This is a genomic window from Stieleria bergensis (assembly GCA_007745635.1).
Lineage (GTDB): Bacteria > Planctomycetota > Planctomycetia > Pirellulales > Pirellulaceae > Stieleria > Stieleria bergensis.
Genome location: CP036272.1, coordinates 3,517,858 through 3,575,528, shown reverse-complemented (window position 1 = coordinate 3,575,528; position 57,671 = coordinate 3,517,858). Strand labels below are relative to the sequence as shown.

Annotated in this window: 46 protein-coding genes and 2 pseudogenes (1 of these 48 running past the window's edge); 17 read left to right on the top strand and 31 right to left on the bottom strand. The window is 55.4% G+C overall.

Annotated features, from left to right (window positions below; genetic code table 11):
- From SV7mr_RS12405 to SV7mr_RS12380, 7 genes and pseudogenes are all read left to right on the top strand, one after another.
- A protein-coding gene (locus SV7mr_RS12405; protein ID WP_145272438.1) for an efflux RND transporter periplasmic adaptor subunit crosses the window boundary here: on the top strand, nt 1-953 show its 3' portion. Its footprint begins 424 nt before the window's first position; 953 of the gene's 1,377 nt are visible here — the last part of the coding sequence; its start codon lies beyond the left edge, outside the window; the stop codon is at nt 951-953.
- Between the two features lie 326 nt (nt 954-1,279).
- Nucleotides 1,280-1,843: a hypothetical protein gene (locus SV7mr_RS12400; RefSeq protein ID WP_145272436.1), complete on the top strand. Its 564-nt coding sequence runs from the start codon at nt 1,280-1,282 to the stop codon at nt 1,841-1,843.
- 149 nt (nt 1,844-1,992) lie between these two features.
- A pseudogene (locus SV7mr_RS25340) lies at nt 1,993-2,136 on the top strand (pentapeptide repeat-containing protein); the annotation flags it as partial.
- A complete protein-coding gene (locus SV7mr_RS25335; RefSeq protein WP_419187314.1) occupies nt 2,073-2,225 on the top strand; it encodes a hypothetical protein in 153 nt (50 codons plus the stop codon). The pseudogene SV7mr_RS25340 and the gene SV7mr_RS25335, both read left to right, overlap by 64 nt.
- The gene (locus SV7mr_RS12390) at nt 2,225-2,614 is read left to right on the top strand and encodes a putative signal transducing protein (RefSeq protein ID WP_145272432.1); all 390 of its coding nucleotides are present in this window, start codon (nt 2,225-2,227) and stop codon (nt 2,612-2,614) included. The genes SV7mr_RS25335 and SV7mr_RS12390 overlap by 1 nt, the downstream gene beginning before the upstream one ends.
- A gap of 323 nt (nt 2,615-2,937) precedes the next feature.
- Nucleotides 2,938-3,576, top strand: coding sequence for an RNA polymerase sigma factor (locus SV7mr_RS12385; RefSeq protein ID WP_145272429.1), 639 nt, complete (start codon nt 2,938-2,940; stop codon nt 3,574-3,576).
- Nucleotides 3,577-3,586: 10 nt separating this feature from the next.
- Entirely contained in the window at nt 3,587-3,835 is a 249-nt protein-coding gene (locus SV7mr_RS12380) for a hypothetical protein (protein ID WP_419187313.1), read from the top strand.
- Nucleotides 3,836-3,886: 51 nt separating this feature from the next.
- Here the strand turns inward: SV7mr_RS12380 and SV7mr_RS12375 are convergent, their stop codons facing one another.
- The 9 genes from SV7mr_RS12375 to SV7mr_RS12335 all read right to left on the bottom strand — a co-directional run bounded on the left by SV7mr_RS12375 (nt 3,887) and on the right by SV7mr_RS12335 (nt 14,472).
- Complete coding sequence (locus tag SV7mr_RS12375) at nt 3,887-5,485, bottom strand: sulfatase (protein WP_145278374.1); 1,599 nt, start codon at nt 5,483-5,485, stop codon at nt 3,887-3,889.
- 52 nt (nt 5,486-5,537) lie between these two features.
- Nucleotides 5,538-7,205 (bottom strand): LamG-like jellyroll fold domain-containing protein, encoded by a 1,668-nt coding sequence (locus tag SV7mr_RS12370; protein WP_145272427.1) that lies wholly within the window; start codon nt 7,203-7,205, stop codon nt 5,538-5,540.
- A complete protein-coding gene (locus tag SV7mr_RS12365; RefSeq protein ID WP_145272425.1) occupies nt 7,202-7,765 on the bottom strand; it encodes a sigma-70 family RNA polymerase sigma factor in 564 nt (187 codons plus the stop codon). Before SV7mr_RS12365 ends, SV7mr_RS12370 begins: the two co-directional genes overlap by 4 nt.
- 138 nt (nt 7,766-7,903) lie before the next feature.
- Nucleotides 7,904-9,505: an AI-2E family transporter gene (locus SV7mr_RS12360; RefSeq protein ID WP_145272423.1), complete on the bottom strand. Its 1,602-nt coding sequence runs from the start codon at nt 9,503-9,505 to the stop codon at nt 7,904-7,906.
- A gap of 162 nt (nt 9,506-9,667) precedes the next feature.
- Nucleotides 9,668-10,459, bottom strand: a complete 792-nt coding sequence (locus SV7mr_RS12355; protein ID WP_419187312.1) for a DUF6690 family protein — start codon at nt 10,457-10,459, stop codon at nt 9,668-9,670.
- Between the two features lie 171 nt (nt 10,460-10,630).
- Nucleotides 10,631-12,433: an ATP-binding cassette domain-containing protein gene (locus SV7mr_RS12350; protein ID WP_145278369.1), complete on the bottom strand. Its 1,803-nt coding sequence runs from the start codon at nt 12,431-12,433 to the stop codon at nt 10,631-10,633.
- Between the two features lie 30 nt (nt 12,434-12,463).
- Nucleotides 12,464-13,417: a dihydroorotate dehydrogenase gene (locus SV7mr_RS12345; RefSeq protein ID WP_145272420.1), complete on the bottom strand. Its 954-nt coding sequence runs from the start codon at nt 13,415-13,417 to the stop codon at nt 12,464-12,466.
- 21 nt (nt 13,418-13,438) lie between these two features.
- Complete coding sequence (locus SV7mr_RS12340; RefSeq protein WP_419187310.1) at nt 13,439-14,101, bottom strand: phosphopantothenoylcysteine decarboxylase domain-containing protein; 663 nt, start codon at nt 14,099-14,101, stop codon at nt 13,439-13,441.
- Nucleotides 14,102-14,103: 2 nt separating this feature from the next.
- Complete coding sequence (locus tag SV7mr_RS12335) at nt 14,104-14,472, bottom strand: TerB family tellurite resistance protein (RefSeq protein ID WP_145272417.1); 369 nt, start codon at nt 14,470-14,472, stop codon at nt 14,104-14,106.
- 253 nt (nt 14,473-14,725) lie between these two features.
- Here SV7mr_RS12335 and SV7mr_RS12330 point away from each other — a divergent pair, with 253 nt between their 5' ends.
- A complete protein-coding gene (locus SV7mr_RS12330; protein ID WP_145272414.1) occupies nt 14,726-15,796 on the top strand; it encodes a DUF481 domain-containing protein in 1,071 nt (356 codons plus the stop codon).
- Nucleotides 15,797-15,886: 90 nt separating this feature from the next.
- Here the strand turns inward: SV7mr_RS12330 and SV7mr_RS12325 are convergent, their stop codons facing one another.
- The 9 genes from SV7mr_RS12325 to SV7mr_RS12280 form a co-directional block, all read right to left on the bottom strand.
- A complete protein-coding gene (locus SV7mr_RS12325; RefSeq protein WP_145272412.1) occupies nt 15,887-18,709 on the bottom strand; it encodes a BatD family protein in 2,823 nt (940 codons plus the stop codon).
- A gap of 1,096 nt (nt 18,710-19,805) precedes the next feature.
- The gene (locus tag SV7mr_RS12315; protein WP_145272406.1) at nt 19,806-20,897 is read right to left on the bottom strand and encodes a vWA domain-containing protein; all 1,092 of its coding nucleotides are present in this window, start codon (nt 20,895-20,897) and stop codon (nt 19,806-19,808) included.
- Entirely contained in the window at nt 20,894-21,964 is a 1,071-nt protein-coding gene (locus tag SV7mr_RS12310; protein ID WP_145272403.1) for a vWA domain-containing protein, read from the bottom strand. Before SV7mr_RS12310 ends, SV7mr_RS12315 begins: the two co-directional genes overlap by 4 nt.
- Nucleotides 21,965-21,979: 15 nt before the next feature.
- Nucleotides 21,980-23,047: a BatD family protein gene (locus tag SV7mr_RS12305; RefSeq protein ID WP_419188437.1), complete on the bottom strand. Its 1,068-nt coding sequence runs from the start codon at nt 23,045-23,047 to the stop codon at nt 21,980-21,982.
- Nucleotides 23,044-23,919 carry a DUF58 domain-containing protein gene (locus SV7mr_RS12300; RefSeq protein WP_145272397.1) on the bottom strand — a complete coding sequence of 292 codons (876 nt, stop codon included), beginning with the start codon at nt 23,917-23,919 and terminating at the stop codon, nt 23,044-23,046. The genes SV7mr_RS12305 and SV7mr_RS12300 overlap by 4 nt, the downstream gene beginning before the upstream one ends.
- A gap of 57 nt (nt 23,920-23,976) precedes the next feature.
- The gene (locus SV7mr_RS12295; RefSeq protein ID WP_145272395.1) at nt 23,977-24,984 is read right to left on the bottom strand and encodes an AAA family ATPase; all 1,008 of its coding nucleotides are present in this window, start codon (nt 24,982-24,984) and stop codon (nt 23,977-23,979) included.
- 278 nt (nt 24,985-25,262) lie between these two features.
- Nucleotides 25,263-26,822 (bottom strand): sulfatase-like hydrolase/transferase, encoded by a 1,560-nt coding sequence (locus tag SV7mr_RS12290; RefSeq protein ID WP_145272393.1) that lies wholly within the window; start codon nt 26,820-26,822, stop codon nt 25,263-25,265.
- Nucleotides 26,823-27,126: 304 nt separating this feature from the next.
- A complete protein-coding gene (locus SV7mr_RS12285) occupies nt 27,127-27,534 on the bottom strand; it encodes a hypothetical protein (protein WP_145272391.1) in 408 nt (135 codons plus the stop codon).
- A 126-nt stretch (nt 27,535-27,660) separates the two neighbouring features.
- Nucleotides 27,661-28,188 (bottom strand): BLUF domain-containing protein, encoded by a 528-nt coding sequence (locus tag SV7mr_RS12280; protein WP_145272389.1) that lies wholly within the window; start codon nt 28,186-28,188, stop codon nt 27,661-27,663.
- Between the two features lie 930 nt (nt 28,189-29,118).
- Between SV7mr_RS12280 and SV7mr_RS12275 the strand changes: the two genes are divergently transcribed.
- Nucleotides 29,119-32,535 (top strand): aminotransferase class I/II-fold pyridoxal phosphate-dependent enzyme, encoded by a 3,417-nt coding sequence (locus tag SV7mr_RS12275; RefSeq protein WP_145272387.1) that lies wholly within the window; start codon nt 29,119-29,121, stop codon nt 32,533-32,535.
- Nucleotides 32,536-32,554: 19 nt separating this feature from the next.
- Here the strand turns inward: SV7mr_RS12275 and SV7mr_RS12270 are convergent, their stop codons facing one another.
- Nucleotides 32,555-33,493 (bottom strand): alpha/beta hydrolase, encoded by a 939-nt coding sequence (locus SV7mr_RS12270; RefSeq protein WP_145272385.1) that lies wholly within the window; start codon nt 33,491-33,493, stop codon nt 32,555-32,557.
- Nucleotides 33,494-33,934: 441 nt separating this feature from the next.
- Between SV7mr_RS12270 and SV7mr_RS12265 the strand changes: the two genes are divergently transcribed.
- A complete protein-coding gene (locus SV7mr_RS12265; RefSeq protein ID WP_419188436.1) occupies nt 33,935-35,209 on the top strand; it encodes an HD-GYP domain-containing protein in 1,275 nt (424 codons plus the stop codon).
- 78 nt (nt 35,210-35,287) lie between these two features.
- On the opposite strand, the gene SV7mr_RS12260 is transcribed toward SV7mr_RS12265, so the two are convergent.
- From SV7mr_RS12260 to SV7mr_RS12215, 10 genes are all read right to left on the bottom strand, one after another.
- Nucleotides 35,288-35,737: an ExbD/TolR family protein gene (locus tag SV7mr_RS12260; protein WP_145272381.1), complete on the bottom strand. Its 450-nt coding sequence runs from the start codon at nt 35,735-35,737 to the stop codon at nt 35,288-35,290.
- Nucleotides 35,738-35,797: 60 nt separating this feature from the next.
- Nucleotides 35,798-36,217 (bottom strand): ExbD/TolR family protein, encoded by a 420-nt coding sequence (locus tag SV7mr_RS12255; protein ID WP_419188435.1) that lies wholly within the window; start codon nt 36,215-36,217, stop codon nt 35,798-35,800.
- Nucleotides 36,218-36,337: 120 nt separating this feature from the next.
- Nucleotides 36,338-38,383, bottom strand: a complete 2,046-nt coding sequence (gene tkt, locus SV7mr_RS12250) for a transketolase (RefSeq protein WP_145272377.1) — start codon at nt 38,381-38,383, stop codon at nt 36,338-36,340.
- A 632-nt stretch (nt 38,384-39,015) separates the two neighbouring features.
- Nucleotides 39,016-39,570 (bottom strand): hypothetical protein, encoded by a 555-nt coding sequence (locus tag SV7mr_RS12245; RefSeq protein ID WP_145272374.1) that lies wholly within the window; start codon nt 39,568-39,570, stop codon nt 39,016-39,018.
- Nucleotides 39,571-39,873: 303 nt separating this feature from the next.
- A complete protein-coding gene (locus SV7mr_RS12240) occupies nt 39,874-40,827 on the bottom strand; it encodes a hypothetical protein (RefSeq protein ID WP_145272372.1) in 954 nt (317 codons plus the stop codon).
- Between the two features lie 442 nt (nt 40,828-41,269).
- Complete coding sequence (locus SV7mr_RS12235; protein ID WP_145272369.1) at nt 41,270-43,801, bottom strand: HEAT repeat domain-containing protein; 2,532 nt, start codon at nt 43,799-43,801, stop codon at nt 41,270-41,272.
- A gap of 191 nt (nt 43,802-43,992) precedes the next feature.
- Nucleotides 43,993-45,990, bottom strand: a complete 1,998-nt coding sequence (locus SV7mr_RS12230) for a serpin family protein (protein ID WP_145272367.1) — start codon at nt 45,988-45,990, stop codon at nt 43,993-43,995.
- On the bottom strand, nt 45,983-46,504 hold the full coding sequence (locus tag SV7mr_RS12225) for a sigma-70 family RNA polymerase sigma factor (RefSeq protein WP_145272365.1): 522 nt from the start codon (nt 46,502-46,504) through the stop codon (nt 45,983-45,985). The genes SV7mr_RS12230 and SV7mr_RS12225 overlap by 8 nt, the downstream gene beginning before the upstream one ends.
- Nucleotides 46,494-47,378 carry a protein kinase domain-containing protein gene (locus tag SV7mr_RS12220; RefSeq protein ID WP_145272363.1) on the bottom strand — a complete coding sequence of 295 codons (885 nt, stop codon included), beginning with the start codon at nt 47,376-47,378 and terminating at the stop codon, nt 46,494-46,496. The genes SV7mr_RS12225 and SV7mr_RS12220 overlap by 11 nt, the downstream gene beginning before the upstream one ends.
- Nucleotides 47,329-47,898 carry a sigma-70 family RNA polymerase sigma factor gene (locus SV7mr_RS12215; protein WP_419188434.1) on the bottom strand — a complete coding sequence of 190 codons (570 nt, stop codon included), beginning with the start codon at nt 47,896-47,898 and terminating at the stop codon, nt 47,329-47,331. Before SV7mr_RS12215 ends, SV7mr_RS12220 begins: the two co-directional genes overlap by 50 nt.
- A 1,023-nt stretch (nt 47,899-48,921) precedes the next feature.
- Here SV7mr_RS12215 and SV7mr_RS12210 point away from each other — a divergent pair.
- Complete coding sequence (locus SV7mr_RS12210) at nt 48,922-50,577, top strand: glutamate ligase domain-containing protein (protein WP_145272359.1); 1,656 nt, start codon at nt 48,922-48,924, stop codon at nt 50,575-50,577.
- Between the two features lie 104 nt (nt 50,578-50,681).
- On the opposite strand, the gene SV7mr_RS12205 is transcribed toward SV7mr_RS12210, so the two are convergent.
- On the bottom strand, nt 50,682-51,677 hold the full coding sequence (locus tag SV7mr_RS12205) for a prenyltransferase/squalene oxidase repeat-containing protein (protein ID WP_145272357.1): 996 nt from the start codon (nt 51,675-51,677) through the stop codon (nt 50,682-50,684).
- A 301-nt stretch (nt 51,678-51,978) separates the two neighbouring features.
- On the opposite strand from SV7mr_RS12205, the gene SV7mr_RS12200 reads away from it, so the two are divergent.
- The 6 genes from SV7mr_RS12200 to SV7mr_RS12175 all read left to right on the top strand — a co-directional run bounded on the left by SV7mr_RS12200 (nt 51,979) and on the right by SV7mr_RS12175 (nt 57,202).
- A complete protein-coding gene (locus tag SV7mr_RS12200; protein WP_419188433.1) occupies nt 51,979-52,815 on the top strand; it encodes a PSP1 domain-containing protein in 837 nt (278 codons plus the stop codon).
- A 274-nt stretch (nt 52,816-53,089) separates the two neighbouring features.
- Nucleotides 53,090-53,557: a Minf_1886 family protein gene (locus tag SV7mr_RS12195; protein ID WP_145272355.1), complete on the top strand. Its 468-nt coding sequence runs from the start codon at nt 53,090-53,092 to the stop codon at nt 53,555-53,557.
- 15 nt (nt 53,558-53,572) lie between these two features.
- The gene (locus tag SV7mr_RS12190; RefSeq protein ID WP_145272353.1) at nt 53,573-54,406 is read left to right on the top strand and encodes a class I SAM-dependent methyltransferase; all 834 of its coding nucleotides are present in this window, start codon (nt 53,573-53,575) and stop codon (nt 54,404-54,406) included.
- A 181-nt stretch (nt 54,407-54,587) separates the two neighbouring features.
- Nucleotides 54,588-55,058 carry a hypothetical protein gene (locus SV7mr_RS12185; RefSeq protein WP_419188432.1) on the top strand — a complete coding sequence of 157 codons (471 nt, stop codon included), beginning with the start codon at nt 54,588-54,590 and terminating at the stop codon, nt 55,056-55,058.
- 213 nt (nt 55,059-55,271) lie between these two features.
- Nucleotides 55,272-55,571: a hypothetical protein gene (locus SV7mr_RS12180; protein WP_145272351.1), complete on the top strand. Its 300-nt coding sequence runs from the start codon at nt 55,272-55,274 to the stop codon at nt 55,569-55,571.
- A 686-nt stretch (nt 55,572-56,257) separates the two neighbouring features.
- Nucleotides 56,258-57,202: an IS110 family transposase gene (locus SV7mr_RS12175; protein WP_145272349.1), complete on the top strand. Its 945-nt coding sequence runs from the start codon at nt 56,258-56,260 to the stop codon at nt 57,200-57,202.
- Nucleotides 57,203-57,226: 24 nt separating this feature from the next.
- Here SV7mr_RS12175 and SV7mr_RS25330 read toward each other — a convergent pair.
- Nucleotides 57,227-57,481 (bottom strand): annotated as a pseudogene (locus tag SV7mr_RS25330) (IS256 family transposase); the annotation flags it as partial.
- Nucleotides 57,482-57,671 lie beyond the last annotated feature (190 nt).

Below are 57,671 nucleotides of genomic sequence, written 5' to 3'. Positions count from 1 at the left end.
CTGCGACGGCAGAACTGCAGCGTCTAGAGTACGAACTGGAGGAGCTTCGCAGCGGAAGCCGTCCTGAAGAAGTGGCCCGAGCGAAGGCAAATTGGGAGGCGTCCCAGGCGATCTTAGAGCTTGCCGATGCACGGCTGATGCGAAGTGAAAGTCTCAAGATCCGTAACGCGGCGTCCGGTGATGAATACGAATCCGCGGAGTCAGTGGCCGAGGCGGCAAGGCAGAAACTGGTGGCGTCCAAGGCGGATCATGATCTAATCATCGCTGGTCCCCGCCGGGAACAGATCGCTCAATCGGTCGCGAAAGTTGAAAAGCAAAAGCAAGAAGTCGCTCATCTGAACATTCTGCGGTCCTACCACACCATCGAGGCACCGTTTGCTGGTCACGTTGTCCAGAAACACACCGAAGTGGGCCAGTGGGTCAACCGTGGCGATCCTGTCGCCGAGGTTGTTTCTCTGGATCCCATTGATGTCGTAGTGCATGTTCCGGAGTCGCTTGTCAATGAGCTCAGGGCAGGAGATATTGTGCCGCTTTGGATAGCGGCCCTTCCCAATGGGGAGCGGACTCTTGAAGGGAAGATTCAAGGGATCGGGCCGAGTGCTGATCAGCGGGCGAGGACGTTCCCGGTTCGGATTCGTCTGCAGAACCCACAGCACGATGGAGTCTATTTGCTTCGCGACGGCATGCAGGCCAGGGCAACCGTTTATGGCGCGAAACGTTCCGCCATCACCGTCTCCAAAGACGCTCTGGTGCTGGGTGGACCCACGCCGGTGGTGATGGTTGTCAGCGAGTCGGAAGGTGGGAAAACGGTTGCGACGAAGGTTGAAGTAGCGATCGGAATTGCGCACGAGAGCTCCGTTGAGGTACTCGGTGACATTCAGGAAGGGCAGCACGTGATTATCGAAGGCAATGAACGCTTGCAGTCCGGGACAGAAGTCCGTTTGTTGAACTAGACGCTGCGAATCTTCGTCAGTATGAGTCGGTGCTATGGAAGACGCTTGGTGGTTGTGCAGGACGGGGCGTCGCGAATTCAGCTAGCTGGAGCGATCGCGTCATTGCTTTACTGGGCAAAGCGTATGACCGTCCAATCGTTCCAGGAAGTGGCCAAGAGATAGTGAGGTGGCCTGGGGTTTGGGGGCCACCTCAGCGAACTTGAATGCGTCGATGCAGAAAAGCTGGAACTGTTTTCGCCTGCGGAGCGATGGGAGGGAAAGGCGTTCGTTATGCTTGAGGGAGTTGAGGTTTACAGCTGTGTGTTGCACGAACAGGGAGAATAGAGATGAGTCAGTTGGTTCGAGGTCTGTGCTGGGGCCTGTTGGTTGTTGCCAGTCAGTCAATGCTTTCCCATGGACTGTTGGGGCAGGCGATGTTCTGCCAAGCGGATGAACCGGAAACAAAGTCCACGAAGTCCCTCGCGGAGCTAAACGCTTACTGGGCCGAGGTGTCTCGCAGTGTTGGAGAAGGAGATTTTGAAGGTTACACGGCGACCTGTCACACCGAGGGCGTGCTGGTCTCCGGTGTGAAGCAGACAAGCTATCCACTAACGCAGGCCTTGCAGCGATGGAAGTCCGGGTTCGATGCGACGCGGGCCAAACGCATGAAGGCCTCCGTGCAGTTTCGTTTCTCACAGCGTTTGCATGACGACACGACCGCTCATGAGACGGGGATCTTTCGTTACACCAGCACGGGCGAGGGCGATGAGGAGGTGGTTCAATACGTCAACTTTGAGGGTTTGCTGCGTAAGACAGCGACGGGTTGGAAGATCGTCATGGAGTACCAAAAGTCGATGGCCTCTGAGGAGGACTGGAACGCGCTGTCTGAACCAGACTCAGCGAGTGAATGAAGCGCCGTCGCAACGCCCGGTCTGGCAGAGCTTGCCATTCAACTGGGGAGTGTTTCGGCTCGGCTTGTTATCAAAGTTTCAGCCGCAGGTCGTCACAGGGCTGATTGAGATTCTCGCTCGGGGGAAGCAAATGCCGCGATCATGATGCCGTGCTTGCCGAAGTCTGTTCTCGGTCGCCAAATTGCACGCATCCTGTCGTCGGTCATTGGGCACAGTGTTCGCTCAGGCAGTGTTCGCTCAGGCAGTGTTCGCTCAGGCAGTGTTCGCTCAGGCAGTGTTCGCTCAGGCAGTGTTTTCTAATGCAGTGTGGTATCATGTGCGGTTTGCCGATGCAATGTGCTTTGCATTTGCCGCGACTCTAGACACGAGGTGGTTGTTCTGATGACAAAGCAAGGTCTGAAACGTTTGGTGACGCTCCCCTCGGAGATTCATGCTTCGGCGATTGTGAACCTGTTGGAAGATAACGGGGTCAAGGCGATGGCCGTTGGCGGATTCACCTCGGGGTTCAAGGCGGAGGCTCCGGGCTTTGTGGACGTGATGGTACTGCAGAGCGATTGGGTGGCGGCCAGTGGAGTGCTAACAGGTTTGGACGCTGCGGATCCTTTGGCCGGAGTCGTCGCTGGGGGCATCGCTGACCAGACTGAAGCGATGGCTAGTGCTGGCGTTGATGGGAGCGTCGCATCCGAGAGGCGTCAAAATCTGATTAGCGCGATCATCGCCGGATTGATGCTGCTGTGTCTGCTGACGCTGCTGATTGGACTGTTGCTGTAACATGGTTGCTGGGGTCAGCTGAAAGGTGGCGTGGCGAGGAATTTGTTTTCGTTCGGTTTGCGTCATGATCATGCTGGCATGTTCGTCAGCGGTGGTCGTTTGGCGGGTTGTTGAGGAACGTCTTGGTTGGGGCTTCGCACGGGAAATCGGCCGGGCGGAAGCATGGTGTAGACGGCCGATTTGCCAAAGTTTTTCTGTGGTCGGTTGAGTCATCGGGTAAGATCTTGGCGGCTGATAGCGTCAATCAGTCATTGGCAGCTAGAGGTAAAGAGCTTTGTCAAACGATCAGCATGGATCGGACCGTCATTGAAAGGTTTTCTAGCATGGAAGATGCCGCCCACGACGCGATTGAGACGATCGCGTCCTCAGCGCCGGATTCTTGGATCGCGCGGTTGCAGGGGAATCAAGTTACCCGTGATGAAGCGATTGAGGAGCTGCGTAGGATTCTCTTGCGTGGCTTGTCGAAATCGTTCGGTGCTGGCAATTCGGTTGGAATGCACTTGGAGGACGTTGTTCAAGAAGCGTTGCTAAAAGTGCTTGAATCGCTCCAACAGTTTCAAGGCCGCAGTCGATTCACGACCTGGGCGATGACCATTGCAACGCGGATTGCCATTAGCAAACGTCGTCGCAAGCATTTTGCAGATGTCTCGTTGGACTCATTGAGCCGCGATCGCGGAACAACGTTTGACGTGACTTCGGTTGAACAGTCTCCAGCCGAGGTTGTGGATCAACAGGGCATGATTGCTGTCCTTCAGCAACTGATCGATGAAGTGTTGACGGATCGGCAGCGTGTCGCGATTCGTGCCTTGCTTGACGGCTTGCCAGTTGAAGTGATCGCGGCAAAGACCGATAGTAATCGGAACAGCGTCTACAAACTGATTCACGACGCAAAACTGAAACTTCGGTCTGGTTTAGAAGCCGCTGGTGTCGCCAGTGACGACTTGAATTTTGGAACCCACTGAGCGGAGCCTTATGATGAGCAAACTTACTGAACAGCAGCGGGCTCAGCTTTTACAGATGGTTCGTGATGCGAAGCAGGACTGCCTGGATTGCGATGGCTGCTTTGAGCATTTGGCCGAGTTCACGGAACTGGAATTGCTGGGGCAACCGATTCCCGAGGCGATGCAGATTGTCCAGTTGCATCTTGAACAGTGTCCCTGTTGTCAAGCTGAGCACAGCATGTTAATCGATGCCCTGCAGGCCATCGATGCAGAGGATTGATTTCGGCGTTTTGCCGGAAGGGGCTCGCAGCGCGATTGCGTCTGTATTGGGCTATTGAACACCGGCAGCAGAGCCGACTTTGTCGCCGGCTTGTTTCCACTGGGCTCTTAGTTGGTGACTGAGTTTGGTGACCAGAGCAGGGTGCTCAGCGGCAATGTTCGTGGTTTCTAGCGGATCGGTTTCGTGATCATAAAGCTCTGCATAGAGAGCTTCCGAGTCACGATCGCGATGGTCAAGCCAAAGCACCAATCGATAGCGATCGGTGCGCATGGTGTAACCCATCAGATGTTTTTCAAACAGTTCGCGGTCCCAGGAGGATCCCTGCTGTTTGATGATGCGTTGCTCGACGTCCGAGATCAGCGGGCCAAACCAAGTTTCTCGCATGGCGTCTGAGAGCGGGTTGGCTGCCCATTCGCGTAGTGCGGGATTAGGGTACTGGCTGTAGGCGGCCTGTTTCCAGGTCTGATCGGGATCATTCAATAGCGGGACAAAGCTTTTGCCTTCCACGTGCTGGGGACAGGGCACGCCTGATAGTTGGCAAAGAGTGGGGTAGATATCGACCAGTTCAACCAATGCGTCGGTGCCTTTGCCGCGTGTCTTCATGTTGGGCGTCCAGATCAACAGGGGAACGCGCGTCGCGATTTCATAGTTGGTGGCTTTTCCCCAGATGCCCATGTCGCCGAGGTGCCAGCCATGATCGCCCCAGACAATGATGATGGTGTTCTCACGTAGCCCTTGTTGTTCGAGAGCATCGATCAGCAGTCCAATCTGAGCATCGACATAGCTAACGCAGGCGAGGTAGGCATGCTTGAGTGTCCTTGCGAGCGGTTTGGGGAGGTCGCCGTGCTTGGGGATTCCATAGCGAGTCCGCAGCTCAAATGAGGCGTGCAGCCCCATTGCGGCTCCCGCTGTTGGCCCAATGGGTTGTGCGGACATCGGGATCTGTTTTGGATCGTACAAGTCCCAGTATTTGCTGGGGGCGGTCCAGTTCAGGTGAGGCCGATGAAATCCCATCGCGAGGAAGAATGGTTTCTTCGGATCCATTGCCATCTCCTTCATCGTCGCGATGGCCATTTGCGTGTTGTAACCGTCGTTGTAGGCATGGTCTGGCACATCTGCATTCTCGTATGCGGGCCCCTGTGCTAGGCCGCGTTTGGCTTGGTCGCCGTACTTGGCGATCATCGCTTTCAAGTTGCTGGCTTTTAGTTGGTTGTTTTTAGGCAGAGCATAGGGGCCGTTCGGCCGGGGAAGACCAGGGACTTTTCGAACCGCAGTGCGACTCCATGATTGCGCGTCATCCGTATCGCCACGGTGGAAGATTTTGCCGCAGTAAGCCGTTTCATATCCGTGCTGGATCAAGTGCTGCGGCAGCGTGACAATTTGGGGTTGCAGATCGCGCAGGGCAACGTAGTTATGGTACAAGCCGGTGGTGTCAGGCCGTGCTCCTGTCATCAGACTGGCTCGGGAGGGACGGCAGATTGCTTGTTGGCAATAGGCGCGGTGAAAGAGCAATCCGTCATCAGCCAGCGCATCCAAGTTTGGGCTCTGGGCAATCGGAGACCCATAGCATCCGAGTTCGGGACGCAGGTCGTCAACGGCAATGAACAGGATATTGGGACGCTGTTCCGCAGCGACCAGTCCCGCCCACATGGCGATCACGATGGGAACAATGAACAGATGACTCAGTCGAGAGGCAGGCGGATTATTCATATCCGAGTGGTTTACCCAGTTGATAAAGAGCGCGGATGGCTTGTGCGTCCAGAGCGGAATCCAGTAGCAACATGTCGTCGATTTTACCGTTCAAGTTTCGAACGGCGAACCATGGTGAATTGCGAAAGGGCTGTCCCCAATTGCCAAGTTCGGCGCCGCCGATACGCAACGTTTGGGGGACAAACTTCTGGGGGATGGTTTCTTCGCCAACGAGTTCACCGTTGACGTACTGGGACACCTTGCGTCCGTCCAGGTCATAGACAGCGGCCAAATGGATCCAGCGATCACGCATGGAATCATTCCATACGGGTTTGGTGAAATAGACACGGTGCAGGCCAGCGTCGGTCACGGGTTTGTCTTCAAAGCGAGTGTTCACCTTGATCTCTTGAGTGTCATCGACCATCACAGAGAACATCAAGCTGCCGTCGTTGCGAATTTGCCAGTGTGGCTCGCCATTTTCATAACCGTCGGCCATGAACAGGGCGTTGTACAGATTGTCTAGGCGATTGATGTTGACCCAGCAAGTGAAACTGAACGCCGAGAATTCTCCGTCAATGCGTGTGCGGACGCGAGAACCGGGCGATGAAAAGTCCAAGGCTGAAGACAGGGCAGGGAAGCGGCCATCATCAACTTGGACAGGTCCCACAATTTGTCCATCATTGAGCGAACCGGTGGGGCCGACATTCTGAACGGTGCGTCCCTGAATACATGACGTGATCGGGTAATAGGCGATCAAGTCGTCGCGGGCTGCGATGCTTTGAGTGGCTGATTGCCATCGTAGCCAATGCGAAGCCAAGGCGTCTTGGTACTTCAGTTGCAACTGCTTGGTGGTAAGGATCGATTCAAGGGCTGAATCAGTGGGTTGATCATGAGTCAGGCTTCGTCGTTGTCCGGTTAGCAAGTGGGTTCCGTCCAGCTGGCCACCGTCGATACGAATCTCGCCATCAATGACTTGCACGTCGGCGTTGCGATCGGAGACCACGACGGCAAATTCGGTTCCCAGGTCAACGATCTGTGTCTCGGCAGCATTGACTTTAAAGCCACGAGCCGCTGGGGGGACGGAAGCTCGCAAGCGACCGGTGTGCAAGGTGACCTCCCAGTCAGAGACAATGTCCAGGTCGGCGGGGCCTTCGATGACAACGCTGGCACCACAAAAGAAATCAATCTCGGCGACCCCGGCCGCGAATTGAAGTTTGCCTTGCGGCAGAACCTGGCCATCTTGAAATGGCGACTGCTGGTCCGTCCAGTTGATGTTTAGAGAACGACGCAGCGTGGCATGTCCGGATAACAGCGTTTCTGTTGAGTTGCCGGTCAGTCGGTTGCTGGTCGATGCATTCCAGCCTGCAAAGTAGGCGAGACTGGCGATGCAAAAGGCTAGTCCAGTTGCGAGCGCTAACTTCACCGGCCAACGTATCGCAGTTGCCGAGGGAGGCAGTGCTGGGGTGGGCAAGAACGAGCCGTTGTCGTCGCTCGCGGATTGTGAGGCAGCTGACAGAAACGCAGCCTGCTCCCTGATCGCCTGATGCAAATTGTTCGCACGCAGGTAAGCCAAACGCAGTTCAGCATCGTGAAGCATGGCATCCTGGAGACGCGCAAAGTCGGCTTCACTGATTCTGCCATCAAGTGCAGCATCGATGAGTTCGTGGGGGGCGGCTGTCATTGGCTTGCCTGGACGGTGATCCGATCTTGAACGCAAAGGAGCAGTTGTTTTCTCAGCCCATTCAGGACGGTGTAAAGCCGGCGCGGCTTCTGTCCCGTTTGGCGGGCCACGTCGGCAACGGATTGACCTGGCGAGTGCACGCTGAGGACAAGTTGTCGTTGACGTGGCGGAAGCTTTTGTAGGCAGGCCTGAACCGCTTGCCGCTCGGATTCCAAACGGTCCCATTCGTCGTGGACGGTGTCCGCCAACAGATGCACCAATTCCTCTTGAAAGACCAGTCGATCACGAGCTCGATCACGCTGCCAGGAAAGGACTTTGTAGCGAGCAATCACGTTCGCCCAGCGGACAAATTCTTCCGGCTCGTCGGGATCGCCTTGGCCGGTGAAGGTTTCGAACTTATTCCAGCACTCGATGGCGGTCTCTTGCATCACGTCATCAACGGCGTCGCTTGAATGCATGAGCATGGCGATGAACCGGCGAATCTGCTGGTCATAGCGGGCAAGCAGGGAGACGAAGGTTGCGTAATCGTCTTGCCGGTCATGGTTAGGGGTGTCGGCCATCAACCTGGGGCGTTTCGGAGGAAGATTCTGTGAAGAGCCAAGTCGGCAATGAAGCGACTAATTGGACTCCGCACTCACAGTATTCCGTCAACGCTTTAAATTACCGGTGGAATCTTCAGAAAAAAACGGGAAGGGTCGCTAATTCCCAGTCGCGGGTTCGGCCGCAGATTTTGCCTCTTGGTCTGCACTGGCGAGTTCGTGGTTGAGAATTTCCAGCAAGGTCTGCAGGAAGACGACCACCATGGGGCCAACCAGGATTCCAATGGGGCCAAAGACAGGGACGCCGCCCAGGACGCTGAGCAAGGCGACTAATGGATGCAGCTCGCTGTGGCCGTGCAACACCACCGCCTTGATCACATTGTCAATCTGGGAAACCAGTGCTGCTCCGTAGATGGCCAGCAAGGCCGCCGCCCAATAGTTTTGATCAACGACGGCAAGGTACAATGCCGCCGGTACCCAGACCGACGCGGCACCCAGAAAGGGGATCGGAGCCATCAGGGTTGTGATCATGAACAGCAGCACCCAGGATTCGAACCCGCAGGCAATGAATCCTATGGTCGCCAAAATGCCTTGTGCCAGTGCGCTTAAGATGCTTGCCAAGACAACGGCACGGCTGGTCTTGTCGAACTCCAGCAGCAACTGTCGCTCATACTCTTCTTCCAGCGGACTGAGTCGCATGATGGTTTGCAGCATCGATGGACCATCGACAAAGAAGAAGAAAACAGCGATGATCATGATGAACATCGCAAACAAGGTGTGCGTCACAATCTTGCCGGTTGCTCCGGAGATCTGTACAAACTTTGGCTGAATGAATTCACGGGCCGAGCGCAGGGCGCCCGCCAGTTCCTTTTCGCGGGGATTGGTCAACATTTTGGCTTGAGCGCGAATGCTGCCGCCCAGCGAGTCGTTGATCCAAGTGTTGATGGCTGCCGAAGCGGTCACGCTCTGGCTGTGGAACTGTTCTTCAACGGCGATTCGGTTGGAGGCCTCGGCCAGGCTTTCCTCGTCGTTGATGTTGGCTAACCCGGCTTGCTGTTCCAAGAGTTTGCGCAACTGTGCCAGTTGGTCGACCGCGTTTGCCGCCGCACTGCCCTCGGCCGGCGGAATGTCAGGGGACCGTTCTGAGACCTCGGCGTCCAGGTATTGGATCAACTGCTTTGCTTCGGCGATCTCGGTCTTGACTAAGTCTGGCTTGTCCCAATGATCCAAGGACGTTGCGATTTCGTCCAGTTGGTGGTACTGGTCCGAATGAGGAAGCACCAGGCCGAAACGCTCGCGGGTCGTTTCTAGGGTGCGTTGGAGGTTGTTTAGGTCTGTGCGTCGCACCAATCCCGTTAACTGACCAACCGCGATGGAGACTACCAGGCAGATCGGCAGCAGAACCATCAGCATGATCGACAATGTGGTGGCGAGTGCCGCCATCCGCGGGCGGTTACCAAACTTGTTGAGATACCACTGGTGCAGTGGCCGAAAGATCACCACCAGTGCCGCAGCCATAAACAGTGGAACAAAGAATCCCACCATGACTTTGTAAAACAACAGCCCAACAACGATGATCCCCCCCAGCAAAGCCAGGACTGACGTGACGCGTGAAAGACTAGGCAGTCCCGATTGTGCAAATCCGAAACCGCCACGCGTTGATTCGACGGGTTCGGCATCCTGGGGCTTTACCGTTTTCGGTGACTCGATGTCTCCCGAATCGTTCACTTTGCCGCCTGAGGTGTTGTTAGAATCGGTCACTGCGTTGGGCTCAGTTGGTAGACAGAATGATTTTCAGACGGGCATCAATTGGGGGTGTTTCAGGCGCGCGTGTCGCTCGTTTGTGGCGTCCTGCCCAAAACCGCGTGCGGAGAATGCGAAGGGTCACCGGCAAAGTCAACTCTGACGGTTCCCGCGAACGGGTTACCACTGTCCGGTTGCTTTGTCCGCATGCACGATCCGCTGGGCATCTTTGCTAATTCCGTACGCCAAGTTTGGCTGGTTCAGTTCCAGGAAAATCGCGTACTTTTGATGGACCGCATCACTGTAAACCACGGGCGCCAGGCTCAGACGCAGAAAGTGCACGGGTCTGCCATTCCAACGTTTTGTGAACACACCGGCCGCGAGGGTTGGCTCGGGTTTGAGTCCATAGAAGGATGTCATTGTTTGGGTGATCCGCCGATGATCACCGGTGAAGCCTTCAAAGGTGACACGTTGCAATTGAGCCGCACCGTCGAAATAGTAGGTGAGTGTGCCTGCAAGGTCATCAGCGCGCGTACCGGTGACAACGGGGACACGCATGCCTTTGAGACGCATGTCAGCCAATGTCGTGCTGATCCGCGAATACCGAGTCATCAGCGCGGCCGGTGTGAGATCGAAACGCAACAGTTCGCGAAAATCTTCCACGGGCCTGCCGGCAAGCGAAGGCCCTCCCTGATCGGCCGTGGGAATCCCGGTCAGTTCGGCCACTAACTCTGGATCGTAGCGGCTGCTCGAGAGCGTCGCATCACGAACGTTTTCAATATCGCCTAGCCGATTGGTGCTGGGGCTTGTGGGCGATTTTGAAGTGTCGCTGGCAGAGCTGCCGTCAAACAGAGTCGACACGGTGCTGATGGTGTCCTGCCCAAGATCGGTTTCATAAGACAAGATGGCTCCAATGGCCATCATGCCCAGACCAACAGGAGCAAAGCGTTTGGCGATTGTGGTAAGACTCATCGTGCATCCAAAATTGATAGCGAAACAATATCCCCTATCAATGTCGGCATGCCCGAGAGAGATCTTGTTGCCAAGATGCGTGGGCGGAATCAAATCCTCGCGGTGAGTCGGCAAGCAATGAACGTGCCGATCGTAGCTTTTGTTCGGTGGGTGGCGTTGGATGAAACGTCCCTAAGATTCCAATTCTTCCCAACGCTCGAACGCTGAGGATAATTCCGATTGGATTGATTCCAGCTCTTGAGTGGTCTTGGCGATCACGTCGCCCGGTTTCTGGTAGAAGCTAGGCTCGGCCATGGTTTCATGGATCTGAGCGACCTGCAGTTCAAGTTGTTCGATGCGTTCCGGCAGGGACTCCAGTTCACGCTTCTCTTTGTAAGAGAGTTTGCGTTTCTCCGGCTCGGTGCTGGTCGTCGCAGGAGGAGTTTCTTTGGTTGACTTCTTCGTCGCGGGTGGGGTTTCGGAAGCCTCTGTTTGGCGGCGCTGGACGGCGGCCTGCCATTCGTCGTAGCCGCCGACATAGGGGCGAATTGTTTCCTCTTCAAAAACGATCGTGCTGGTGACGACGTTGTTCAGAAAGCTCCGGTCGTGACTGACTAGCAGCACGGTGCCATCGTAATCGATCAGCAGTTCCTCAAGTAACTCCAGTGTCTCGCTGTCCAGGTCGTTAGTCGGTTCGTCCAGCACCAAGACGTTGGCGGGCTGGGTCATCAGTTTTGCCAGCAACGCACGGTTGCGTTCGCCACCACTAATGAACTTGACCTTTGTACGCGCTCGTTCGGGCGTGAAAAGATAGTCTTGCAAGTACCCCATGATGTGTTTGGTCTTGTTGCCAATCTTGATTTGGTCGGACGAATCCGCCACGTTCTCCTGAACTGTCAATTCGGGGTCAAGGGTGTCGCGAAGTTGATCAAAGTAGGCGACCTGAAGGTTTGTGCCTAGTTTGATCTCGCCCTGAGTCGGCTGGAGTTTCCCCAGCAAGAGTTTGAGCAGCGTTGACTTGCCCGCGCCATTGGGACCGATGATCCCCACCTTGTCACCACGCATCAGGACGCTGGAAAAGTCATCGATGATGCAATGATCACCGTAGCTGAAGCTGACTTCATCCAGTTTGGCGACCAAGGCACCACTGCGGATGGCGTCTTGGACTTCAATCTTTGCCGTGCCCTGACGGTTCTGGCGCTGGCTGCGTTGCGATCGCATCTCCTTGAGGCGTCTGACGCGTCCTTCGTTGCGCGTTCGACGCGCTTTGATGCCTTGGCGGATCCAAGCTTCTTCTTCGGCCAAGCGTTTGTCGAACAAGGCGTTTTGCTTTTCTTCCGCATGCAGTGCTGCTTCTTTGCGTTTCAGAAAAGTGGGATAGTCACAGGTCCAATCAAACAGGTTGCCGCGATCGACTTCCCAGATTCGAGTTGCCAAACGCTGAAGAAAACTGCGGTCGTGAGTGATGAACAGCAGTGTTTTGGGCCAGCGTGCCAGGAAGTCTTCGAGCCACAGGATGGATTCAATGTCCAAGTGGTTGGTGGGTTCGTCCAGCAGAAGCAAGTCGGGATCAGCAACGATGGCTTTGGCCAGCAGCACGCGGCGTTTCATTCCGCTGGACAGTGAAGCCACATCCGCGTCGGGATCCAGTTGCATTTTGGAGAGCGTCGATTCCACGGCGTGCTCGGCAGCCCAGCGAGTGGAGTCGTCGGCGACAAGAGCCGCATCGAATCCTTGAATCACGACTTCTGCGATCGTGCCGCTTAGATCATCGGGAACGTCCTGCGTCAGTCGCGCAACCTTGGCTTGGTCGGAGACTTGAATTTGCCCGTGATCCGGAGCAATGTCCCCGGCAAGCATTTTTAGCAGCGTGGTTTTGCCCGCGCCGTTTCGACCGAGCAAGCCGATGCGTTGCCCACGCTCGATTCGTGCTGTGACGTTGTCCAGCAGGTTGGGGCCGCGAAATCCGATCGAGACTTCTTCTAGAGTAATCAGTGCCATCGTTGCTGCTATTTCCTAAGATGCTCAAACTTGCAGTGTACGGATGACATCCGACACTGAGGAGGCATTGATTTCCGCCAGGGCTGCTGGCAACTGATCGACCAATCGCGTCGATAGCGTTGGGTCGTAGTAATTGGCTGTGCCGATTTGGACAGCCGAGGCACCGGTCACCAAGAACTGCATCACGTCATCAATATTGGCAATGCCACCGATACCGATGATGGGAATGTCGACCGCGCTGGCGACTTGGTGCACGCAACGCAGTGCGATGGGCTTGATTGCCGGCCCACTCAATCCGCCCATCCCGTTTCCAAGAATCGGCTTGCGTTTCTTCCAGTCGACAGCCATCGCCAAAACGGTATTGATCAGGCACACCGCATCGGCGCCGCCCTCCTGGGCCGCTTTGGCAATCTCGGCAATGCGAGTCACATTGGGAGTCAATTTGGCAAGAATCGGGACAGGGCAAGCCTTGCGAGCAGCGGCGACAACGTCATGGCAGGATGAGGCATTGGTGCCGAAGTCGATTCCACCGCTAACATTGGGGCAGGACAGATTCAGTTCGACGGCTGCGACTCCCAGTTGGCCGACAAGTTGAGCCAAACTGACAAAGTCGTCTTCGGTGCGTCCGGCAACGCTGACCACGATGGGTGTGTTAAGCGTTACTAAGTAGGGCAGGTGATGTTCGCAAAAAGCATCCACCCCGTCATTGTCCAGTCCGATGGCGTTTAAGAGACCACCGGTGGTTTCAACGGTCCGCCAGGGAGCGTTTCCGACGCGTGGTTCGGCAGTGATTGTTTTGGGAAGCACGCCACCGAGCTTGCTGACGTCGACGACCTCTTGCATCTCACGGGCATAACCAAAGGTCCCCGAGGCAACCATGATCGGGTTGGGCAATGCAAGGCGACCGAGCTTGGTCGATAGGTCGACGTTGGGGATCGGTTGATCGCTGTCAGTGGGAGTGGCTGTCGCTTGATTCATCGCTATCGCTATTCGTTTCAATTAAAGGTTGCTGGCACGATGTGGTGGAACGGTTTGGTCGATCAAACGCCTTTGGATCTCTGCCATCAGATGTTGCGCGACGGCTTCCTTGGTGTCGGTGATCTTGGTGACGATCGCGCCGCTGGGATCAATCAATTCGACCTCGTTGCGCTCGGCATCAATCGCCGCTGGACCATTGCTAACGATTAAGTCGCAATGCTTCTTTTCAAGCTTCACGATGGCCCGGAAGTGACGGTCCTCTGATTCCAAGGCAAATCCCACGACCCATTGGTGCGGCTGCTTGGCTTGACCGAGAGTGGCGACGACGTCGGGAGTTTCGATCAGTTGCAGCTGCAACGGCTGACCGGTTTTCGCTATTTTTTCGGCTTCGATAAATTTGGGCATGTAGTCGCAAGGGGCAGCGGCACCAATCATGCCATCACACTGGGGAAACCAGCGACTGCTTTCACGCAGCATGTCATCCGTGCTAACGACGGGAATCACTGTGGCTTGCGAGGGGTACTCGATCGAGACAGGCCCCGAGACCAGGATCACCTGGTGGCCTTGGTCGATCGCAGCCTGGGCAAGGGCGGCGCCCATGCGACCGCTGGATGCGTTTGACAAATAACGCACCGGGTCCAGGTACTGACGCGTCGGCCCGGATGTGATCAAGATTTTCGCCACGACTAGTATTCTTTCAGAGCTCGGCTAATCAAAACATTTAAGGTACTAGTTTCGATGTTCATTTTGGCAGCCGCCAGGGCAAACAGCCGTTTTTCGCTTTCATCAAGGACACCGTCGGCAGCCATCATCCGCACAAGGTCCACCATCAAGGCTTCACAAGTCTGGCGATCGCTGGGCAGATGCAGGGCGGCATCGTCATCCAATCCGTAGCGAATCGCCTGCTGAAGTTCCAGTTCGCCGAGCTCCAGTTCGCCGCAGCGGTCCGCGAACAACGCCACTTCTCGTTGCGCAAAGTAGCCATCGGCCATGGCCATTACGACCAAGTTCCGTAGTCGGCGGATTCGATCGCTGCGGCTGCTGTGACTGCTCATTTGGGCATCTTACCCAGTGCTCGCCCGCTTGCCTAGCGGAACGCTGTCCGCTGGTTTGATGGGTAGCACGGCGAAGAGGACTCGCATGGATTGGAATCTTACCGAGCAGACCGAAGGAAGATGCCATCGAAGTGGCGGCATCCGGTCAGATTGGCGCTGACAGCGCTGGCAGGGCTTTGGTAGTCAACAAGCAAGATTGTTGTCAAGGCAGCGTTTTGTGCTGCGAGCCACCTTATGATTACTTGCTCTGCCCGTGTTTCGATTGTTCATTGCCACAGCTTTTCGTGCCTCTTGTGTTCGGCAACTGGGTTTGTCGCTGCCGTTTCTGTTGTCGCTGGCTGTTGTTGCACTGCCAGCAGATGCCGACGATTCCCCCTCCAGTCACGTTGACCATCAACCGCTGGCGACCGCTGTGTTTCAGCTGGATGTGCTGCCGGCAGTGACCGAGAACTTGCCGGCGGCATCTGAGGATACCGAGGAGCCCGTCGATAGCGAAACGGTGTTGGCCCCAGACGGAGAAGCAGCGGAGGGTGGCGAAACGGACAGAGAAGCAGCGGAATCGAATTCAGATTCACACGAAAGCGTTTTCCAAACCGTTGGCTTTCTAAAACAACCGGCCTTCACGCAGTCACAGGTCTATCGACCGATCGCGAAAGGATTTAGCTGGATGGCAGCCGATTGGAGCGGTGCGGCTGAGTTTGGCATCGATGGCAGTAGCGGGAACTCAGATACCTTGGCGATGCAAACAGGGATTGATCTGAAACGCGCCAATGAGTTTCGCGTGATCGAGATCGACGTGGCTTATCGAAATGCCTCCAATACGGGGATTCGATCAGAGAATAACGGGCGATTCAATTGGAGTTATGAGCGATTGCATCAGAACACGGCTTGGAGTGCGTTTGCCAAAGCCAGTGTGGAGTGGGATCAATTTAAAGCCTTTGATTCGCGTCTGAATATGAACGCTGGTTTGGGGTACGATTGGATTCGCGAAGACAAACGCCGGTTGACCGGACGTCTGGGTGCCGGTGCGTCGCGCGAGTTTGGTGGCCCCGACGATTCGTGGACTCCTGAAGCCGTCGCTTCGATCGAAGGCTTTTGGGAAATCAACGGGTACAACGAAATCAACGGCAAGTTGGAATACTTCCCCAGTTGGAATGATCTGAGCGACTATCGTGTGGTCAGCGAAGCGAACTGGGATCTGTTGCTGACCGCCGATGACGCGCTCACACTGCGACTATCGATCACCGATCGTTACGACAGCACTCCGCAGGGAGCTCGTCCAAACGATTTCTATTACACCGCATTGTTGCGTTATAAGTTTTAGTCTGCCTGGAGTGTCCCCGAGTATTCGCGGGCCGTTAGGCCCGTTTTTGGGGTGCGGCGCCGAACGCCAAAACGGCTGATGGGAGTGTGGCTATTGCCAGAACTGGATGGCGTCCTCGCGTGGGATCCAGCCTTGCTGGTTCTGGGCGGTCTCAATTTGCAGCCAACCTGAGCGTTGTTCGAGAATGTTGACTTGCACGCCGTCTGCACTGGCGATCTCGGCGACTCGGTCAAATTCTTGCCCATCACCGCTATGAAGCACAACTTGTTTGGATACAAGCACGGCTTGAAAATTCGTGTGCTTGGTTTCGCTGGCCAGCCACAGTGAGATCGCCGACACCGCCAGCAAAATGAACGGCCCAATTGCCAAGATTCGTACTGGGAACGTTGGGCGAAAGATCCAGACGAACAGCAGTGCCCAGAATAGCAGAGAGGATAACGCCAGTAGGCCGAGCATCACCGTGCGGCCGGTCGCTGCGAGTAGTGCTTGGTTGAAATAGGAGACGACATCCAGGACGTTGGCTCGCTTTTCCAATGGCATTTCTGATTCCCCCGACCGTTTGGATTCGACGACGGCCATCACAGCATCCAGGTTGGTTTTTAACTGGCGGTCAAGTGGATTCAGTGCTAGGCCATTCTGGTAGTTGGCAATCGCGGCGCCCAGTCTTCCGGACTGAAAGCATGCATTGCCTTGATTTTGAAACAGCTGCGCACTGTGCACACCGGCGTCAATTAACAGTTGATACTTTGCCATCGCGGTGGAGAGAAGCTCGTTTGCTTCGGCTCGATCTGTTTCGATGACCGCCATTGCCTGTCGATAAGTCTGCGTTGCCTCGTCGAGGATCACCTGTTGCTGTTCGCCGGTGAGGGCGATCGAGTGACTGTGTTGAGGCGTTGTCGATTCGGCATGGAGCGTCTCGGGAGCAATGGATTGCAGCCCAAGAGCAAGAAGAACCAGCAAGCCTTGTGCGGGAGCAGGGTTCGTGGATTTATCCGCTGGCTTACGAGAGGTGGATAAAGCGGGACGGACGTCGGATTTGCGATTGCGACGAAGCCCTGAATCGAGCCGATCGACTAAGTGGAAGAGACGCTGTCGACTGCTGGAGAGATCAACGTGCTCGGCGATGCCGCTGTGTCGACGGGTGCAGGCGTTCCACTCGGTCTCGAAGGCCAAAGCTAGTTCGCGGAAACCCGCCAGACGCAGAGCACCGATCGCACTCTGCATGCCACGAAGTTGCTTGCGTTCCAATCCATTGGCAATGAACCGAACCAGCGCGGTTTCGATGTCCGCCAGGCTCTGAGCTCGTTCGAGATCGGACTGGCAACGCGTTCGCTCGGACAGAATGCAGCTCCGAAGAGACGCCCAGGCTGTTCGGAAAACGGAGGTTCGGACGGCCAAGAAGGTCACGAGCCACACCAATGCGGGAACGACGATCAACGCCAGCCACCCGCTTGCAGGGGTGTCAAATCGCTGTGATTCCAGAACGCTCGCTGAATCAGAGTTGTCAAAGTTGGGCTGCAGAACGACATTCGATGGGTCGCCATCCTCTGCCGCTTGATGATTGCTGACGATCTGATCAAAAGCGAGAACTTCACCTTTGGCAACCGTAATGGGAATCGGCTCGCTGTAAACCGTCTTATACGACTTTGTTTGCGGATGGAAAAAGCTGAACGGGATGGCCGGAATTTCGGTGATGGACTCGTTGCGTGGACGGACCGTCGTGAGAAACACTTTTGAATCGTCATGAACAAAGCCTCCCGGTGAATCGTCGGCAACCTTGAACCCGTCTGTCAGAGACGTGAGTTGCGCCAGGGGAGGCGACTGGACCAACTCCATCGGTCCGTCCCCGAAAATGCCAATCCGCAGTTCGATGGGATCACCGGCGTTGACACTCTTGGGCCCGGCCTCGGTTAGGATTCGATACGAGCCCACCGCGCCGCGATAGCCCTCAGGTCGCCCCTCAGTCGGGATTGGCAAGATGGTGGTTTCATCGACGGAGGCTTGGGCCGAGATGGGGCGTACCGCGGTTACGGCCAGGCGATTGCGAAAGGGAGATGCGAAGCCGTCTTCGTCCATTAACTGGGACAGACGTGACCCTCCAAAGGGACCGCCGCGAAACATGCTGTCGAAGGGGTCTCTCGCGCGGCCAATTTCTGTGGGGTAATTAACCACGACTCGAAGGTCACCGGCATCAATCTTGCCCGGACGGCGGGGATACAGTGTGGTGTCGATTTCGTACAGGTAGTAGGCACGCTCATTTCCATCGTCGTCGGTGCGCAGCACCTCCCGGCCCCCGGGACGCTGGCCATTTGAGTCCAGTTCCTGCATTCGATCCCCAAAGCTTCCCCAGTTGGTTTGCTGGGAGACGGTGTTCCACATATTACCGGCATCGAGCTTGATGTTATTCTCGCGATCAATGTAGGGTTTGATCCAGATTTTTAGTGTCTGGACCAGTGCTTGGCCGACATAGACTTGGCTTGCGCCGCCTTCGACTTCCACGAACAGTAGGTCACCTGTTTCACTCTTGGAGGCCACAAAACGCTGTGCTTCGGTGCGCAGTGTCTTCCCCCCGACCTTCATCTCCAAAGGCGGTAGCTCAAACGTGCCTTCACGTTCCGGTGTGATGGTGTATGTGATGGAGACGATGTTCATCCGTGTGACCCGACCATTCAGATTGGTCGTTTGGCGGATCGTCCTGGGAGCTCCATCGCGTCGAATCTGGCAACCATCGATCACCGGTGTTGCGGGCAATTCGTATTCGTCATCGACCGCGGCTTGGAGGGTCAATGTGATCGCTGAATCCACATAGGTTTCCCGCGTCGAGAGTTGAACGGCAATTTGCTGCGCTGTTGCTGTGCCAATGGCAACAGCTTGCAATGACAGTGCAGCAAGAAGGATGATAAAGCGGTTCATTGGCAATTCGATGGAATGAATGGCTCGTGAGTTGTTCGTGGAATCACCAGTCGCGGGCGACAGGAATGCTGCGGCTGCGCTCACGACGTTCTTGCGTCAAACGCCGGATCATGTCGCGGTCGCGAACCGATTGCAGTAGTTTCAGTGCCTCTTCGCGAGTCATTGGTCGCTCGTCCTCCGTTTCGCCAGACACAGCTGTCCCCTGGGCCGGTGGCTGGTTGTCGTTTTCGCTGGTCAGTTCACCAGTGGCTGTATTGGGGCGATCCTCCGGCTTGTCTTCCGAGTCAGCATCATCAGCTGGCTTCGAGGCACCATTCCCATCCTGCTCGGGCGACTCCTGTGGATCATCTTGTTGACCCTGCATGCTTTGGCTTTGCTGATCTTGGCTTTGCTGATCTTGGCTTTGCTGATCTTGGCTTTGCTGATCTTGGCTTTGCTGATCTTGGCTTTGCTGATCTTGGNTTTGCTGATCTTGGTTTTGCTGATCTTGGTTTTGCTGATCTTGGTTTTGCTGATCTTGGTTTTGCTGATCTTGGTTTTGCTGATCTTGGTTTTGCTGATCTTGGTTTTGTTGGTCTTGGTTTTGTTGGTCTTGGTTTTGTTGGTCCAATTGGTCCAGCAAGTTGACGGCGAGTTCGATGTTCGCCCGGGCGTCGGCGTTGGTGGAGTCCAGTCGAAGGGCACTGCGATAGTTGGTGATTGCTTGGTTTAAGAGCTCAATCGCTTCGTCAGGAGCCTCTTGTTGCTGTTGCAGTGCCTCGCTGTAGCGGCAATTTCCCAAGTTGTATCGACTGTCAGATGCCACTTGAGTGTCGGAGGATTTCGACGTCGCTTCAAAGAGTTCAGCGGCAGGACTGATGTCACCGTTTTTAAAGTGGGCAACGGCTAGGTTGTAGTTCAAGTGGTCGCGTTGCGAGGCGCTGGCCTTCAGTGCTTGGTATTCCTCAATGGCGGGTTCGTATTCACCTTGTTGGACAAGCTTGTTGGCAGCGTTGATCTTTGCGGCGAATGGTTCGGGTTCCTGCGCTGTGACCCACGCTGGTGCGATCAACAGGGAGGCGAATAAATAGAGTGCATGCTTCATCTAGACATTCCTTTATGCGGCATGTGTGCCAGACGGCTGGTCTGTGGATGAATGGTGTTCACGACTGTTCTGCGGCAGATTGACCCGCGTGTCTTTGTGATGTTTTGCTTTGGCGGTGCTGACCCAGATTTCCAGCATCAGCAGAATCAACGCTGGGATGGCAAACCACTGGAAACGCGGTGTGTACGCATCGATGGTCGCGCTTTTAAACTCTGTCTGTGGGACGTTGGCGACGTATTGGTGATACACATCCGCCATATTGACCTGTTTGGTTTCTGCTGGGATGTAGGCACCGTCGGTTTCGGTCGCGATCTCTTTCAAGATCGAGCCGTTCAGTTTGGACCAAACCTGTTGGCCCTCATGCTGAACAAACTGATTGAACTTGTCCTGTTGATCGGGGATTCGAGCCCCTTTTTCGAAGTCACCGAGTCCGATGGTGAAAATCCGCACGCCGTTCTCTTCGTGCAGTTGTTTGGCGATCGTGACGGGGTCGCTCTCTTGGTCCTCTCCGTCAGTCAGGATGACCATGGCTTTGTGATCATTGTCGATTGAGATGAATCCTGAAGCGGCCGATTCAATGGCTTGCCCAAGTTTGGAACCACCACGTTTTAAGGTGTGTGGTCCCACGCTTTTTAGGCTGTCGCGGAAATCGTCGTAGTGCGTTGTCATGGGCACGACTTGGCGAGTGTCGCCAGCGAAGGCGACCAAGCCGATGCGATCGCCTGCCATTTCCGCGATCATGTCCAAGATCTGTTGTTTGGCACGTTCAAGGCGGTTTGGTGTGGCGTCTTCGGCCAACATGCTGCGTGAGACATCCAGCAGAAACATGACCTCGATGCCTTTTTGAGGCACTTCACGGCGAGTCTTTCCCCAGCGGATGTCCAGCATCGCCAAGGCAAGGCAGATCAAAGCGGTCCCGACCAGAAGCCCCGACCAGAGATGTCTACGGCCAACGAGTCGGCGCTGTCCACCGGTCCGCGATGAAAATTGAAGGGCAGCCCGGCGCCGCGCATCGAGAGCGTAGCCAGCGATCAGGAAACCAGCCAAGACTGGAACGATCAGCCAGAGACTGGCGGGGTGACCCATTTGCACATCGGGATTCATGACAATTCCCTCAACCAGGTTTCTTGTAGGACCCAGCGCAGGAGCAGCAACAGGAAGGCTAGCAGCAACAGCGGTGGAATGGAAAACCCTGCGACGCGGTAATCTTGTACGGCTAGCTCGCGATAGTCCACGTAATGTTGAGCCTCGACCTTGGTCTTTTCCAGGGCGTCAATTTCGCGGTAGATGTTCTCAAGCGAATCGGTGTCCACGGCGCGAAAATACTTGCCGCCCGTTGCCTGAGCCACTTTCGTGAGCGTGTCTTCGTCGATATTCACATCGATCATTCTCAGGAACTTACGTCCGCTAAAACGGTCGATCACGGGAACGGGCGCCTGTCCCTTGGTGCCGACACCGATGGTGTAAATTTTCACGTCGAGTGTTTGAGCCAGTTCGGCGGCTTGGACGGGATCCATGTCGCCGGCATTGTTTTCGCCATCGGTTAGGAGGATGATGATCTTGCTTTTAACTTTGTCTTTCTGACGGTTGTCCAGTGCGACCAGTTTCTCCACGGCCAATGAGATAGCGTCGCCGATCGCCGTGCCGTCTTCTGCCTGTGAGTTGACGATCTCGGTGTTGTCGAGCTGGTTGACCAAGAACTGGTGGTCTAGCGTCGGCGGTGTCTTGGCGTCGGCGTAACCAGCGAAGCTAACCAGGCCAACAAGATCACTCACACGGCCTTCCAGATCGTCGCTTCCGTTGACAAACTTTGTGACGACGTTTTTGATTGCGGTCAAGCGATCAACGTTTTCGCCATCAAGTTTAAAGTCCAGCGCCTGCATGCTTCCGCTGCGGTCGATGACGATTTCGATGGCGATGCCCTCTGAATCGATGAACGTCTGTGATCTCCCTTCACGAGGACGTGCAATGGCGATGATCAAGAAAACGAGCGCAGCGATGGTGAGTGCAGGTGGCAGCCATGCCAGACGCTGGCGCAGCGTCGGTCGCAGTTGTTTGGCAAGACCGACGCTGCTGAAACGAATGCCAGGTTGAGAGCGTCGCGCAAAGACTCTCCACGCAGCAAACGGCACAAGCAGTAACAGCAATAACAGCCAAGGGTGAGCAAACATCAGCAGTCTCCGAGGTTATCCAGTGGAAACCGGTGGTTCGTTGAGATTCATGTCAGCGGCGGTGGTTGGTTTGGGGGATGATGAAACGCTGTGTGTTTGATCCAGTTGCGTGGCGGTTGTCTTGATCAGCGTTTCCGCTCGATCGGTTAGACGTGCCAGTTCGCCGGGGCCGATGGCTAGGCCGGCAAAGCTTGTTAACTCGATGGTATCGAAGATCGATTGATACTCCGTCAGCAACTCATCGCACAGGCCGTTTTGCTCCGCCAACGAGTTCATGAACTGTTCGCCGGAGAGACTTGCAGCATTGATCCCGAGTTCCAGCTCTGCGTACTCGCGTAGGATCGCTGAAATCTCGCTGGTGACAAGTTGAGCGTGACCTTCGACGATGACGCCGGAATCACGCAGCACCTCAATTTCTCTCAAGGCCCAGTCTTGTGCGCTGATCGATGGTCGGCGTCGCTTGAAAGCCAGTAGCGCCAACGCGAGAAAAAAAGCGACACCGCCACCCAATGCCCAACGATGCCACTTGGGATCGGGGGAAGGTAGAGGTTCATTGAGATCAATGACGGAACGGACGGCGCGAGGCTGGCTGGTGTCTGGACGATTCTCTAGGACGCTGACGACATCAATGGTCAGCGGTTCGGAGAGCAGCGTTTTTCCCTGTTCGTCGATAGCGACGGTGGCCTGTAGCGGCGGGATCTCTTGTTGTCCCGTGCGAATGGTTTCCAGTGTGACCCGCCGAACCCATTGGCGTTTTGTCGCTTCACCATCAATCGGCAGATCAAGGCGATCCGTGATTTCTGTCACCTCAAATTTGCCGAGCTTCGCAGAAATCTCTGGCAGCCGCACACGAGCCCCCTTGGGAGCGATCACGGTGATTGACACCGAAAACGGCTGCGCGACCTGAACGGAGGTTTCAGAGAGACGCGCATCAAATGTTACCTGTTCCAATTTGGAACTTGCCAGGACGCCGGCGCTGTCCTGCGCTAGGGCGCGCGGAGCGGTTGCGATGTGGCTGCAGCACAGCAACGCCACAAACAACTGGCACCCTTTCGCGATCCACCAAGACCAACGGCGCATCATCGTCGTGCCTCGCGTTGATGAAAGTATTTCCGTAACGTCTCGACAACGTCACCATCGGTAGTGACATGAATGGGAGCCAGTTTGATGCGGCGGAACAGGCGATCGCGTTCTTCACTCTGCTGCCGAGCGAGTTTTTCGAACAGTTGTCGATTCTTGCGGTTGGAGGTGTCCAGACGGATCGTTTCACCAGACTCGGCATCACGCAGCTTGATCATGCCTACGTTGGGCATGTTGATCTCTCGAGGATCATGAACGACGATCGGTACGATATCGTGTTTGCGACCGCTGATTTTTAACACTGATTCGTAATCGTTGTCGATGAAGTCACTAATGAGGAACACGACAGTTCTTCGTTTGCAAGTGCGGTTCAAATGTTGCAGTGCTTGCTTGATGCTGGTTCCTGATCCGACGGGGGAGCAATAGAGCAACTCGTGAATCAATCGCAGGACGTGACGCGGTCCCTTGCGCGGCGGGATGGACTTTTCAACATCATCTGTAAACAGAGTCAGGCCGACCTTGTCGTTGTTGCGAATGGCGCTCATCGCCAGTGTCGCGCCCAGTTCCGCCACGATGTCTCGCTTGGTTTGTTCGCCGGTTCCGAACGCTTGAGAGGCACTGAGGTCGACCAGGAGCATGACCGAGAGCTCTCGCTCTTCATGGAACAGTTTGATGAATGGTTGATCGCTTCGTGCCGTCACGTTCCAATCGATGGCGCGAACGTCATCGCCAACCTGGTAAGGCCGAACCTCTTCAAACTCGATCCCGCGTCCCTTAAAGGCCGAGTGCCAATTGCCAGCGAGCAACTCGTCTACCTTGTGAGAGGTGCGAATCTGGATGCGACGAATTTTCTGCAGGACTTCTTTGGGGACCATGGCGACTTCACATGGGTGTTGCGGCGCTCAGCGAATCGGAACGATCGTGCAACGGAGTCAGGGCGCCTGAACGCGATCCAAAATCTCTTGAACGATCGCTTCGCTTGTTCGCTCTTCGGCCTCAGCTTCGTAGGTCACGATCACTCGGTGACGCAAGACGTCCAAGCCGATGGCTTTCACGTCCTGTGGTGTTGCATAGCCGCGGCCGGAGAGGAACGCATTTGCTTTGGCGGCTAATGCCAAATTGATCGTAGCCCGAGGGGATCCGCCGAATTGAATCAGGTCAGCCAGATCAAGCCCGTAGGCCTGTGGGGTGCGAGTCGCCATGACGAGGTCGACGATGTAGTTCTCCACGTTTTCAGCCACGTACACTTGATCGACCAACCGACGAGCCGCCATGATCTCGGCGGGCGTGGTAACGGCTTTAACATCGAACTTGGTGTGCGTTTTGCTCATGCGGCGAAGAATCTCCAGCTCTTCATCACGAGTTGGATATTCGACCACCACCTTTAGCATAAACCGGTCTGTCTGGGCTTCCGGCAGCGGGTACGTTCCCTCTTGTTCGACCGGGTTCTGAGTCGCCATCACGAGGAAGGGTTCATCCAATGGGAAGGTTTCACTGCCGATTGTGACCTGGCCTTCCTGCATGGCTTCCAGCAGGGCGCTTTGGACTTTCGCGGGCGCCCGATTGATCTCGTCTGCCAAGATAAGGTTGGAAAAAATCGGGCCTTTCTGGACCACGAAGGTTTGGTCTTGGGGCCGATAGACTAGGGTTCCAATTAAGTCGGCCGGCAGCAAGTCGGGAGTGAATTGCAAGCGTTGGAAGCCGGTGTCGATTGCTTTCGCAAGATTGGCCACCGCAGTGGTCTTGGCCAGCCCGGGGACACCCTCAATCAGCAAGTGGCCGCCGGTAAGTAAACCGATCAGCATTCGATGGACCAGTTGCTCTTGCCCGACAAGCACTTGATTGACTTGTCCAACGATCCGCTGAAAGGGTTCGCTCTGTTGCTTGATTTGTGCGGTCAAAGCATTGATCGCTTCGTGAGAAACCGTTTCCGCGGCCATCGTATCCCCTTGTGAAACTGAATCCAATCAACTGAAAGGTGTGGTCATTCCATTGATCCTACGCCGCAAAACATCAGACGGTTTGCGGCGGCCAGGCGCCAAATAGGGAAGATATCCGTCACTGCCGTGCTGAGCAAGATCAAACAGGCTGTTCGATGCGTGCCGGACAGGGCGCGATCGGATTGTTGAGGCTGCCGATTGGTCGACAAAGCCTACGCGTTCGCTGCTGCAAAGCGGCGGTTTCGTGTCAACATTGAAGCGTCGACACAGGCACAAACTCAGTCGGTTGATGCCGGCGGCAACTGATCAACCATGCCCGCGTCGGTGCGTTTGAGTTCTCTGACCATTGACTGACGGAACTGCAGTAGCAACTCACGGTGCTGAGGGGATTGCGCCAAATTGGTCAACTCCTCAGGATCCTGCTGCATTTGGTACAGCTCTTCCGTTTCGCCGCTGACCAGGTTCCGAATGTACTTGTACTTGCCTTCGGAGAGCATCACATACCAGGGAACGCCGGGACCATGGTAGAGCGCTGGGTCGTCGTTGTCTGGAATTGTATTCGTTGCCGATCCATATTGTCTGCCGGTGTGAACTAGCATAGCGGGGTGTTGCCATTGTTTGGGTTGTTTGCCAAGCAGTGGACTGAGATCGTGTCCGTGCATTTTCCAAGGCGGTTCGATTCCGGCCTGAGCGAAGAAGGTTGGCGGTAGGTCAACGCCGCTGACGGGTGCCGTGATGACTCGTCCCGCACTGGGTTCCGCTTGCTGGCCAGGCAAGCGAATGATCAGAGGTGCTTCCACCGTCGCCCGGTACGGTGCGACTTTGGATTTGAATCCGTGTTGCCCCCATGCAAAGCCCTGATCGGAAGTGTAGACGATCAGAGTGTCTTGGTCCTGTCCCGTTTCATCCAGCACTTGCATCAGTCGGCCGACGTTTTCATCAATGGCAACCACACCTTGATGATACTGCCTGACCCAATCCTTGAGCTTTCGGCCAGCCATGTCTTTCATCCCGACAGGAGGCTTATCACGGACCTTGCGTTCAACCGGCAGGCCGTCTGGCCCCGGTTCCCAAAACGCTGCATCGCGGATGTACTGGGGCTTGCCCGGACGCGGTGGATAAACATCCGCTGGCACAGGCACGTCAATGTCTTTGTAATCGTCTAAATGGCGATCCGCTGGAGTGAACGGTCCATGAACAGCGCCGTAACAGAGCCAGAGGTACCAGGGTTTGTCCTCTTCACGTCCCTCGCCACGGATGTAATCCATTGCCCAGTCAGTGTACTTGTCCGTGGTGTAACCTTTGACCAGTTCCGGTGGTCCACCGTTTTTGCTGATGAGTTGATTGTCATAGTAAAACGGCGCGTTGGCGGGATGGCGGGGGCGATTCCAGACGATCTGGTGGTCCCAGTCTCGACCGTAGCCCGCATCCACTCCGGTGTGCCATTTTCCGATATGAGCGGTGGTGTAGCCTTGTTGACGGAAGACGGAGGGCCAGAACCGACATTGCGCCGGATCGTATGCGCTGCCTGGGTATTCGCCTTCCATGCGCATGGATTCAATTCCGTGCTGGTGCAAGCCAGTCAGCATGGTCGCACGAGACGGCATGCACCAGGAACCGATATACGCATGGTTGAACCGCACGCCTTGCTTGGCCAATGCGTCGATATTGGGAGTGCGGACCCAATCGTAGGCGTCAGGATAGCAGCCAACGGTGCGGGTTGATTGGTCATCGGTATAGATGAACAGGATGTTCGGTGGCTTGGCTTGAGTGTTGCGGGCGGTCAGGAGAAATGCCAAAGTAAGAATGGCAACGCCAAGTTGCAATCGGTTGTTCATCAAGTCGCCTTCAACAAGAATAGGACGGCAGAGCAGGCTGGTTGGGATCAGCGTTGATCTTCGGTTTCGAGAAGCAATGATAGCATAGTTGCCAGACGCTGGGGCGGTCGGAAACACGCTGCCCGTTTGCACGTTTAGACAGCTTTTCACGTCGCGGCAGCCAGCCAGCGGTGAACTTGGCTGCGGTGAGTCAACGTCTGGGCCGTCGCACTAGCGGATGGCTTGCAATGACTGTCACAGCATCGGTCTGATGCCGGAACGGTGATCGGTCGCAAGATGTGTGCCAGGGACTGTGGTGGCCGGACTATCCGTCAATCGGATGGTCTTTGCCTAATTCAAATGACTTCGCGGGTGTGTTCCCGTTGCCCTCTTTGGCGGCAGAGCGTTCCTTGAGTGTCTGGCGCGTCTTCCGCAACCAAAACCAGGAGATGGGGCCAAAGACAAACGTCGTGATGGCCAGAAGCATGCTGGCAATGGACAAGGATTGAAAGACGCCCAGTGTGAGGCCATCAATCCAGCCCGCGATGATTGGCCAAGCGAATCCGCCGCACATCAGAAGAGAAGCAAAGGAAATCAAGTGGCAACGTCTGCGCCACCGTAACCACTCTTTCTGGTACGTTCGATGAAATTCCGGCCACGTGGATGATTCCGATGGGGGGTTTTCGCTGAGATCAACGGGCCGGTAGGGATTCTGTTCGGGATGATCGCTCATACCGATCATTGTAGCCGATCAGTGAGTGACTTGATTGCGGCCGCCTGACGCTGTTGGAAAAGGGACTGCGTCTGGCATGATTGTTTGGAATGGCTGACGGGGCCGGCTGCATGGCTCTACGGCTATCTACGCGTTTGCGGTGTCGCCACCGATGCTGGTGGTTGGTGTTGCATCGACGGGGGCGACAGGCGTGTTTGTGGAGGACTGTCGTTGCGTTTCGGATTGCTCGCGTAGGTCAATGACGGGAATGTGCTCTCGCAGGTCAAGCAATAGATCAATGATGTCACTGCCACTCATTTTTGCCGGGTCAAAGCTTTGGGTGGCGCTATACTTAAAAATGATTTTCTGTGTGATTTTGGCGTCTGGGACGTAACCCATTCCCCACGATCCAAACTGACGGTTTGTGATGTCGGACACATCGAGCAGAGTGATGTCAGTGTGCCGCGGATCGGTGACGATTCTGCTGTACAGGCGGTTCACTTCTGGCCGCGGTCCCTCGATGCACTGCAGGAAATACTTGTGGTCAAAGAGCAGAAGCCCCGAGATCCCCATTTGATGATTTCGTTTGTTCGCAATCGCCAGGATTTTCTTGATGTCGTGGTGCTCGAAGTCGTCGGAGATCTGACTGCTGTAGATCAAGCGGGTTAAAGTCATGGGGACTCCATGAGTGGTCGGGATGCTTCTCTGCAAGACACTAGCTCGCAGCACGATGAATGAAGGGGATCCACCATATTCTCGGCGAATTGGCGCACATCCCCCATGTCCAAACCGTGCCGGAATGATTGATAGTGTTTACGTTTGTCACGCTCCTCTGGTAGACGATTGCCGATTGTTTTCGGGGGAACCCCTGGCGATCCAGCTTTGTCGAACTTTGTTCCAACAGCGCTGACACGTTCCGATGTCACAGGGAGGGCCAAATTTGTGTCGCGTTTCTGCGGTGTGCAAACGGAGTCAGTTAATCGCCGGCTGGCTTTTCGGTCTCCACGCTGGTTTGTCAGTAGGCTTTGGCGGTTTCCCGGCATGGTGTCACACTGGGCGAGGATTGGCCATCCAGTATCGCAAAGGCTGGTAATGGCGATTTTGCGGGTGCGACGCATTGACGAATCAGCGTCGTGCGTTAATCCTTAAGACCGCAGTCGCGGTGCCGCGTCTAGCGGAAAGCGAGCCTCGGATGGACATGAGGACCGTGCTGGTGCAGTGCCTTCTGCTTGCGAACAGAAGCGGTGGATTGGCAGCGACGCCGGTGCCTCATCGAGAGCCCATCGCCATGGTTTCGCCAGTCTCTTGGGCTTCGATTTTGTGGATGGTGAAAGCGCCCCAGGCGATCCGCTGTCGGCACAATGTGCACCGGGTGAGGAATCGGCATAGGCGTTACAAGGCACCGAGATTGGCTGGAGTTCTCAGTCGGCTTTGCGATCGTTGTCATCCGCGAGAACGCCGGTAGCCGAATGGACCGATTGACCGGCAAATACTCCCAACACTGGTCGCGTTCCGCCGTTTTCTTTGCTGATCAATGTGATACAGCCTCTGAAAGCACAGGAACGAAGGGCCTTCACCACCTGATAATCGTTCTGGTTAAACCCTGTGGATCTACGGAAATACTTTGACGGCGACGGGCCACCGCGAGATCACTTCATCGCAGTACTTCATCACTGGGCACAGCAGTGTCCGGAGAAGGTTGCGTATGAACTGATCGATAACGAGACGACCGACGCTCTGAGTCTGCTGACCTACGCGGGGCTGCGCGACGAAGTCATCGGCTTGGCTGGCTACTTGCAAGGCACATGTCGAATCCGACCAGGGGATCGTGTGTTGCTGCTGTATCCACCCGGCCTTGATTTCATTGTTGGCTTGTTCGCCTGCCATGCGGCCGGCGCAGTCGCCGTTCCGGCATTCCCGCCGCGGCAGAATCGCAAGGCATCTCGCATTCGATCCATTGTGGTTGATGCAGGCGCGAAATGGGCGTTGACCAATCAAGCAACGACAGACCGCATCAGTGACCACGGGGACTTGGTGGGGATTCAAGTGCTGGGCACTGACAATGCCGAACGGCGAGACCCAGAGCGCTATCGCACGCCCACGCTCTCCTCGGACACTTTGGCCGTCTTGCAGTACACCTCCGGATCGACGGGGACGCCCAAAGGCGTGATGTTGACGCACGGAAACCTGATCGCGAATTCCGAATTGATTTGCCATGGGTTTGAACCGTCAGCCAATACACGAGGATTGTCCTGGTTGCCAACCTATCATGACATGGGACTGGTCGGTGGCGTGCTGATGCCGCTGTTCATCGGTTGCAGCAACTACATGATGAGCCCCATGTCGTTTCTACAGCGACCCGCACGTTGGTTAAAGGCGATTTCGAAGTACGGCATCACCATCACAGGTGGGCCGAATTTCGCTTACCAGTTGTGTGTTGACAAAGTGCATGACGACGAGATCGCGGGCACGGATCTCAGTACACTGGAAATTGCGTTTAATGGCGCAGAGCCAATCCGTTCGAGCACACTGGCAGCGTTCTCGGAAAAGTTCGCTCCCTATGGATTCCGCTCCGAAGCGTTTCTGCCTTGCTTTGGCATGGCCGAAACCACGTTGATCGTGACCGGTGGGCCAAAATCGCCGCGGCCGATCACCCAGTGCTTTGACCGCAACGCTTTGGACACAAAACGTGTGTTGCCTGTTGCTGAGGACAGCGACGTCGCGCGACAACTGGTTGCCTGCGGTGCAGTGTTGCCAAAAGAAACGGTGTTGATCGTCGATCCAGACACCAGTGAAGTTCTGCCCGGCGACACCATCGGTGAGATTTGGGTGTCCAGCCCATCGGTCGGGAAAGGCTATTTTCGTCGCGAGGATGCGACAACACAAACGTTCCAAGCGAAAACCAAAGACGGTCGCGGCCCCTTTTTGCGGACCGGCGATCTAGGGTTCCTGTATGACGGGCAACTCTACGTCTCTGGCCGACTGAAGGACATGATCGTCGTCCGGGGTGTCAACCGTTATCCACAAGACATCGAAGAGACGGTTGAACAGGCCAGCAAAGTGGTGCATGCCGGTGCCGTTGGTGCGTTCGCCATGGAGCATGATAACCGGGAACAGTTAGCGATCGTTGCGGAAGTTGCTCGGCTGCGGGATGTCGATTGGGATCGTGAGATTCAGGCGATTCGACGCGCGGTCACCGAACAGCACGAACTGCCACCCGATGCGGTTTACCTGGTTCGCAATAGCAGCGTTCCCAAAACCAGCAGTGGAAAAATTCAGCGTCACGCCTGTTTGCACGCCGTCCGTGACAATGAGTTGAAGTTGATCGCCAAGTGGGTGCGCTGGGAAGAAGTTGGTGGTGGATTCGGAAGTCAGGATCCCCAGGGCACGATGATGCAGGCCGCCGCGGCAAGCGGTACCTCGTCAGAGAACTTGGACGTTGACGCTGCCATTGTCTCGGCGATCGAGCACTTTGTTCGACGTGTTGCCGGTGAACGTGCCGCCGCACTCTCGCTAGAGACTAACATTGTTCTGGATCTTGGACTGGATAGTTTAGAACGGCTGGAAATCGCTCGGAACTTGGAACGCACCTTCGGCGGGCGTTTTCCGGAACAGGTCTTGGATGAGATCGAAACGATTGGCCAAACTGGGGCAGCCATTGAACGTTACATGCCTCCGGGAGCCGCAGCACGCGCCCAGGCATTGCTGGCTGGAGATCTATTAGACAAAGTTGGCGATGATTCGTTGGGACAGGATCGGCACCCGGCCCCCGCTGCTCAGACGGTCGAGCCGGAGTACGACTTTTCACAGTTTGGCGAGTTCAGGCGGTTGATGTCGATCAAAGAACAGCTGAACATGACCGGGGTTCCCAACCCGTATTTTAGTGTTCATGAAGGCACCGTCGGCGATACCACGCTGATCGATGGGCAAGAGATGATTAGCTTTGCGAGCTACAATTATCTTGGCCTGAGCGGTCACCCCGATGTCAATCAGTTCGCCAGCGACGCGATTCAGAAATATGGGACAAGTGTTTCGGCGAGTCGTCTTGTGTCCGGCGAGAAGCCAATCCATGGACAACTCGAAAAGCAGATCGCGGACTGGATCGGCGTCGAAGACTGCATCTTGATGGTCGGTGGCCACGCGACCAATGAAACCACCATTGGGCATCTGGTTGGCGAAGGAGATCTGATTCTGCACGATTCTTTGTCGCATAACAGTATCGTGCAAGGGGCACTGCTCTCCGGTGCCAGGCGACGTCCGTTCCCGCATAACGATTTTGAAGCTCTGGATCGAGTGCTGACTGAGACACGTTCGCAATACCGACGGGTGCTGATCATCGTCGAAGGTGTTTACAGCATGGATGGCGACTTCAGCAACGTGCCAGAATTTGTCAACGTTAAGAAACGCCACCAAGCATTGCTGATGGTCGACGAGGCACATAGCTTTGGCACCATGGGGACGACCGGTCACGGCATGGCTGAATACTGGGACATGGATGCCAAAGACGTAGACATCTGGATGGGCACGCTCTCAAAAAGCGCCGCCTCCTGTGGCGGTTACATCGCCGGCAGTCACAGTTTGGTTGAACTGCTGCGTTACACCGCGCCCGGTTTCGTGTTCAGCGTCGGAATGCCTCCAGCACAGGTCGGTGCGGCGCTGGGAGCACTGGACGTGTTGGCACGCGAGCCAGATCGCGTGGAACGGTTGCGGCAACGCAGCGAGTTGTTCCTGAATCTGTGCCGGGATGCCGGGCTTGATACGGGGGAAAGCAATCAGACGCCCGTTGTGCCAGTGATCACTGGCAATTCGCTGGTGGCATTGCGGTTGTCGAATCGCTTGAAGGCCGATGCGATCAACGTGCAGCCGATTCTCTATCCAGCGGTCGACGAATCGGCCGCTCGGTTAAGATTCTTTATCACCAGTGAACACACCGAGGAACAGATTCGTTTCACCGCCGAACGGGTGACGCATCATTTGAGTGAACTCGGATTTCAGCCAGTCAGCAGTGCTGCCAGTGGTTAACGAATGATCGCATTGCGTGTCACTTGTTGAGAATGCCCCGGCGTTTCAGCCAGTCTTTGCAAAGGGCTGGCCATTGGTTGGCCCCGGCTTGTTGCGTTGCCAACCCCAGGCCGTGTCGCCCCTCTGGGAAGAGGTGCATCTCGACCGGCACGTTATGCTGAATGCAAGACAGATAGTACTGCACACTGTTTTGAACCGGCACCGGTTTGTCCTCTGCGGTATGAAACAGAAACGTGGGTGGCGTTTTGCTAGTCACTCGCGATTCATTCGATAGCGAGGCAACCAGTTTTGGATCCGGATTGGCACCCAATAGGTTGCGTTGGCTTCCCAGGTGCGTGTACGGTTTGTCAAAGCCAATCACTGGATAGCACAGGATGCTGAAATCTGGACGCGAGGAGACGCGTGCGATTGGATCAACGCTGGCCGGTTCGCCCTCGTTAAACTGTGTCGAGACGGTGCTGCAGAGGTGTCCGCCAGCACTGAAGCCAATCACGCCGATTCGGTTTGGGTCGAGGTTCCATTGCTTGGCGTTGGCACGCATGGTTTGAATGGCCCGCTGAGCATCCTGCATGGGGACCGGATGTCCGTAGCCCTTTCCCGCGTTGCCCTTGCCGCGTAGACGATAGGTGCAGATCACTGATGTCACGCCCATGGATTCAAACCAATCCGCAAAGTCATGCCCCTCGTGACCGATCGCGTGGCCCCCATAGCCTCCGCCCGGCAGGATCACGACTCCGGCGGTGGGCTGATCGGATTTGACTTTGCGAAGGATCAGTTTGGGAACATCGCCGTCCGCCTTGAGTGTGACGCCAGGCACGCCGCCTTGCCACAGTTCCATGGTCTGACCGGCATGTTCCTGGGCGAGGACGCGAGAGTCGCTGGGGAGGAACAGTGGACTGATCAAAGCGACGGCGAAACACGCCAGGTGCAGTGCGGGCGATTTCCAGGTCAGTGTCATCTTGTTGGGTCTCAGCAGGGTTGGGGAGGCAGGCTACGGACTCTCGCTCGGGAAGCGACTTCGGATTCACCGTTTGGGCCGTCGATTCAAGGGCCCGGTGGGGAGACCATTGTAGTCATTGCTGCGTTCAATGTGTGTTGGCCGGTCTGTCTGGGCCGGTGTATCAGCAGAGCTGAATGCGTCTGAGTTTCCTGAGTGGTAATGCTATAGGGCGTCGTGCCAGAACAGACGCATTTGTTGGAGTAATTGGTACAAGCCGACGTCCGCGTCATAAGATTGCCCGGCGGATTGATCGTTTCCCGTCACGGGTTTCTAGTCACGGCATAGCGTTAAGCGGTTGAATTGTAATGGCCGATGTCAATTTTGCTGCCCCTGCGGAATCGTCACCCGAAATCCAGCATGGGAGCTGCTTTTCTTTGCTTCTCTTCTAGCTTGTCAACGATGAACTCATCCGGATTTCCAGCTCACTTTCCGTCCGCATCCGACCCGAACACGGGGCGAGACGGGAGCGGCGTGACGCCGACTGTCACCGCTGACGCCAGGACGAGTTGGACGCCTACACCGGCGCACACCACAACGGCCGAAGCCCGGCCCGTTGCGGATCATCCGGTCAGCAGCGATCAAACAGCCCACCCGCTGTTGCACGTCTTGTCCAACGTGCCGCAGATTGGATTTTCAAACGAGCCCTATCAGCAAAGCCTACGAGAGTTGCTGTCGAATGCTGCCAAGGCCCTGCGTGTACGATCGTTGGCGCTACAGTTGACGGAACTTGTTCCCAGCGAAGTCGACGCGATGGTGACTCGCGACCAGGAACTGCTCGCTGAGCCCGGCTTTTACGCAACGGCAGGGCTGAGAATTTCACCGACGAGCTTTCAAGCGGCAAGTGACCAGTTAACAGGGACAAGCGCGGAAGGCAATGTGACGGTTGGCGAGCTAAATGCCGGCGATGGCGGGCAAATCTGGGCCGCCAGAGCAACGGTTCGCGACGATAGCCACACATATGGAACGCTCTTGGCGCTGCGTCATCGCACGGACCATCCGTTTGACGAGGCGACGCTGGCACTGCTGAAGTCGACCGCTGCCTTGGTCGCTGGCCATCGCGCGAATGAACGAACTTATTACGGGATCGCCGCCAGTGTCCACCAAATGGCCGAGTCCGTTGCCACTACGCTGGATTCAAAAGACCAATACACCGAAGGTCACAGCCTGCGTGTGTCCCATTTATCTGGTATGATTGCCAAGGAACTTGGCTACAGCAGAGCGCAGTTGCGACGCATTCATCTGGGAAGCGTCTTGCATGACATCGGCATGGTTGGGATTCGCGATGAGTACTATCTGAAGCCCGATCGATTGACAGAAGATGAGTTCAATCAGATCAAGCGGCACACGGTGATCGGCTACGAGATGCTGAAAAGTGTGCCAGCGGTTGAGGGCGCCCTGGACGCTGTGAAATATCACCATGAAGCCTGGGACGGTTCGGGGTACCCCAATGGACTCGCTGGCGATCAAATTCCAAAGGACGCGCAGATTGTTGCCGTTGCGGATGCCATCGATGCGATGTTAAGCGATCGACCCTATCGCCCGCACATGTCAGTGCGACAAGTGATGCATACCATTCGCAAGGGAGGCAATCTGCAATGGGCCGCCGACGTGGTCAATGTTCTGTTGAACAAACCCGTCATCGTTGAAACTTCACGGGCGATGAAAAGTCAGTAGACGCGTTTGCAATGTCTGACCGCCAACGAGGCACTTCTGACAGTGATCGCTGAATCGCTGCAAACATCAAGCCCGCGATCAGCCAGGCCCTTCGGTCGCATACAGGACGCGATCAGCGCCTGCAGCGCGGACGGTGTCATAGACTTTCACCGCGTCTTTCATACTGACGTCTCCATCGGGATCGATCACGATGGGTGGTTGGACGCCGATGCTCATGATGGCTGCAACACGCTCTTGCAGGGACGCTAAACCAAGGACAGGTTCTTCGCCCATCTGAACTTGCAGATGATCTTCTGACACTGTGAGCCGAATGATGATTTCATCAAACGGGTCGACGGGAACCTCGCTTGACGTGGAACGGCTGCCCGTTTGCTGGGGCTTTTCAGCAAAAGCGCTGGGCAAGTCGTATTCTGGGTCTTCGAAACTGCTGGTCCAGACAAAGAAGATCAACAACAGGAACACCACGTCAATCATCGGAGTCATTTTGACTTCCAAGGATCGGCTGTTGCTACGGGTGGGGGTTCGCATCGTCGTTGTCAGGCTGTCGCTGGTGGGCCATAGACGGCTTTCAGCAGCGTTCGGTTTTGTTTACTGTGTGCTGGTCTTCACGGCGAGTCGAACGTCGACGATGCCGCTTTGGGCGCAGTGGCCGAGGATGGGTTCGACGACCGAATAATTCACCGAGCCATCGGTCCGGATCCGAATGGCAACATCGCGGGGATTCTCACGAACCAATTCGTCCAGCATGCCTTGCAGTTGTGCGGACTGCACGCTGCGACCGGCAGCAAGCCAGCGGCCGTCAACATCGACGGTGATGGTCAGATCCACGGGCGTCATGTCAAGCGGTTGGTGCGTTGCCGCGGTCGGCAGTTCGACGGGCAGGCGATTTTCCTGTCGGGCCAAATGGCTTGAGACCAGAAAGAAAATGATCAGTAGAAACACGACATCAATCATCGGAGTCATATTGGCTCCGGTGAATTCTCGCTGTGTGTCGACTGGAACCTTCATGATGCAACCCTGTCGGACGGGCATAGAAAAAGGCGGCGAGACTGACTGCTCGCCGCCCTGATGATAGTCGATCGATGGACTCTCAGCGACACCCATCGCAGATTCAACACCGTGATTTGATTAGGCGTTGGCAGCCTCAATCACGGCTTCTTCGGTGATGTTGAAGTGCTGGTAGACCTTGGAGAATGGGCCGCTGGCGCCGTAGCCGCTCATGCCGATGAACTTGCCATCGAGACCCAGGAAGCGATCCCAAGACATTCGCAAGCCGGCTTCAACCGCCACTCGATTGGTCACCGAGGCAGGCAACACCGATTCCTGGTACTCAGCGGATTGTTCTAGGAAGATGTCGATGCAAGGCATGCTGACCACGCGGACTTTCTTGCCTTGTTCGGCTAGTTTCTCACCGGCTGAAACGCACAGATTTAATTCGCTGCCACTGCCCATCAGGATGACATCTGGTGTGCCGTCACAATCGGACAGCACATAGCCACCTTTCGCACAACCGGACGCCGGAGCGTACTTTTCGCGGCACAGGGTCGGCATGTTCTGGCGTGAAAGCACCATTGCGGCAGGATGATCGCCGGTCTCCATTGCCGTGCGATAGCACTCGGCAACTTCGTTGGCGTCACCGGGACGGAAAACGTTCAAGCCGGGGATGGCGCGGCAAGCGGAAAGCTGCTCGACGGGCTGGTGGGTCGGACCGTCTTCGCCGACACCGATCGAATCGTGTGTCAGGATGTACAACGTTGGCTGATGCATGATTGACGACAGTCGCATCGCGCCACGCATGTAGTCGGTGAAGACAAAGAACGTCGCAGCGTAGCCACGCAGACCAGTCAAACACATACCATTAACGATGCCCGCCATCGCATGTTCGCGAATTCCGAAGTGGAAGTTGCGGCCGCCGTAGTGCTGCGGCAGGAACTCGCCGGCACCTTCGAATTTCAAGTTGCTCTTGTTGCTGGGTGCCAGGTCAGCAGATCCACCAAGCATGAAGGGCACGTTCTGTGCGATGGCGTTCAGCACAGCACCGCCGCTGTTTCGTGTCGCGTCACCTTTTTCGCTTTCTGGGAACACGGGGATGTCTTTGTCCCAGCCTTCGGGAAGCTTGCGATCAAAGATTGCCTGCAGTTCAGCGGCTTTCTCTGGGTTGGCTTGCTGGTACGCTTGCCAGAGTTCATTCCACTGAGCGTGGTCTTTCTCGCCACGAACTGCTAGGTTGTTTTGGAATTGCTCGACGACTCCGTCTGGGATGTAGAACTTTTCTTCCGGTGGGAATCCATAGGCTTTTTTGGCCAGTTCAACTTCGTCCCAGCCCAGTGGAGCACCGTGTGCGCCGTGTGTGTTTTGTTTGTTTGGGGCTCCCCAACCAATGATCGTTTTGCAGATCACGATGGTGGGTTTATCGCTGCATGCTTTGAAGGCATCGATCGCTTCGCTCAAGTTTGAGAGCGTGTTGACATCGTTGACCTGCAAGACATTCCAGCCAAGGCCTTCGAATTTCTTGGCAACGTCTTCACTGTAGGCCAGATCGGTGTCACCTTCGATGGTGATGCGATTGTCGTCGTACAGCCAGCACAGATTGTTCAGTTTCAAGTGTCCGGCCAGGGACGCTGCTTCACAGGCGACGCCTTCCATCAAGTCACCGTCGCTGCACAACGCATAAACGTTGTAGTCAAACAGTTGATGTTCGTCGGTGTTGTAGTTCTCTGCTAGCCACTTTTGTGCCATCGCCATGCCAACACTGTTGCTGACCCCGGCTCCCAGAGGTCCAGTGGTGGTCTCGATGCCAGCGGCTTCACCGTATTCGGGGTGCCCGGCACATACACTGCCGATCTGACGAAACGTTTTGATGTCGTCCAGCTTGATGGCCAGTTCATCCAGAACGTTGCCGTCGTGGTCTTCGGCTTTGACGCCAGCCAAGTGCAGTGTGCTGTAAAGCAGCATCGAAGCGTGGCCGCATGAGAGCACGAAGCGATCGCGGTTCGGCCAGCTTGGGTTCGCTGGATCGTACTGCATCGAGTAGTTGAACAGTTGATAAGCAATCGGCGCCAACGCCATGGGGGTACCAGGGTGGCCACTGTTGGCGGTTTGTACGGCGTCCATACTCAGCGAACGGATCGTATCGACGGCCAGGGTATCAATGTCAGTCGATGCTACACTCATGACGGGAACTACTTTATGATTGAGAACGTTTGGACTTATAGACAATGTCGGATGCGATCCCAGGGCAGCAGACTTCGAACCGTTCTGTCGTCGAAGAACTCCGCCTGCTAGCGGATGGCATTCCGAGCTAGTTGGACTGACGAACACAGGTTGGTTGTCAGATTCACAGCCAGCAGGGTGAATCGCGATGCGATCACCTTTCAGAGGCGTGTCCGCGCTTCAGGCGGCATACCTCCACAAAGGCAGAGGTTAACCGCTTTGGCTCTGTTGCGGAAGGGTACAGAGGCTGACTAGCGGTTGGGGATTCCCTCTCTAGAACGCCCTAAGGTCAACAGAAGGGTGGGCGGCGGAGAAAACTTGAACATGCCCCGATTTGCCAGGCTTCTACAGGTTCAATTTTGCCAGGCTAGGGGGCGAAACCTCCATCAGAGAGTCGCCAGAATGGGAGGCTCGCAGAGGCAAATCTGGCCCGTCTAGAGCGGCCTGTAAGGCCGAGCCAGTACAAGTCAGGCCGAGCTGGTGACCAAGTCAGGCCGCTGCAAACAGAACAGGTCTCGGAAAACGCCGGATCTCGGAAAGTCACAGGACGATTGACGTTAGCAGTCGTCGACATCGGCACCATAGCGCAATGCTCATCTAGCCCGTGACTGACGGATTCGTCGCTCGAAGAGGACCATCAGTGTGGGCGTGGCAAACACCGCTCGCGTCAAAATCTGAAACAGGCTCAGCGGTCGGCTCGGAATCCCCGAACTGTACCAGCGACTGCGAAATCGAGCGTAGGTATTGGTGTTGACCCATAAACCAACGAACAGGGCACCGGGGCCCAGTACGATCGGCGCCCAACTCTCTAGGCCCATCCACAGGACAAGTCCGCACAGCAGCCCGTGAGCCAATGCCGTTCGCCAAGGTGCCCACGCCGACACGACCAAGATTTGGACCAGGGCAATCCAGCACGCCATCAACCCATTAAGCGCTCCTAGACAACAATAGAATCCAAACATCGTCGTCATGGTCATCGCCAAGTGGATCATCACGGCATCGGAATGTGCGTGCGCATAACGCGAAGCACGAATCTGACGGCGCCACATTTTGCGTCGAAAACGTTCCACCACCGCATCGGCGATGTCAAATCCAAAACCGGTGTCCAGTTTCTGTGACGGGGCATTTGCATTGGGGCTGGTTAACATCTCACTGTCTCCATCAATTCAAATCTTGCCCCCTCGACTTGAATTCAAAACAGCTCGTCGCGTTGATTCGCGGCGAGCTGTTTCTCTTTTGATGAGAACGAGTTACGCGAACGACTCATGGCAACTCAGTCAGTTCAAACAGGCGACACGGTTCAGCTGGCGATGAAGGGCAATTGCTTGAAACCACTGCCTGGAAGGGATTTACGGAGTTCAAATCCTGTCACCACTTTTGGTGTCCGTCAGCTTGGTTCGAGAGGTCGCAACACTCGCCACAAGGAGATTGTCAAGTCAAACGGCCTTGTCTCACTCCGAATCTTTAACGCCAGGATTGTCCGCTTCGGGATCGCCGCCATGGCTGTTCTTCTTGTCGTCATAGTCAGGGGCGGCATGTTCATGGTGGTCATGGTCGTGGTGGTCATGGTCGTGGTGGTCATGGTCGTGGTGGTCATGGTCGTGGTGGTCATGGTCGTGGTGGTCATGGTCGTGGTGGTCTTGTCCGCCTGGGCCAAACGACCCGCGACTGCTAAAACTCAGTGGCCCCTTCGCGTCAATGGCGAACCTTTTGAAATCGCGTTTCAAGGCGGCGGCGGCAATGCGCAGGGTTGCTTCATCCATGGTGGCCCAATGCGTTGCGTGAACTTTGCCCTGCTTGAGTTCCCAGACAACCAGCACGGGTTGCGATTCGACCGGCGATTGCTGCGACTCATCCACCCAAAAGAAACTTCCTACCGGGGCGTCATTGGGGAGATTGCCACGGAAATTCGCTGACAAGATGGCGACGTGTTGGCCCTTCTTGAGCGACTTGGTCTGAGAAATGACATTGCCTTTCGCGTCGAAGACCGTAACGCCGACCCTGCCGTCCACCACATCAACGGTCGCCAGATTTTCGGCATCCTGGACGATTTTGAAGAGCGGATTCTTTTCCGGGTTTGTCTTCGCCTGTTGCAGTCGCACGGCGTCAGCATGGGTGTGTTGTTCGATCGCGATGGCCGCGACCTGGATAATGTCTTTATCCGCACGGCCGAGATAGGTTTGCCGATTGCCGAAACTTTGGGCAAGCAGGTAAGGTGTCGATTTCAGATCCGCATCCGCCACGCGACCCAGATCGTAGCTCTCGTAATTCTTGGCAAACTGACTATTGATGTACAACGATTGAGTCGGGTAGAGCGTCCATTGAAACTGGGGTGGTCTGTTTTCCGCACCAGGAATCGCGGCGACCGGGCCCTGCTCCTTCGCAACTTTGCCGACGACGATCAATTGCGCGTTGTAAAACGTGGCATACGATTCATGCTTTTTCGCAGCGGCGATCTGCTTAGCGGTGTACTGACTCTTTAGAACTGGCGGTGCGGCGTAGGCATGGTCCGATTGTTGCGACACGGCGAACGGTCCGGTGTTGCTTACCGCCATCACCGACATGATTGCCAACAGGGCAACGACGCCTGATGTAACAATCGCCAGCGAACTGCAGCGAGGCTGGGTAGCCGTGGCTGCTTGCGTTTGATTGGAAGGTTGTTGATCATCCCGAGGCACAGGCTTTTCTGACATATCGATGGTATTCGCGTTTTCGTGTGGTGAAGGTTTGGACGCGACGGGCTGTGAGAAGTTCAACAGAATCTGATGACGTCACCAATTGCGAATGGAATTGATGTAACCGCCTTACGGGCGTGGTCTGGGTTGAGCCATTTTCTTTAACACCGGATCATTCCCCTTCACCGAAGCGTGTCCAATTCATTTCCCACCATTGTCTAAATTCATGAGGTTCGATGAAGCCGTTTTCTTCAAGACCAAACCGCTTAGCGAAGACCTCGCGAATGTCCGGCAGGACCGTGTGATGGATGCCCTTTGGAGGGTTGAAGGTGCCTTGCATGATGAGTCGAATACCGTGATGCCGTAGTTTGATGTCCTTCAGGTCGAGGATGGCTTCGATCACATGTTCCGGGCCGATGCGATCCCAGTTTCGACCGGGTCTAAAAACTTGTTTGATCGTCTGGTCCACCGCATCGTCCTCGCCGAACATGACCATCGCGGTCATTGTGTGCTGCAACGCTGGGCCGCCTTTCAGGCTGCGTTTGAATAAAGCTTTGACGGGTTCGACGGCGCGCTTGTCGCCGATCCGTGCCAAGGCCAAAGCTGCGTGTTCAGCTGCACCGCGGTCGGACTTGAGCATTTCGATCAACGCGGGAACCGCTTCCTTACCGCCTAGCTTTCCAGCGGCGGCTATCGGCCGAAATTCTGTCTGGTAGAGGTCGTCGAGCGGAATGCGGGTTAACAGATCAAGCACATCTTCCAAGGCTTCCTTTCGATTCAGTTCCCCAAGTGCCCAAGCGGAAACGGCTGCCAAGCCGCCAGCCTTTCCATTGCGAACATAGTCGAGCAAATACGGCACGATCGCATCATCTCCTGCCAGAACGAATAACGCGATGATTTTGTGCGACGGGCCGAACATGGATGCGTTCGCATCACCAAGTGACGCCAACAGGCGATCACGCAGCTTCGGCGTCCACCACGACTTCACCGGTACGCCGTCCTTGATGGCCTGATCGATCACCGGCCTGATGTAATGCAACGCCAGTGGCAGATCGCCGTACATAGGATCCCGCAGCCTCTCCGCGTCCGACAAAATGGGGATCGCCATCCAAAGATCGCGGTAGCCCATTTGGGCCAAAGCTGCGATCGCGAAAGTACTCAACGAGTTGCCCTCGTCTCGCTGTGCCAGCATGGTGTCGATGTAGAGTTCACGATCCTCCGGCCTTGGCCGCAGATCACTAAGCACCCGTTGGGCTTGTTCGCGCAGCTCGAATTTGGCGTTTTCATCATTGACCACCTTGCAAAGCGCGGGTACCGCCGCCGCGCCGATCGCTTTGAGAGCCTCGCGATGAAACTCGCCGAGTGGGGCAGAACTGCCGAATGTCCATTTTTTGGGCGCCGAGTCGTCGATCGTGCCCGGCAGGATGGCATCCACCGCCGCGGCAGCCTTCGGCCCCATCTTCACAAATGCTTTCACAGCTTCGTTTGCCTCGTGCCAATCAACCCACAGCTGCTTGACCAACGGTTGAAGCTGCTGGGCGGTCAGCGGCTGATCGCTCTTCGCGGCCAACTTGATGAAGGTGTCCGCCACCGCTGCCGCTTCGGCGAGCTTGGCCTTTGCGATGGGCAGCTCCTTCTCGTCCGTTTTCGTGCCATTGTCGTCGATGTCGACGCCGATGTTTTCGGCGGCATTGCCTGTTGATGTTGTGGTTGAGGCGGAGTCACGGGCTTTGTTGGCCTTGCGTGGGATGCCTAAGACTCTCATGGTTTCGCTGGCTTTCTCGCGGACTCTGCGATATTCATCACTCAGCGCCTTGCGGAGTTGAGGGCCGAACGCATCCCGCACCTTCTTGAGCATCACCGGGTTGGTCTTCCAGTCGCTCGTCTTGGTGAGATCTACCAGTGCCTCGATGCCTTCTTCGCGGATGAGCCACGACTTGTGGGTGAGCAAGGGCCTGATCAACGGGAAGGCTTCGGGAACACGCGAGCGGCCCAGGGCACGGATTGCCAAGTGACGGATAACTCGGTCTTTGTCATTTAGCAGTTGAGGCGTGACCTTGAGGGTTTGCTCCGGGGAGAGATGAGGCAACGCGATGACCGCCTCGCGACGAATCTCTGTGTCGGCGTGGCGGGTGAACTTGACCAGCGGCTGAGTGAATGCCTCGTGGTCGGAGGACCTCATCGCCCAAATCAAATGCGTCAGCCATTGTTTCGGCGGATCTTCCTTACCCGCAAGCGCGATCAGTTCCTTGGCGTACCGGGCACCGGACTTGCTCTTGTGGATGGCCAGGAATGCCCAATTCTGGACCCGCAAGTCCTGATCTTTAAGCAGCGGGCCCGCCACCTCGGCCAGGGTCCTGTCGGTTAGGATTTCGACGATATCATCGAGCAGCATGTTTGCGAAATGGAGCCTTTCTTCTGACGTTTTCAACGTCATGGAGAAGGCCACGACCTCGTCGTGATTGCTCTGGCGGACGGCGTCGGCGCGCTTGGGGCTCACTTCCCGCGCGTCGAAAACCCGCCCCACTATCATTTTGCCAAACGCATCGACCCGCTTCATGCCTTCCCGCTGGTCTTCGGGGGTCGGCTTGGGCGGCGCGGCGTGTAGCGGTGCCACCAGCCCCATGGTCAAAGTCACCAGGCCGGAAAGCACGAACATTCGCGCTAGTGATCTCAACATCGCTTTCTCCTGTTCTCGATTCATTTGGTGGTTTCCAACAATGAAGCGTGTGTCTCGGGCAATCGCTTCGCCTGCGGGCGTGGTGATGCGCAGTTCCGGTGGAATCGCGCAACGTCTCTGCAACGTCGTATCAACGTGCTGGCAGTGAGCGATTCGGGGCAACCGTTTTGAACTGTCAGCGTGCAGCAGTCCCGCAGGTCAATATTCATCGAAGATTACTGCTCACCTGTTGGTTTCATCATCCGTCCGGCAAACAAAATGCTGCCGGTTGTATTGTCTCGGATCAGGAAGACAAATGGCCGCAACGCTTTGAAGGTGCGAGTGGGTGGGGGTGCCGATTCAGCAGCCACAACTGCGGTTGCAGCAGCGGCTTCGGTGCCGACTTCATTAACCTCGACGAAGGCTTTGTGACGAACGGCAGAGATAGACAGACCGCCCGACTCGCAGAGGCCCGTAAAATCCGCCCCATCAAATGCTGTCCGCATGCCTAGTGCCTTCAGTGTTGGAACCAAGTCAAACTCCGTTTCCATTTTGAATTTTGGTAAATAGACCTCCACTTCTCGTTTTTCTACCGTGCTGAGCCACTGCTCCAAATTTCTACGATTGAGTTGCTGTTCCAGCGAAGGCACTCCATCGTGCTTGGTTGGCAGCAAGACAAACATCGATAATTCGTTGCCGGCATAGGGCATCTCGAGTATTTCGAAGTGAGTTCGGCCTCGGTTACGTGTGCTCTTTCCTTGGGCATCGAACGCGGCGTAGCCGAAAGGAAAGTAGCCGTTGAGTGTGTTACGTTTGTTATCTGCATTGCCGGGATCGAACCACATGGTTGGCACAGTAACCTTTTCTCCGCTGGCCGTCGTGAACTGCATGTCGTTGGTTTGCTTCGCATCAAACCGCTGCGACCAATTGCCTTTAAAGTAGATGGCGTTGGTCAGGACCAGCCGTGTGTTCCCCGTAATAACAGGCGGATCCTTAGGCAAAAGCTCTTTGATCCTCTGTTCGGTCTGATCCTCAACCCATTGGTTGATCCGCTGGCGTTCGCGTTCGCTGCTGCGAACAAAGTCAGCCTTCCTCAATGTGGCTCCGTACGGCTCGTCGAGCGTTTTCAGAAACTCCGGGCGCCAGCGGGAGGATTGCTCGCCCCACAGCGCGTTGGCCACTTTCAATGCGTACGGCTTCTGAGCGCGGTTGAGCCGATTGTTAATGGCGCCCATACCGGTGTGAATTTTGGCCGTTTCCCAGGGGATCCGTTGGTCGTCAACGCCAATGCGCCGCACAGCGTCGGGAAATTGTAGTACGTCACCCATTTCGCGGGCCGTCCGACCACGTGCCCCTTCCATGGTCATCGCCAACGCGCTGGAGATCGAATAAGGCGAGAAGAAGAGATTGCCGTCTTCGTCTTCTTTAGCTATTTGAGCATAAAGATCCCAGGCGAAATCACTATTCGCCTCCATCGTCAGCTTGGAGGGGGCCTTGTCCACTTCCGCCGCCAACAGTTCACCTGATGTTCCTTCGATGCTGCCCAACGACGTGGTCAAAGTAACTAGGCCGGAAAGCACAAACACTCGCGTTAGTGATCTCAACATCGGTTTCTCCTCTTCTGAATTCGTTTGGTGGGTTCCAACAATGAAACGTGTGTCTCGGGCGATCACTTCGCCTTCCGTGGTAGTGATGCGTAGTTCCGTCGGTTCGCCGTTGCGCGATGGCTGATCTGGATCGTCCCCGACAATCCATTCGGCGAACAATTCGCCACGATCGAGGCGAACGAGCGTTGGCTCGATGAATTCATAGTCCGCCTCGCCGGTCGGCGTGATTTTCCAATGAGCGGCCACTAGCTCTACCGGAGATTCTGGCCTGGAATCCCCTTCCGTGATCAGAGTCTCGGGAGTCGCTGGCCAATAGTGCCAGACCGCGACTGCGACGAGAAGACTCGCGGTGATGACGGCAATCGACGCGAGCGCGACGAACCTGTGTGAGATCTGCTTTTGGACCGGTAACGTTGCTTTCGCTGACGGTTCGATGTCAGATGCTTTGTCACGTTTCAGCATTTCTTTCAGTAGCTGAGAGTGAACACAGTAGGCAACGAACGCATCACGTATGGAAGCATCATTCCGTAGCAGGGTGTTGAATTCCTCTTCCTGCGACGGGTCGAGCGCGTCATCGGCAAATAACTGACACAGTTCGGCCAGTCTTGGATTGATCGGATCAGGCATGCGGCTTTTCCTTTGGAATTCTTCCGCCAATGCACTCCCCGAGCGTCTTGTAAGCTCTGCTCAGTGCGACGTAGATGGAGTGTGTCTTGCGATCGGTCGCTTGTGCGATTTCCGTCCCACGTAATCCCTGTTCATAGCGCAACTCGACAAGCTGACGAGCTTTGGAGGTTAATCGAGAAAGGCAGTGCCGAAGTGCTTCGGTCATTTCGGCGGAATCAAGCGAGTCGTATTCGGCCCAATGATCTTCCAGCAAGTCGAGTACGTCTCCAGCCATTGGCAAGGATGCCTTCCGCTGCCGACGCAGATGCTCCAATGCCTTATTTCGGAGCGTCACTCGTGACCACTTCAGGAGGTGAACGGAATCGCCGAACGTCTCGACGCGTCCCATCGCAACGACAAGCAACTCTTGATACAGGTCTTCGGCGGCATGTTCGTCACGCACTATCGACCAAACGTACGCCAATAACCGGGCACGGTCGGATACGAGTATTCGTAGTGTCGCTTCATGTTCCATGGATGGTCCTCACCCGTACATTGCGCGAGATTCCAATGTCTATACATCGATTCGCGAAAGATTTTCGCAATTTACGCCGCTGCGGCGGCATTTCGGCAAGAAGTGAACGGGGAACGTGAGCGTTCTCGGCGACGTACAAAAACGCTGCAGAGGCACGCATTCCCCTAGGTGGCTCGCCGCCGTTGGTCCTCATCAAGCAGGCTGCGTTTCTCCCTAAACGCTTGATGTCTCCATGCAGAACGGCGTGTCGATGAACTCTGTCAACGGCGCGGGCTATCTGCTCAATGAGCGTCGCCGCTCTTTGCGGCGATATCGGGCCTTCGTACATGAGGTCGCGCAGACTCTGTCCTTCAACGAGCTGCATGGAGAACCAGGGGCAGCCGTTTACCTCACCAACCTGATACACCGGAACGATATGCTCATGCGCAACACGAGCCGCAAGCTGAGCCTCCTGTTGCAACTGACGCTGTAACTCGCGCTGATGAGCACCTGCGACAGTGGATACTCGATCCGGGCGGATCACTTTGATGGCGTCAATTCGTCGAGTCTTCTTGTGAAGACCACGATAGACGATCCCCATCCCGCCACGACCGATCTCCTGAAGATCGTCGTAGTCAGGAAGAACTGGCGGCTTCGAAATCTCGACCACCGCATTGCGAACAGGAGATGCCAGGGAGTCCACCAATGAATAGCAATGATGGAACTCGTCACGTTCGGCGTTGCCGATGTTTGTCGTCAGAGTGCTGCCACACTGCTCTGTAGCACGCTCGAGTTCTGCCAACTGCTCGTCTGTTAAGACCGAATTGTCCTTGAATTCTGTTGATTCACGCATCGCCACAATGCTCCAGCCGTTCCACAAGTTGTTTTCGTCCACGATGCAGCAATCCGGCAGTGGCTGTTTCTGATAGCCCAAGCTCTTCCGCCAACTGTCGAAGCGAACATCCTCGCAGATGTTTCAGGATCACCGCTTCTCTTTGATTGCGAGGCAATTCCTGGATCGCTGCAAGTAGACGTGCGGTTTGCTCGTTTCGCTGAAGAATCTCGCTGGGCGACGTATCGTCGGCAACGAGCAGTTCTTCGAGACGGACAAATGAATCGTCGATGTCTGCGGCCCGGACTCGACGTGCGGCGTTGTTTTTCTGAGTGCTGAGATGTTTAACCGCGTCGAGAACGTTGTGCCGAAGCGCTTTTCGCAGCCAGCCAAAGAACGAGCCATCATCGAACGATGCAAGTGCCTCCGACTGCTGGTGAGCTTCCATCAAAGTCTGCTGGACAAGATCGGATGCATCCAACTCGACTCGCAGCGCAGGAGAGATCAATGCCTCGGCCAGCGTCAACAGGACGGGCCGCAACCGTGTAATTCTCGCCTCCAATCGTGATGTCGCAGAATCCATGTATGTGCCCTCAACCTTAGAAGCGAGATCCGCCCAGCGACTATGCGCGGATTTCAGAGATTCCCGAGATTTCGCGCATGACGGGTCTTGCGGATCTCGCTTTGTGTCTATGGACACAGCACAAGAGGATGCGCCTCCCAATCCGCTGCCACCTCGGAGCTGGCGTGATGAGATGAAGGACATTGGGTGTGCCATCGTCCTTGTGGCTTTTGTCGTCGGCCTCTGCGTGATACTGGCAGGCAGTTAGCTGCTGTTCCAGAATTCGCCGTGGGCCCTATAAATTCGCGTGCCTCCTGGTACCGAAACCATCCTTTCCTTCGTTTGACAGTTACGCTGCATTGAGCATTGACTGCACAATCGTGGCTGGCCAGTCGTCGAATTCGTCCCCAAAAAGTTCTAACCGTGTCTGATTGCCCCGGCGAGAATCGCCGAGTTCAGTGACACACTCAACGAGCAGAACACAACTGCTCGGGAAAGAACGCCATTTGAAACATAGGTCAGAAATCTGCGTCAGGAGGTGTCCTTCGGCTTCGAATTGCAACCCAATTGGGCGTTTTTTGTGGTCAGGTTCGAATTGCCAAAGATTTGTTTGCTAGCACGGAATGGCCGGGTAAAAGCAGGTGTAAACGTCTCGGAATCCTGAAAACACGGTAAAACGGAGGTCGCAAAAAAAATTTGGTGAATTCTATTGACCCAAAACTTGTCAGGCGAACAATTGCCACTGTCGTTGAGAGATCGAAACGCGAATGGTTTCGCGGTTAGCCGGTTCCAGCGACATGGATTGACCGCCAATCTCATCGGTTCACAGCGTGTGAATTGACTTCAGTTGGCGGTCGTTGAAAAACACTCGCAAGGACGCGAACGTTGTCGAAGGCTTCGGTTGTCAGCACTTTGTGTTGCGGCATTCCAGATCCCTTTCGGAACCCTTGGAAGCTTTGTTCACGCAATCGTGTGACGCTGCTGAAAGGAAAACAACAAACGCACCAAGTTTTCGCACTCAGATTCAGGCATGGAGGCCAGACGATGCGTTTCTCATTTGACGATCAACAAGGACCGCTTCGCGCAAATTTCAAGCGTCCCGGTTCAGCTTCGTCCGCACCCAAATTGCGTGTGGTTCGCACCGAGCCCTCGATTGGCCATGCGAAGACCTCCGAGGCGAAGGGCCTTGATCACCAGCCGGCGGCAAGTCAGTCGCCGGAAAGCGTTGCTCTACGGAGTCTCTTTCCCAATGCAACGTTCTATGGCTGCAACGATCTCGTGGTTGAAAAAGTCGCCCACTCGGTCGGTTCGGCCCAGGAAGGCGAATTGGCTCTTTACCAGATTGGCGAACATGACCCCGTTGAATTTGTCGCCACGGCGTTGGCCCGCGGTGTAGGCGGCATTTTGACGGAACAGCTGCTTCCCTGTCCCATTTCCCAGTGCGTGATTGGTAATCTGGATCACGCTCACAGTGAATTGCTGGCCGCGCTGCACGGCCAACCGGCTCAGCAAATGCTTACTGTCGGTGTGATTGGCGACAGCGGCAAAACAACAACCTGTTTGTTGGCCGCGACGTTAACGAACGCCAAGTCACTGCGGACGGCCTACCAGTGTGATTTGGCGTCATCCGATGGCGTGATCAAAGCGACATCGCAGCAACCAACACTTGCTGGACCGGCGTTAATACAGTGGATGGGCGATGCGAACGACTGTCACAGCCAGGTTGCAATCGTTGAACTTCATGCCAATCAGGCCAAGAACGGGCTGTACGATTCGGTCGAGCTTGATGTTCTGATCGTTGCTGGACGGCACGAAGTGACTCAAGACTTTGGCCCAGACGTGTTGGACTGCGTGATTGATCGGTTGTCGCCTCGGGGAGTGATCATTCATCCGGATGACGATCAGCGTTCAATCGAGGCGGCACAGGATGCTAACTGCGAAGCGATTGCGTATGGGAATACACCGGGATGCGAATCGGCAGCGATGATTTTGGATCAGTCCGGTGGGATGTCAACCATCATGCTGACCTCAGGTGATTGCAGTGCGTTGATGGAATCGTCACTCTGTGGCTTGCACATGGCGGGCAACATTGCGGCGGCCGCCGCGTTCGGCCGATTGATTGGCATGGAACTGCAGCAGATCGCCACTCATTTGTCCAGCATGCGATCGGTGCCCGCACGCGGCCAGCGAATCGTCGGTTGTGGAGACGCAACCGTTGTCCTGGAATCTGCGGGGACCCCGGCGCGAATCAAATCGGCATTGCGTTCGGCAAAAGCGTCGGGTGCGGGAGGCAAAACCTGGTGCGTCCTGGCCATCGGGAAAGGGGACAGCGACGCCGACCTGTCCGAGATGGGAACGTTAATGGAACGGTTTGCCGACCACTGTGTTGTGACGGCCAAGCAAGACTCGCGCAGGCAGTTCCTGCAGCAGGCGCATCAATTGCTTGATGGCGTCCGCGAGTGTGCGGCGATGCGTTTGGTCGCTGGCCGGAATGAAGCTCTTCACTGGGCCTTGAAGCATGCCAAGCCGCGTGACACGATTGTGATGATCACCAACCGCCGGGATCAATCTGCGTTTGAATGCCGCAGTGAAGTCAGCGAGTTGCGAGAACTGATTGATCAGTATCGCGAAGACCACCCCAGTTCAGCAGGGGACGTCCAACAGAAGAACGGCAAGATCTCGCTCAAGTTGTTTCAATAGGACGCAGTGACGTCAGATGCCTGGGGCGGCCAGTTCATCAGCAGCATCTTCTTGTTGCGAGACTTCGTCCCGGTTAGCGGCTCTCCCACCAGCGTGTTTTGTACTCACTTGTTTGCTGCTGGTTCGGGCAGGGTATGGATCAAGCCCAGCGCGGCCCAGGTGGTTCCCCAGTAGACCGCTGTTTCGGAAACTTTGTCTTTTCGTTTCTCTTTTGTCCCCTTTACGGGCCAGGAACCGTCTTCACGCTGGGTTTCGACCAGGAACGTTTGGGCATTTTCGATCGACGATTGAATTCCAGCAGCGTCTAGCGGTTCTGTTGCCTTCGCTTGTGTTAGTGCGTAGACCGCCATCCCAGTGCCCAAAGCGTCGCTTTCGGCATCAACCATCCACCCCCAGCCTCCATCGGCTTGTTGTTGCTGGATCAGTTGTTTGACCATTTCATCGCGTTGGGCGTTGTTGTTGGTTTGGTTGGCCAGCAAGAGACGCAGCACAAACCATTCGGTGCTTTTCCCGTCCGGTGCCTGTTTGATGAACGTTTCCGCCTTTGCGAGAACAGGGGCCTGTCGCGGGCTTGGTTTGCTCTGCTGCATGGCGAGCGCGAGCCACATCGTTGAGGTCTGATCGGTTTCCGGTTTGGGGCGTTTCTGTGCAGGCAACTGGCCACCGGCCTTCCAAGAACCGTTGTCTTGCTGGTCTTTCAACAACAGATCCGCGAGTTGTTGATGCGGGTCCTGATCGGCTCGTTCCCCCAGGGCGATCAGCAGCTGTGCAACGCCTTCTTTGTTGGCTTGTCCAGCGATCTTGTCCTCGTCATTTTTGGACAGTGAGGATTCAATGGTCCAGTCGATCCATTCATCAAGCTGCTCACTGACTTGGAATCCATGGCGTTTCGCGGCGCTCAACGTCCAGACCATGTTGGTGACACGGTGACAGGAGACGCAGTCCTTTTTCTCGATCCACCAAACGCCTTTGTCTTCGATGAACGGGAGGCTGCTTTTGACGGCGGCGCGAATCTGCGCGGGCTCCGGTGAAGTCGCGGGCAGCGAAGTGGTGATCGATAGCGCGATTGCAAGGCTCGTCAGGCATTTCAGAACGGACACGAATGCACCTGCAGGGGAATGAAGTGTTGCAAAGCTGAACGGCAGGGAAGGTGAACAGTCTACTTTTCCAATCCGCTTTGCGGTACAATCGATTAATCACCTCGCTGGGCGTTTGATTGTAGATGATTATGCGGCGGCGCTGGACGTTCTGCGTTCAATGGATCGACATTTGCGTTGATCGCTGCCCGGGATGTACCTGCCTGAGACATTCCCTTGTCTTGAAGCAGTGCCGTCACGCGGCGGGGTTGAGTTGATTTGTCGTCTGCCCAGGGCGGGCTTTGGGAAAGACTAAGAGTCTTCGATGGACAATGCAAAAACTGAGAAACGACAATCGTTGCAGTACGTGGTCCGCTACGGCTCGATGAGGCTGTTAGGCGTTGTGAACGCCACCGAATCGTATCGCTACCAGGATGCCGTGATTGTGCGGACCGATCGAGGCACCGAGACCGGGATCGTCTTGATCGAGGCTTCACCGGCGAGTTTGGAGTCTGGTGAAGAATCCGTCGCTGGCCGGATCGTTCGAGCTCAGACCAGCGACGATCAGAAACAGGTGAAGCACTTGCAGTCGCTTTTGCGAGCCGATTTGGCCGTCTGCCAGAAGCAGGTTGACACACTGCGGCTAACCATGGATCTGGTTGACGTCGAGCGTCTGATTGGTGGCGAACGCGTGATCATTTACTACGTCGCTGAGAGCCGCGTTGATTTTCGGCAGCTTGTGCGGGAATTGGCGCGGGAGTTTCAGACCCGGATTGAAATGCGTCAGATCGGGGTGCGAGACGAAGCCAAATTAGTGGCGGATTATGGAGATTGTGGCCGGCCGATTTGCTGTGCAAGCTTTTTGAGCAAAATGCCACCTGTTTCGATGAAGATGGCCAAGCTGCAACGCTCGACGTTAGATCCGACCAAAATCTCCGGTCGCTGCGGTCGACTGAAGTGCTGTCTGCGATATGAATTCGACACTTATGAGGAAATGTCGAGGCAATTGCCGCCAGTTGGTGCACAATTGTTGACAAAGGATGGAAACGTACAGGTGATTGCACAGGACATTCTGTCGCAACAGTTGATGGTATTGACCTCCGATAACCGAAAGATATTAATATCATCGGATAAAATCGTCAGCGTCCTAGAGTCACCCTAGCGTGACAGAGAGAGGTCCAGGGAGTAAGCTGGCTATCTCCGTGATGGTCCGACAACGACGCGACCAAGAATGTGGATTGCCGTCGTCATCGATTTCGCCGAACGCCTTCAAGATTGTTTGCCGTCGATGTTGATGCCGATTGGAACTGATTCGGTGAAAATGCGTCGGAAATTGTCTCGCCAATGCGGTATGATTGGACGACGACCTGGTGCTGAGCTTTTTCGAAGAAACGAGTGTTCTTCTGTGCTGGCGTTTAACCCAGTTGAAATTGGATATGAGCAACGAACTGACGAACTCGCCGATTCAGACCATGCGGAAACTGCTCAAAGAAGATCCGCGTTATAAGTACGAAGCGTACCAATTCGTTCGCGAGGCTCTGCAATTCGGCCAGCAACTTCGTCAAGAGTTGCCAGAGAGCATCGGTGTTGAGAACGATCTGGATGACGATGGTTTTCCCGCCGAAACCGTCGTCCGTTCCGCCCATGTGACCGGCCAAGAGTTGTGTGAAAGCTGCCGGTTGTATGCCATCGAGCAGTTTGGCTTGCTGGCGCAACTGGTCCTTGGCAAATGGGGCGTCTGTAGCACCAGCGACTTCGGTGAGATCGTTTACAATCTGATTCGAATTGAACAAATGCGAAAGAGCGACTCCGATCGTCGCCAAGACTTCGACAATGTGTACTCGTTCGAGAGCGCCTTCGAACCTGACTTTCGCTTGAATGATAACAGTTCATTTAGCTGTTAACGTTAGGAATCATTGATGAGAACTCCCCGCCACTGTGCTGTTTCGCTAGCGTTGCTGGCTGTCTCTTTGTTGGCTCCCGCCTTCATCTGTTCAAACGTTTCTGTCGCCCAAGAGTCCGGCGCTGCGCCAAAAGATTTCGTCCCCAGTGCGGACAAGCCCAACGAGAAACCTCAACGCGTTTACTTGGGCCGGCAGGTCGCGCAACCCATGAGTCACTTGGGCGCCCCTTGGTTGATTCGTTCCGATCGCGACCAAGAAGAAAACACGTCGGAGTCATTCAAGCAACTCCGGCTCAAGCCCGGCATGGTGCTTTGCGACCTTGGCTGTGGCAACGGCTATTGGACGCTGCCGATGGCCAAGGAAGTCGGCGCGGCAGGAGCTGTTTACGCCGTTGATATTCAATCGGAGATGTTGCAGAAGCTTGATCAACGCGCCTCACGTCTGGATCTAAAGAATATCAAGCCCGTGCTCGGTCAGATTGATAACCCCAAGCTGCCAGCTGACAAGATCGATCTCTTATTGATGGTCGATGTTTATCACGAGTTCTCGCATCCACAAAGCATGTTGTGGGGCATTCGTCGTTCATTAAGCAAAGACGGCGTGGTGGCGTTGCTAGAGTATCGCGAAGAAGATCCGAGTGTGCCAATTAAGTTGCTACACAAAATGTCCAAGCAGCAGATTTTGAAAGAGTATCATGCCAATGGTTTCAAATTGGTGCGAGAGTACAATGAACTGCCTTGGCAGCACTTGATGTTCTTTGCTCGAAGTGACAGCGGTCTCGCGGAGATCCAAGCAGTACCGACGGCGGACGTTCTGAAACGCTTGGGACGTCCTCGACAAGGTCGTTGATCTGGAGTCAACATTCGAAGCGCGCCCTGAGCGGCGACGGATGCTGCCTATCTGTGGGGCATTGGTTGTGTCACCGGTTGGCAAGTGCTCGTCAGCAAACGCTGGCTTGATGGGGCTGGCCTGTTTCTGGCTCCGTTGTTGCGGAGCATTCTCTTGACCACGTTTGACAAGGGCAAATCCTATGGCATCCATCAGTCGGCGGCATTGGCTAACGCTCTCGGCGTGTTCGGCTACGGTTGCACTTTCGGGGTGCAAGGACAGTTCCGTCTCCCAAGCCTTGTCAGAGTCCGCAGAGCAAACCAGGGAACAGATCGATCGAGCGGTTGAGGAAGCCGCGACGGAGGATCTGGTGAACTACAAGGTTGCTTTGCGTGGCTATGCGATTGTCTCGATGGCGATCGCCAGCCGGGTTATCTTGTTGCCTTATCCCGGAGTACGGATTCTGTCTGTCGCGGTGGTCGTCACGGCTGTGACAGCTTCGCTGGTTGTCAAATACATTGATGACGAATTGATTCGTCGTGAGATTCAAGAGACATTAACGGACGCAGAACGCGCCAAGATCGAGTCGCAAGGCTACGTCGCCTTCCGCACCGAGAGCGGCGTGGAGGAGCGGACGTTTTTGGCTAAGAAGCAATATGGCTACCAGGATTAGGGTTGATCTTGCCAGGGCTTTAGCGAATCTTTGCAAACCGCTTGAATGTTCTGCTCCCGCCGCGTGGTATTCGTTGTATTTGATTAGGTGCATAAGATCAATCAGGAAGGAAAATTGAGCACTTCCTGTTTTGCGGGATAGAGAATCTTCGTCTCTTAAGCGACAGTTGATGATTGAGACGCAAGCGAATCTAAAACTGTGTAAGGATGTGGTGTGAAACTACGTTCCCCACGCACAGGTTACTATTCGATGAAACGCTTTTTCTTAGTGGCTGCTGCTGCAGCCTTGTTCACCGCTTCGTCAGCATCGGTTAGCAGCGCTGACAACACTGCTGTAAGCGTCTTGAACGCCGAGACAACCAGTCAGGCAGCAACCGAAGTTGTCGTTGAGTCTGCTCCAGTCACGCAAACACGTCGCGTGTACCGTAGCCGCCCAACCAATGTGTTCCAGAACCTCATGGAACTCGAGCGTCGCAAGAACGCTTGGTTGCGCCGCACGTTCTTGGGCCGATAAAGGCCGGCATCCGAGCAGGCTAGAAATTCAATTCGCTGTGGCGTTAGGCTGGGGAGTCCACGACAGAGGAAATTTCCCGGACGAACGTCGATCGAACTGTGACGAGCTACCAGGGTCATCTGGTAGCTCGTTTTTTGATAGAACACCCCCGATGGTGTCGCAAAACGCACCCTTCACCGCAACACCCTCCCGGTTGCCTTGGTTTGTTCGGCAACGAGAATGGATATCCAGGGTGCGCTTTGCGACCCTGGGCTGTGAGGATGGAACACCTACGGCGTTCGGCGCAGACGTAGGGTACCGTGCTTGCACGCACCAATGCTTTGAAGGCACCCTGCGAACTCCGTCCCAGTTCGAGAGAATCGCGATTGCCCAGAGAAAACCTCGGGAAACGCAACCTCAACCAGATTGATCACCTGTTCAAAGCAGTGCGTGCCATCACACACCCTTGTATGTTACATTCTAGTGGTGTTTCGTTGGACACTACAGATGCAGTTGCTTTAGCCTCTGAGCGTAGCGAAGAGGCTAAAGCAACTGCGGCCGACGGCAGATCGTTGACCCTCGAGTGCTGCAACGCAGACACTGTGCGGGAGCCGGATCGTCGTCGGCCTTTGGTAAATAGCCCGTACAGCCGCCTGAGCCGAGACAAGCTCTCGAGCTCGCATTTGCAAGGAAGGGATACATCCAAGATGAGTTTTCAACACTTTATCGGAATCGATGTCTCAAAAGCCAAGCTTGATCTCGCGTTTGATGAACAAGCCACGACAACTGTCGTTCCCAATGATCCAAAGGGAATTGATGAGCTAGTGGATTTGTTGCCAGAAGCGAAGTCTTGCCTGATCGTAATTGAGGCCACTGGCAACTACGAACGTCCACTCGCTGTGCGACTTGTTGAAGCCGGCCATGTTGTCTCTGTGGTCAATCCAAGACAAGTGAGAGACTTTGCCAAAGCGATTGGACAATTGGCAAAGACTGACAAGATCGACGCACGCATCATCGCACTGTTTGGGAAATTGACGAGGCCCCGAGCCGTCGCCAAAACCAAGCAATTGCAGGGTGAATTGGATCAGCTTGTGACTCGAAGAAGACAGTTGATCGGCACCAGAACTGCCGAGAAGAACCGACAGGGACAAGCCGTGTCCGGAGCGGTTTGCAAGAGCATTCAGCGCGTTCTCGATGCAATCAACAACGACATCAAAGAGATTGATCGTGAGATCCAAAAGCTTGTGCAGTCTGATGATGACTGGAAGCATCGCGCCGAATTACTTGGGACGATGCCTGGTATCGGCGATGTGACATCAGCAACGATCATTGCAGAGTTACCAGAGCTTGGCGACCTGAACCGACGGGAAATCGCCTCGCTCGTTGGACTAGCACCGTTCAACCGGGACAGCGGGCAGATGCGAGGCAAGCGTTCGATTTTTGGAGGCCGTGGATCAGTGCGATCGGCGCTCTACATGGCCGCACTGAGTGCTCGCCGATACAACCCAGCGATCGCAGCCTTCTCCAAGAGACTGACCGAACAAGGCAAGCCTCCAAAGGTCGTTATTACCGCATGCATGCGCAAAATCCTCATCACACTCAACACAATGGTCAAAACAAATACAACATGGGAAAATCCACAAAACGCTTGACATCTAACACAGCCGCTCTCGCGGTGGGGGATGGGATGTTTCGGAGCTGCAAAGGTCGGTGACTTCTGCTGACATGACTTCGCAGATCATTTCCTGCGACTGTCGACGGAAAAAGTCTCGAAAGACACTGCGGGTTTCCGCCGCTGGAACTTGCCCAGGGATTCAATAAGATTTACTTCGTTCACGATGGTCTCCCCGTCGGTTGCAGCCAACGAAGATAAAATCGTTTTAGGAAGCCAGAGTCTGCCCTCCGGGCGACCATGATTCAAGTTTTAACAGTGGCGGGAGACTTCGGGATTTCTGGGGATGCACTGAAGCGGTTGCCAGATTCGCTCTTCCATCTATCGCTGGTCGGTACGGGCAGTAGAAAAGAGACTAGAATATCAGCTTTCCCCACGCTTCCCGTTCCTTTGGTTCTGCCTGCCATGCTGTCTATTCGTGCTGCCGCTCTGATTGCGTTAGTTTGTTG

Excerpts from the sequence above, each read along its gene's own strand:
- SV7mr_RS12380 (WP_419187313.1), top strand. The coding sequence starts at position 3,587 with ATGATGAGCAAACTTACTGAACAGCAGCGGGCTCAGCTTTTACAGATG.
- SV7mr_RS12185 (WP_419188432.1), top strand. The coding sequence starts at position 54,588 with ATGGCATCCATCAGTCGGCGGCATTGGCTAACGCTCTCGGCGTGTTCG.
- SV7mr_RS12265 (WP_419188436.1), top strand. The coding sequence starts at position 33,935 with ATGAACTCATCCGGATTTCCAGCTCACTTTCCGTCCGCATCCGACCCG.
- SV7mr_RS12315 (WP_145272406.1), bottom strand. The coding sequence starts at position 20,897 with ATGAATCCCGATGTGCAAATGGGTCACCCCGCCAGTCTCTGGCTGATC.
- SV7mr_RS12245 (WP_145272374.1), bottom strand. The coding sequence starts at position 39,570 with ATGTTAACCAGCCCCAATGCAAATGCCCCGTCACAGAAACTGGACACC.
- SV7mr_RS12305 (WP_419188437.1), bottom strand. The coding sequence starts at position 23,047 with ATGATGCGCCGTTGGTCTTGGTGGATCGCGAAAGGGTGCCAGTTGTTT.
- SV7mr_RS12400 (WP_145272436.1), top strand. The coding sequence starts at position 1,280 with ATGAGTCAGTTGGTTCGAGGTCTGTGCTGGGGCCTGTTGGTTGTTGCC.
- SV7mr_RS12190 (WP_145272353.1), top strand. The coding sequence starts at position 53,573 with ATGAGAACTCCCCGCCACTGTGCTGTTTCGCTAGCGTTGCTGGCTGTC.
- SV7mr_RS12200 (WP_419188433.1), top strand. The coding sequence starts at position 51,979 with ATGGACAATGCAAAAACTGAGAAACGACAATCGTTGCAGTACGTGGTC.
- SV7mr_RS12310 (WP_145272403.1), bottom strand. The coding sequence starts at position 21,964 with ATGTTTGCTCACCCTTGGCTGTTATTGCTGTTACTGCTTGTGCCGTTT.
- SV7mr_RS12355 (WP_419187312.1), bottom strand. The coding sequence starts at position 10,459 with ATGAGTCTTACCACAATCGCCAAACGCTTTGCTCCTGTTGGTCTGGGC.
- SV7mr_RS12270 (WP_145272385.1), bottom strand. The coding sequence starts at position 33,493 with ATGACACTGACCTGGAAATCGCCCGCACTGCACCTGGCGTGTTTCGCC.
- SV7mr_RS12210 (WP_145272359.1), top strand. The coding sequence starts at position 48,922 with ATGCGTTTCTCATTTGACGATCAACAAGGACCGCTTCGCGCAAATTTC.
- SV7mr_RS12345 (WP_145272420.1), bottom strand. The coding sequence starts at position 13,417 with ATGAATCAAGCGACAGCCACTCCCACTGACAGCGATCAACCGATCCCC.
- SV7mr_RS12375 (WP_145278374.1), bottom strand. The coding sequence starts at position 5,485 with ATGTGGGCGGGACTGGTCGCTGCGGAACAGCGTCCCAATATCCTGTTC.
- SV7mr_RS12335 (WP_145272417.1), bottom strand. The coding sequence starts at position 14,472 with ATGAGCAGTCACAGCAGCCGCAGCGATCGAATCCGCCGACTACGGAAC.
- SV7mr_RS12235 (WP_145272369.1), bottom strand. The coding sequence starts at position 43,801 with ATGAATCGAGAACAGGAGAAAGCGATGTTGAGATCACTAGCGCGAATG.
- SV7mr_RS12390 (WP_145272432.1), top strand. The coding sequence starts at position 2,225 with ATGACAAAGCAAGGTCTGAAACGTTTGGTGACGCTCCCCTCGGAGATT.
- SV7mr_RS12285 (WP_145272391.1), bottom strand. The coding sequence starts at position 27,534 with ATGAGCGATCATCCCGAACAGAATCCCTACCGGCCCGTTGATCTCAGC.
- SV7mr_RS12325 (WP_145272412.1), bottom strand. The coding sequence starts at position 18,709 with ATGAACCGCTTTATCATCCTTCTTGCTGCACTGTCATTGCAAGCTGTT.
- SV7mr_RS12225 (WP_145272365.1), bottom strand. The coding sequence starts at position 46,504 with ATGGAACATGAAGCGACACTACGAATACTCGTATCCGACCGTGCCCGG.
- SV7mr_RS12230 (WP_145272367.1), bottom strand. The coding sequence starts at position 45,990 with ATGCCTGATCCGATCAATCCAAGACTGGCCGAACTGTGTCAGTTATTT.
- SV7mr_RS12365 (WP_145272425.1), bottom strand. The coding sequence starts at position 7,765 with ATGGCCGACACCCCTAACCATGACCGGCAAGACGATTACGCAACCTTC.
- SV7mr_RS12215 (WP_419188434.1), bottom strand. The coding sequence starts at position 47,898 with ATGGATTCTGCGACATCACGATTGGAGGCGAGAATTACACGGTTGCGG.
- SV7mr_RS12300 (WP_145272397.1), bottom strand. The coding sequence starts at position 23,919 with ATGGTCCCCAAAGAAGTCCTGCAGAAAATTCGTCGCATCCAGATTCGC.
- tkt (WP_145272377.1), bottom strand. The coding sequence starts at position 38,383 with ATGAGTGTAGCATCGACTGACATTGATACCCTGGCCGTCGATACGATC.
- SV7mr_RS12295 (WP_145272395.1), bottom strand. The coding sequence starts at position 24,984 with ATGGCCGCGGAAACGGTTTCTCACGAAGCGATCAATGCTTTGACCGCA.
- SV7mr_RS12290 (WP_145272393.1), bottom strand. The coding sequence starts at position 26,822 with ATGAACAACCGATTGCAACTTGGCGTTGCCATTCTTACTTTGGCATTT.
- SV7mr_RS12385 (WP_145272429.1), top strand. The coding sequence starts at position 2,938 with ATGGAAGATGCCGCCCACGACGCGATTGAGACGATCGCGTCCTCAGCG.
- SV7mr_RS12175 (WP_145272349.1), top strand. The coding sequence starts at position 56,258 with ATGAGTTTTCAACACTTTATCGGAATCGATGTCTCAAAAGCCAAGCTT.
- SV7mr_RS12260 (WP_145272381.1), bottom strand. The coding sequence starts at position 35,737 with ATGCGAACCCCCACCCGTAGCAACAGCCGATCCTTGGAAGTCAAAATG.
- SV7mr_RS12370 (WP_145272427.1), bottom strand. The coding sequence starts at position 7,205 with ATGACAGCCGCCCCCCACGAACTCATCGATGCTGCACTTGATGGCAGA.
- SV7mr_RS12280 (WP_145272389.1), bottom strand. The coding sequence starts at position 28,188 with ATGACTTTAACCCGCTTGATCTACAGCAGTCAGATCTCCGACGACTTC.
- SV7mr_RS12255 (WP_419188435.1), bottom strand. The coding sequence starts at position 36,217 with ATGAAGGTTCCAGTCGACACACAGCGAGAATTCACCGGAGCCAATATG.
- SV7mr_RS12195 (WP_145272355.1), top strand. The coding sequence starts at position 53,090 with ATGAGCAACGAACTGACGAACTCGCCGATTCAGACCATGCGGAAACTG.